The following is a 53,256-nucleotide window of genomic DNA, read 5'->3' on the forward strand; positions in this document are numbered from 1 at the left end:
AGCCGCAACAGCCCGAAAAAAGAAGGAGTGAAACCCGCCCTTGACCCAAAACTGAACCGAAATCCATAATCAGAGGTGGGTCAAATCTCGATGGAAAACCCGGGTCACTTCTCAGTGGAAATCAACACCTATTACGAAACGACGCCCATAGGCGAGAATGCAGACCCGCACAGGCTATCGGAGTTGCAGTATAAGCTTCTTAGCTGGGCAATCTTCGCTCCTGCGGACGTGAATGGCTTTGCAGAGGTTTGGTATCGAAAACGCCGCGATCATTCGGCCACCGACCATCGCCTGATGAACGCCGTTCTTGATGCTGTGGTGCAGAGGTTCAGCGAGCGCGAAGAAGCGGAGCAAGACGAGTTTCGGGGTCAGCTGACCGCCTATCGAAATCTCTATGCGTTCCTTTCGCAGATCATTCCATATCAGGACAGTGAGCTTGAGAAGCTATACGCCTTTGTGCGCAATCTGCTTGCCAAGCTGCCACCTCCGGGTGACGGAAAGGCATTTGTGTTGGATGATGAAGTTGCGCTTCGTTACTTCCGGCTCCAGCAGATGACCGAAGGCTCCATCGACCTCAGGGACGGCGAAGCCGATCCGCTTAAAGGACCCACCGACGTTGGAACGGCTCGGACGCCAGATGATGAGGTGATCCTCTCAAGCCTAATCAGCAAGTTGAATGAGCGTTTCGGAACAGATTTTACCGAAGCCGATCAACTTTTCTTTGACCAGATCAGCGCTAGCGCACAAGAAGATGAGAAGATCGTCGAAGCGGCCAAAGCGAACAATCTGGCAAACTTTTCGTCCTACTTGGAACGGATGCTTGATGAACTATTCATCGACCGTATGGAAGGGAATGACGAAATCTTCTCGCGGGTCATGACAGATAAGGATTTTCGTTCGGCGGCCCATGAGCACCTAGCGAGAGAAATCTTTAATCGGGTCAATCGGAAGAATAGCGCTGACGCCAAAATGGATGACACATAGTAGAGGGGATTGATGTGGGGCAATATCAGCTGGAATATGGGTTCGGTCGAAGCAAACCGTTTCCTCACGCGCGCGGATAAGGGACGAACAGCAAGATCGTTGGATAAAGAGTTATCAGGTAATGTGGTGTCACCTGAAGCGTGGTGCTTGCCAGTTTTCCTCTTCCTCTTCTCCATCTGCATCCAACTGCTCAACCGTCAACAACGTCATACGATAACCATTCTGCTGCGCGACAGTCTGCTCGCCCAATGACAGTCCCGCGGAGCGTTCCAGCCAAAGATGTCCATGTATCTCGACCGTATCAGTTACCTTGCCAATTGCTGCACGGCTAGTGGCAGACAGAGAGCCCTCAGGAACCGGCGCACCGTTCCAAAGCGACATCCTAGGGAAAGCGCTATTTGGTTGGATGTAGCGAATCTGACCGTTGCACGAAAATACAATTGCAGCAGGCGCATCTAACTTTGAAATGTATCGACGCGCTGCTGCCTCCTTGCTTACCTCAAACCACTCAGCCATTGCGATGACATGTTCGAGGTCGGCACCTATTCTCCGCCGCATGAAGGATTTCACGTAGGAGTCGGGCATCAGCAGTTCAGCAGCAAACTGATTGGCTTCGGCCTCCATCTTGGCGTGCCTGTCGCCCGTCTTTGCCGAGTGGATCGCCATATCTTTGCGCGAGCATCTGAAGCCCTCAGGGCTACTGGCGCGATGGTTTGGGTTCACATAGTGGCCAATCTCATGCGCGATTGTGTAGCGTTTGCGGGTCTCAGGCCGATCAGCGTGTACCAAGATCGCACCGTTGGCCTTGTTTTCAGGAACGATTAGGCCGCCTTCTAGCCCATCGAGTGCAGCTTCACGGATTTCATAGATATCAATCGCCTTAGCGATTTCCCTCACTGGTACCGCCTGTGTTCCTGGTGGAAGCTGTTTTACGATGGACTCTGCCAGTTTCTTTGGATTTGCGCCTGCATCGTCAATTTCCATTCTTTCAATTTTCAGCGCCACGCTTCTGATTCCTCGCAACCATTGAACGGATCATGTCTTCCAGCACAGCGCGGTCGTTTGGGCCTAGTTCACCGGCCTGCCGGAACATCATCGCTAGCTTTTCGTCCTCTGACGATTCGGGGTCTTCACCGACCAAGCTTCGGATGGTCACCCCAAAGTGGTTCGCGAGCTTGGTGAGCATTTCCAGCGAAGGGTTGTCGCTGCGTCCCTTCTCCAACTCCCAAATATGGGTCTTCGATACGCCTATAGCATCAGCAACATCTTGTAATGATTGACCTTTGCGAAGCCTGAGCTGGTTCAGCCTCGTGGCAAACGACATGAATCTTCCTCCCAGAATCATTACGGCGCACCAGCCAGAGGTGCGCCGTAAGGTCGTGTGATACGCAATCATACCACATGGGTTGACGAAGTGAAGCGTTCGATATATCTATACGAAACCGGATAGCCAAACACGGACGCCGGAGCATAAGGAGACCAATCGTGAACTACGCAGCGAAGACCCGTGCCCCTCTGGGCACGACAGCAAAGACTGGTGAGGCCTGCCCGGAAAGCGGTGTATGGAAGGTCGTGGGAACCCCCAGTACTACCGCTCCCATCGCCAAGGGGAACCGCATGCCGCCCTATGGCGGGAAAGCGGTGACTTGGACGCTGATCCAGCACGCGTAAGGGGGATGTGTGATGGCAAAGAACGAAAGCACATCGCGCCGGGTTGCTTCCAAGGCTGCCAAGCTGTTGGCCAACCCCAAGACCCCGAAGGCCGTGAAGAGCGTGGCGGCTTCGGCGCTTACCCAAGCACCGGACCGCAAGCGCAAGTAACCTAGAGGCGGGCTGTTATGGCCCGCTTCTAACCGTTCGATTACATTCTAGAAGTGATCAGACTTCCGGGCTGGGCCAGATCAATACAGCCTTCTCCGCAAGATGCTCGCCGCGTTCTCTGATATCTGCTTCGGTCCAGGCTGTTCGTTTGGTGAACCACTTGTTCAAGAACAAGGATGTGTGCTCCTCGAACTTCTCGCGCTTCTGCATGAACCCTTTGTTGCCCGAAGAGATATTCAGCGCACCAGTGATGAGGGTCAAGTTTCCCAAGGTTTGCAGCAATGCATCCCGTGCGTCAGCCCTTGGGTCAGCGGAACCCCTAGCCACAAAATCGCCTTCTGCGTAGGGCCAATCCTCATTCCATGACACCGGAAGAACATGCTCTGTCCACAGGCCGCTAGCTCTGGCCGCCGTCTCAGAGAACTTTGACCGGCTTGCAAGTTCAAGCTCCCACAGGATGTCCTTGTTCCTTTCGCCGGGTGCGTTTCGGTAGACAGGCTTTGTCAAAATGGCGCGTTTGAACTCGTCGTCGTTTGGGAAGCGGGAGCTTTCTCCTGACCTGCTGAGGAAGAAGGTACGAAGCAAGTCATAGGAAGGCGTATCTTCATAGAAGCGCTGAGAAATTGCCTGAAACAGCTTGTTCAGGTTCTTGTTGGTCATTTCACAGACCGCGCGGCGAACCACATAGGAATAAATGAGCCGTGCGATCCGATCCTGTTCGGCTTCTGGCAGGCCCGCCGACGCTACCTGCATCATCACCGGGTAGGCCGTCGTTAGTTGCCACGTTGCCAGCTTTCGACCCAACCATGCCATCGTCGGATTCGCACTCTTTCTACCTTCTAGCGTTTCGTAGATGGGCGCGTGTCTTTGCAACAACTTGAGTTCATCTTCGACATCTGGGAAGCGCGGTTTACCGCGTGGCGTCGCAAACGCTCGGTACTCCGAATACAACTCGCGCATGGCGATGGAGGCCCCGGTTTCGGCGGCGAGAACATGAGCCAAGAAATGGTCGATCCGAGGTCGCATCGGTCTCGCGTTCGGTGCGTTCTCCTTCCACCAGTAATCGTCGAATGGGTCCCACAGCTCCTTGTACAATTCCTCAGTTGAAGCGCTTTGCCTTTCCGCACGATGAAAAATGTTGTTGCGGACAAGATCCATGGCCAGCAACGGTAGCCCCTGCGAGTTCAGCGACTGAAAGATGACCTGTGCATCATCGCCTTCACCAAGCGTAATAACGACCAGCTTCATCTGTGCGAGGACGGCACGTAGCAGAGCGTCGAGGCGCTGTTCGATCAGTTCCTTGGGCGCGCGTTCGGTAGACTTCGGTTCGTCGCCGTCTTCTTCCTCCCGCTGCACATCCGTGGGACCGGTCAGTGCAAATTGTCTGATGAAGTTAAGGAACAAGACATAGGCGCGCAGTGCACGAACGGGCGTGTTCTTTGGCACCCCACCGCCCCAGTAGTACCGGTTGTACTTGATCCGCACCTCCCGGTAAGGGCTGTCGATGATGTCGTGGAAGACCTCGCGGTCGGATGGCGTCGGTGTCAGCTTGAACCTGACGAGAGGGTCAGTGTCTTTTGATCGTGGAACGTTGAAAAGGTATCCATTCACCTGTTCAATGACTTCTGGCAGTTCGTTTTCTCTCGCTATTTCTCTGAGTGCCGCAAGGAATAGCTGAAACGTGGTCAGCCGCTGTTGACCATCTACGATCTGCATTCGCGGTGTAATGCCGATCTGCGATCCTTCCCCAAGGGGCGAGAGGATGAGCGCGCCCATGTAGTGCTGGAAGCGACTGTTGCCTTCGAGCACTTCCGTCGCCTTTGCTTCGACATCATCCCAAAAGGGCGTAAGGCGATCATCAGCCCACTGGTACTTGCGCTGATACAGCGGAACCATGAAGCGATGGCTTTCTGCCAAAATGGTTTCAATAGAAAAATCGTCTGTCTGCAAAGCGTTGGCCTCCCGGTGTCGTGACGGAACAGTGCCTTGGCGGGGGTGCCAGTTCAAGAAGGATCACAGATGCGCCACAGAGGGGTCCACTGGAGGGCGGCCTGCCAGCTGGGTTCTGAGCGGCCCGTTGATGGGGTGGGGTGGGCTGGGGGCAAGGCAGCGTAGAGAGTGCGGGACCAGCCAGCTAAAGCAAATAGAAGCTGCCGGTTTGACCCCTCGAGTTTTAGTAGGGCAAACGAAAATCTGTAGGGCCATAGTATGGAAGCGCCATGCGGTGCGGCCCGGCGGTGTCCAACGGCGTGCAAGCCTGAAGTTCGGGAAAGACGAGGCCTGCCAAGGCGTTGTGATGGTTGCTGCAACGCTGTCAGTCGCGCTCCAATACATTGATATTGCTAAGGAAAACAATTCGTAATGATGGGGTCGGGGGTTCGAGTCCCTTCACCGGCACCACTTTCATGGTGCCTGCTGCGTCGCGAAGGGGCCGCCCTGGGGTGGGCGGCCGGGGACGGGTCAATGCGCCAGAAAGAGCGGAACCTGCGCGCTTTCCAGCATGTTGCGGGTCGCGCCGCCCAGAATCGCCTCGCGGAAGCGGGAATGGCCGTAGGCGCCCATGACCAGAAGGTCGGCGTCCAGATCCTGGCATTGCCGCGCCAGCACGTCCGAGATCCGGGGCAGGGTGCGGGCGAGAACGGCGACCTCGGCCTTGACACCATGGCGCACCAGCAACTGGCACAGCATGCCGCCGGGGTCAGACCGTTCAGGTCCGTGGGCGGGGGGATCGACGATGGTGATCACCACCTGTTCGGCCGCCTTCAGGAACGGTAGCGCGCGGCGGGCGGCGACCAGCGCCTCGCGGCTCTGGTTCCAGGCCAGCACCACGCGGCGCGGGGCAGCGCCGGCGGCAAAGCCGCGCTCGGGCACCACCAGAACCGGGGCCTGCCCTTCGAACATCGCGGCCTCAATCACAGCTTCAGCCTCGGGGCCGCTGCCCTTGCCATAGGGTTTGGGCAGAACCACCAGATCGGCATAGCGCGCGCGTGACGAGACCAGATCGGTCAGCGCGCCCAGCTGCGCCACCGCCGAATCCAGCGAGAAGCGCAGGTCCGGCCCCTGCGCCGCCAGCGCATCCTTCAGCGCCTTTCCGTTCAGCCGGGCCTCTTCCTCGGCCCGTTCCATGGCGATCTGCAGGATCACCGCGCCGGAACCGACATAGGAATAGCCGATCTGCGACCGGTCCACCCCAAGCGCCAGCGCATCAAGATGCGCGTCCGACGCCAATGCGACCCTTGCCGCCGCATCCACTGCGGCGGCCACGCCTTCGGCCGATGAGGCCAGGGTGAGAAGAGATTTGTAGGCCATGTTTGCCTCCTGCGGGTTTGTGTGTCGCAGTCTGGGTGCAGAATAGCTCACCCGCCTTGATTGAGGTCAAATCTGCCGCAGAGACGTGTTGACGCAGATCAAGGCGCGGCGGTTGAGCTGGTTACAGAAGCATTCTAGTCGAAAACTCTGTTCAGGGGACGAGTCGCGTTCGCCCTGCCCGGAAAAATAAAGACGAAGGGACGCAAAATGTGGGATTACGTAAAGCTGATCGTGCTTGGCGCGGTTGCGGTTCTTGCCGCGATCGCCGCCAATTATGCGCACGATCTGGCCTATATGGTCAACGCAATCACCGTCATGCTTGCGGCTGGTATCACCTTCGTGGTGGTGCTGCGCGGCATCGGTGAGCCCAAGGTAGCCACTCCGAACGAATACGCGGACGGCGTGGTGCGGGCAGGGGTCATCGCGACCGCTTTCTGGGGGGTGGTCGGGTTTCTGGTGGGCGTGGTCATTGCCGCCCAGCTGGCCTTTCCGTGGCTCAATTTCGAATTTCTTCAGGGCATCGGCAACTTCGGCCGCTTGCGCCCGCTGCACACCAGCGCGGTGATCTTCGCCTTCGGCGGCAACGCCCTGATCTGCACCGCCTTCTATGTCGTGCAGCGCACCAGCGCCGTGCGGCTTTGGGGCGGCAATCTGGGCTGGTTCGTGTTCTGGGGCTGGAACCTGATGATCGTGCTGGCCGCGTCCAGCTATGTTCTGGGCGGCACGCAGGGCAAGGAATATGCCGAGCCGGTCTGGTACATCGACATCTGGATCACCGCCGTCTGGGTGGCCTTCCTCGCCGTCTATGCCGGCACCCTCTACAAGCGGAAAGAGCCGCATATCTATGTGGCGAACTGGTTCTACCTGTCGATGATCATCACCATCGCGATGCTTCACCTTGTGAACAACATGGCGATCCCGGTCTCGATCCTGGGCTCTGCCTCGGTGCAGGTCACCTCGGGCGTGCAGGATGCGATGATCCAGTGGTGGTATGGCCATAACGCCGTGGGCTTCTTCCTGACCGCGGGCTTTCTGGGCATGATGTATTACTTCATCCCCAAGCAGGCGGAAAAGCCGGTCTTCAGCTACAAGCTGTCGATCATCCACTTCTGGGCGCTGATCTTCCTGTATATCTGGGCCGGTCCGCACCACCTGCATTATACTGCGCTGCCGGACTGGGCATCGACCCTTGGCATGGTGTTCTCGGTCATCCTGTGGATGCCGTCGTGGGGCGGCATGATCAACGGGCTGATGACGCTGTCGGGCGCCTGGGACAAGCTGCGCACCGACCCGATCATCCGCATGATGGTGGTCGCCGTGGGCTTTTACGGCATGTCCACTTTCGAAGGCCCGATGATGTCGATCAAGGCGGTGAACAGCCTGTCGCATTATACCGACTGGACCATCGGCCACGTCCATTCCGGCGCGCTTGGCTGGAACGGCATGATCACCTTCGGCGCCCTCTACTTCCTGACGCCGCGTCTGTGGAACCGCAGCGGGCTGTATAGCCTGAAGCTGGTCAGCTGGCACTTCTGGCTCGCCACCATCGGGATCGTTCTCTACGCCTCGGCCATGTGGGTCTCGGGGATCATGGAAGGCCTGATGTGGCGCGAGGTGGATGCCAACGGCTTCCTCGTCAACGCCTTCGCCGACACGCTGGGGCCGAAGTTCCCGATGCTGGTGGTGCGGACGCTGGGCGGGGTGCTCTATCTGACCGGCGGGATCATCATGTGCTACAACCTGTGGATGACCGTCCGTGCGCAGCCGGCCAAGGCCCCGGTCAACGCCAACACCTTCGTTCCGGCGGAATAAGGGGGACAAACCATGGCTTTGCTTGACAAACACAAGAAGATCGAGACCCACGCCACGCTTCTGATGGTGCTGGCCTTCATCGTGGTCACCATCGGCGGTCTGGTGCAGATCGTGCCGCTGTTCTACATCGAGAACACCATCGAGAAGGTGGATGGGATGCGTCCCTACACCCCTCTCGAACTGGCGGGGCGTGACATCTACATCCGTGAAGGCTGCTACGGCTGCCACAGCCAGATGATCCGCCCGATGCGGGACGAGGTGACGCGCTACGGCCATTACTCGCTGGCGGCCGAGTCGATGTATGACCATCCGTTCCAGTGGGGGTCCAAACGCACCGGCCCGGATCTGGCCCGCGTGGGGGGGCGCTACTCGGACGAATGGCATCAGGACCACTTCTACGATGCCAAGTCGGTCGTGCCGGAATCGCTGATGCCGCCCTATGGCTTTCTGGCCAACCGCAAGATCGACGGAAAATACATCCAGGACGTGCTGAAGACCCATGCGATGGTGGGCGTGCCCTATACGCAGGACATGATCGACAACGCCAAGGCCGACTTCACGGCCCAGGCCGACCCCAATGCCGACAGCTCCGGTCTTGAGGAACGCTATGGCGCGGCGGCCTTCGGGCGGGCGGTCAATGTGCGCAACTTCGACGGCCAGCCCGCGCTGACCGAGATGGACGCGCTGATCGCCTATATCCAGGTCCTTGGCACGATGGTCGATTTCTCGACCTTCACGCCCGATCCGAACCGCTGACGGGGGGCAGAAAGATGGAGATTTACACCTTCCTGCGCCACATGGCGGACAGCTGGGGCCTTCTCGCGCTGTTTCTGGTCTTTGCCGGGGTCGTCGTCTGGGCGTTTCGCCCGGGCAGCCGCCAGACCCATGACGAGATCGCCAATTCGATCTTCCGCAACGAGCGTACGCCCGCTGCGGAAGCCCCGAAACCTGACCTGACGGAGGCGTGACATGTGCGCCAAGAAAGTAACCAAGGTCGAGCGCGAGGTTCCGACCACCGGCCACAGCTGGGACGGAATCGAGGAATTCGACAACCCGATGCCGCGCTGGTGGGTCTGGGTGTTCTACGCCTGCATCGTCTGGGGCGTGGGCTACACCATCGCCTATCCGGCCTGGCCGCTGGTGACGCAGGCCACGCAGGGCCTGCTGGGCGGCACCAAGAACCGGGATCTGGTGGCGGCGGAAATCGCCGGCTGGGATGCCCGCAATGCCGAGGTGAAGGCCAAGCTGATCGCCACCGATCTGAACGCGATCAAGGATGATCCGGCGCTGGCCTCTTATGCCGAAAACGCGGGCGCCGCCGTCTTCCGCACCAACTGCGCGCAATGCCATGGATCCGGCGCGGCGGGGGTGCAGCAGCTGGGTTATCCTAACCTCTTGGACGATGACTGGCTCTGGGGCGGCACGATGGAGGATATCCACCTGACCGTGACGCATGGCATCCGCAACACCACCGATGCAGACGCCCGTTACTCGGAGATGCCGAAATTCGGCGCCGATGGCCTGCTGGACAAGACCCAGATCGGCGATGTGGTGGAATATGTGCTGCAGATCTCCGGGCAGGAGCATGACGCGGCCAAGGCCACGGCAGGGGCGCAGGTCTTTGCCGACAATTGCGCGGCCTGCCACATGGATGACGGTTCGGGCGACCGGGCGCAGGGCGCGCCGAAGCTGACCGATGCGGTCTGGCTCTACGGCGGCTCACGCGAGGCGATCACCGAAACGGTGACCTATGCCCGCTATGGCGTGATGCCCAACTGGAACGAGCGGCTGACCGAAGACGATATCCGCGCGGTGTCCTACTACGTCCATTCGCTGGGTGGGGGCGAATAACCTGCGGCCCATGCCGGAGAAACGGAAGGGGGCCCGACGGGCCCCCTTCTCATTTGCGCCGTGCCTCTGCGTCCCGGGCGCCGGGAAAGGACCCGGACAGCGCTGCGCACCCGTTTGCCGGGAATGACGGCCGCGGCAGGGGGGAACGCCCGCGCACAACCGTTACACTGCTGAAAAGCGACTTGGTTCAAATCCCGGGCAAGTGATCCGGGTCAGGCTTCAATGGCCTTGCTTTTCCGGCGTTTCCCGGGACATTGCCAGCTCATCCTTTTCACGGGCTGTAAGTCGGGCTTACATGGACATCTGGCGCAATCTTCCCCCTCTGGCCGCCCTGCGCGCCTTTGCTGCATGGGCCGAGACCGGCTCCATGACAGCGGCGGGTCAGGCGCTGAACGTTTCCCATGCCGCGATCAGCCAGCAGATACGTGCACTGGAATCGCATCTGGGTCTGTCGCTGCTGGACCGCTCCGGCCCGTTGCCGCAGATCACCACGGATGGACAGGTTCTGGCCCAAGAACTGCGCGCGGGTTTCGGCGGCATGGCGCGGGTGGTGGCCGAGCTGACCGGCGCCGATGCCCTGCGTCCGGTGCAGCTGACGCTGACGCAGGGCTTCGCCTCGTCCTGGTTGCTGCCGCGCCTGCCTGATTTCCGCAAGGCGCATCCCGGGGTGGAGCTGCGGCTGGACTCCATGGCGTTGGACCGGCCGCTGGTGCCGGGCGGCGTGGATCTGTCGATCCGGTTCGGCCGCGGAGACTGGCCCGATCTGGAGGCGCAGCCGCTGGTGCCGAGTGCGATGATCGTCGTGGGCACGCCCGATCTGGCGCAGGGGGTAACGCCGGGCGATTTCGCGGCGCTGGCCCGCCTTCCCTGGCTGACCGAGCCGAACTGCCCCTGCCACACCGATCTTCTGGCCCGGCACGGGCAGAGCCTTCCACCCGGGGCCACCGTCTACCTTCCGGCGCCCATGCTTTTGCAGGCGGTGCGCGAAGGGCAGGGGCTGGCCTTGGCTGCGCGGCTGCTGATCGAGGAGGATCTGGCGGCGGGACGGCTGGTCATGCTGGCCGAGGTCGGCCCGGCGGAGCATTACTGGCTGGTGCAGCGGCTGGGTCCGCTGCGGCCGGCTGCCCGCGTCTTCGCGCGCTGGCTGATGAAAACCGCACGTCAATCCTTTGCGGGATCGCGCCGCGATTGACACAGGTCAAGGCGGGCGGCGGCGGATCGTGCGAATCCCGGAGCTGACGCCGGTTCTGCCGGGTCGCAGCCCCGCCCTCCACCCTGTTCGCGCGTTTCCTCGGGGGGCGGGGCACAGCCCTCCCCGATACAGCCCTCCCCACTACAGCCCTGCCAGATATTACACTGCGGCAAAGCGACCTGCGGCCGGTTGTCCGATCAAACCTCTGTCCGCTGTGCACTATTGATGCAGGTCAATGCCGCAGCGCCCAAGCTCTGCGATAGCAGGACAAAACTCGCATACGATTCCGGAGATATTCGGTGAGCACTCCCGAAGCCAGCCCGCCCAGCCTTTATGCGGCGCGTGAGCCGATCTTCCCCCGCCGCGTCAAGGGCGCCTTCCGCACCGCGAAATGGTGGATCATGGCGATCACGCTGGGGATTTACTACATCACCCCGTGGCTGCGCTGGGACCGTGGGCCGAACCTGCCCGATCAGGCGGTTCTGGTCGATCTGGCGAACCGGCGGTTCTTCTTCTTCATGATCGAGATCTGGCCGCATGAATTCTATTTCGTGGCCGGTTTGCTGATCATGGCGGGGCTGGGGCTGTTCCTCTTCACCTCGGCTGCGGGGCGGGTCTGGTGCGGCTATGCCTGCCCGCAGACCGTCTGGACCGACCTGTTCATCCTTGTCGAACGCTGGGTCGAGGGCGACCGCAACGCCCGCATCCGCCTGCACCGCCAGAAATGGGATGCCGAGAAGATCCGCAAACGGGCGGTGAAATGGACGGCATGGTTCCTGATCGGGCTGGCCACCGGCGGCGCCTGGGTCTTCTATTTCACCGATGCGCCGACGCTGCTGGTCGATCTGGTGACCGGCAATGCCCATCCGGTGGCCTATACGACCATGCTGATCCTGACCTTGACCACCTTTGCCTTCGGCGGTTTCGCGCGGGAACAGATCTGCATCTACGCCTGCCCCTGGCCGCGGATTCAGGCCGCGATGATGGATGAGGACACCATCACCATCGCCTATCGCGAATGGAGGGGAGAGCCGCGGGGCAAGCAGACCGTCGAAGGCAACGGCGACTGCATCGACTGCATGGCCTGCGTGAACGTCTGCCCGATGGGGATCGACATCCGCAATGGCCAGCAGCTGGCCTGCATCACCTGCGGCCTGTGCATCGACGCCTGCAACGATGTGATGGACAAGATCGGCAAGCCGCGCGACCTGATCGGCTATGTCGCCCTGACGGATGAGGCGCGCGAGCGCGGCGGCCAGCCCCCCCGCAGCATCTGGAGCCATATCCTCCGCCCGCGGACGGTGCTTTACACCGTCCTCTGGGCCGGGGTCGGCATCGGGCTGGTGGTGGCGTTGTTCCTGCGGGCCGAGATTGACGTCAGTGTGACGCCGGTCCGCAACCCGGTCTATGTCACCCTGTCCGATGGCACCATCCGCAACACCTATGATCTGCGGCTGCGCAACCAGCATGGCGAGGAACGCTGGTTCGACATCTCGGTTTCGGCCCCCGTCCCGCTGGATGTGGCGGTTGAGGGGGTGGAGGCGCAGCGTATCCTTGTGCCCGCGAACGAGACGGCGCAGGTTCGGGTCTATATCACCGCAGCCCCCGGCAGCCCCGCCGCCACGGCCGGGATCACCGATATCCAGATCTGGGTGGCCGATGAGGGCACGCCCGCCCAACCCTCCAGCGACCGTGTGCAGAAGAATACGGTCTTCAACGGAACCGGAGCGAAATGATGGCCGAATTCACCGGACGCCACATGCTGGTTGTCACTGTTGGCGCCTTCAGCGTGATCATCGCGGTCAATATGCTGATGGCCTTCAAGGCGGTTTCCACCTTTCCCGGACTGGAAGTGGAAAATTCTTATGTCGCCAGCCAGGAATTCAACAAGAAACGCGCCGCACAGGAGGCGCTTGGCTGGACCTTCTCGCATCTCTACGAACGCGGCCGGATGAAGCTGGCTTTCACCGATGCCGCGGGCAATCCGGTCGAGGTCGGCGAACTGTCCGTGCTGATCGGCCGCACGACCGAGGCCGAGCAGGATGTCCGCCCCGCCTTCACCTGGCTGGATGGAATCTATGAGGCCGAGGTGCCGCTGGCGCCGGGCCCCTGGATGATCCGGGTGACGGCGAAGGCCAAGGATGGCACCCTGTTCGAGAAGCGCGAAGAATTTCTGGTGCGGAGCTAGGCCATGTCCATCGCGGGCGACAGGATCGGGGCCGAGGGGATGCGCGGCGGGCTGTCGGCCTGCCCGGCCTGTGTGGCGGCACCTTCGGCAGAGCGCATCGCGCAGATGGCGGTGCAGGACGAGGCGCGGATCATGCTGTCCCTGCCCACGGCCCATTGTGCGGCCTGCATCTCCACCGTCGAATCCGCGCTGCATCGGATGCCGGGGGTGCAGTCGGCCCGGCTAAACCTGACGCTGAAGCGTGTTTCGGTGCAGGCCGGGGCCGAGGTGAGGCCCGCCGATCTGATCGCGGAACTGGCCCGGCAGGGGTATGAGGCGCATGAGCTGGACCCCGGCCTTCTGTCTTCGACCGAGACGGACCGGCAGACCCGTGACCTGCTGATGCGTCTGGGCGTGGCGTTCTTTTCCATGATGAACGTCATGCTTCTGTCCGTGGCGGTCTGGTCCGGTGCGGACGGGGTGACGCGCGATCTGTTCCACTGGATTTCCGGCGCCATCGCTTTGCCCACGGTGGTGTTCTCCGGCCAGCCGTTCTTCCGCTCGGCCTGGGGCAGCCTGCGGGCGGGGCGGTTGGGCATGGATGTGCCGATCTCGCTGGCGCTGATCCTTGCCTCCTCGATCTCGGTCTTCGAGACGATCAATTCCGGCCATCACGCCTATTTCGATGCGGCGGTGATGCTGTGCTTCTTCCTTTTGCTGGGCCGCTATCTGGACCACCGCACCCGGGCGATTGCGCGTTCGGCCGCGCAGGAACTGGCCGCGCTGGAGGTGCCGCGCGCCGTGGTGCTGGTGGATGGCGCCGAGGTGACTCGCCCGATTGCCGAGGTGGCCGTGGGCGATCTGGTGCTGGTGCGCCCCGGCGGCCGGATGCCGGTGGATGGCGTGGTGGCCGAGGGCTGGTCGGAACTGGACCGCAGCCTTCTGACCGGTGAGACACTGCCCGTGGCCGTGGAACCCGGCACCGTGGTCTCTGCCGGTGAGGTGAACCTGACCGGCCCCCTGACCCTGCGGGTGACCGCGGCGGGCAAGGACTCGAGCCTGCACCGCATGGCCGATCTGGTCGCCGTGGCCGAGGCGGCGCGCACCCGCTACACCTCGCTGGCGGAACGCGCCTCGCGCGCCTATTCGCCCTTGGTGCATGTCCTGTCCTTCAGCGCCTTCGGCTACTGGATGTGGGCCACCGGGGGCGATCTGCGCTATGCGGTGAATATCTCCGCCGCCGTGCTGATCATCACCTGCCCCTGCGCGCTTGGCCTAGCCGTTCCGGCGGTGGTGACGGCGGCCAGCGGGCGGCTGTTCCGCAAGGGCCTGCTGATCAAGCACGGCACCGCGCTGGAAAGGCTGGCCGAGGTGGATACCGTCGTCTTCGACAAGACCGGCACCCTGACCATGGGCACGCCGGAGCCCACCAATCTGGACAGCCACCCCGTTCCGGCGGTGGAGGTGGCGCTGGCGCTGGCCGGGGCCTCCGCCCATCCGCTCGCCCGGGCTTTGGCAGACGGCGCCCGCGCCCGCGGCATTCGCCCGGCCCGGGTAGAGGACATCCGCGAAGTGCCCGGCTATGGGGTCGAGGGGGTCTGGAAGGGCCGCCCCGTCCGCCTTGGCCGCGCCGAATGGTGCGGGGCTGAGGGCGTGGCCGAAACGGCCACCTATCTGAGCACAGGCGAGGGCACCCCCCGCGCCTTTACCTTCGCCGACCGGCTGCGCCCGGGTGCCACCGAGGTAATGGCTGCGCTGACCCGCGCCGGACATCGGGTCATCCTGCTGTCGGGCGACAGCCCGGCCGCGGTCAGGGCGCTTGCGGCCCGGCTGGGGATCGAAGACTGGTCCGCCGCGGTGCTGCCGGCAGAAAAGGCCGCCCGCGTGGCCGCGCTGAAGGCCGAAGGCGCGCATGTGCTGATGGTGGGCGACGGGCTGAACGACACGGCCGCGCTGGCCGCGGCGCATGTGTCGGTGTCGCCCGCCACCGCGCTGGATGCGGCGCGGGTTGCCTCGGACATCGTGCTTCTGGGGCAGGATATGGCACCCATTGCCGATGCCCTGCGGATCAGCCGCCAGTCGCGCAAGCGGATTGTCGAGAACTTCCTGATCTCGGGCGGCTATAACGTGGTGGCGGTGCCGCTGGCGCTGATGGGCCATGCCACGCCGCTTGCGGCGGCGCTGGCCATGTCGCTGTCGTCGATCACCGTGTCCCTGAATGCGCTGAGGCTGAAGTAATGGAAATTCTGGGCATCCTGATTCCCGTCTCGCTGCTGCTGGGCGGCATCGGGCTGGCCGCCTTCTTCTGGGCGATGCGGACCCGGCAGTTCGAGGATCCGCAGGGCGACGCAAACCGAATTCTGACCAAGGATTGGGATGACAAGCCGCGCCCCTGAGGTGTGGCCTGCCGCTGCGCGCGATTTCCGTATCACAAAGCCGTGATTCAAGGCAGCATCCACTGGCGGCATCCCGCCGCGTTCCGCCAGCGGAGAGCCAGATGGATCAGCAGACCCTGCTTCTTGTGCATACCGGATCGAGTTTTCTGGCCCTTGCCTTCGGGCTTGTGGCCATCGGCGCCTATTTCGCCCCCACACCGGCACTGTGGACCCGGGTTTTTGTCGTGCTGACGGCCTTTGTCGTGGGTACCGGCTTTCTGTTCCCGCTGCCGGGGGTGACGCCCGCCGTGGCCGTGGGCATTCTGGCCACGGCTGTGCTGATCGGCATGGCCGTGGCGCGCTATGGCTTTCACCTGCGCGGGATCTGGGCGCGGCTTTTTGCGACGGGAATCGTGGTCAGCACCTTCTTCATGGCCTTTGTCACCGTGGCGCAGGCCTTCACCAAGCTGCCGCCGCTGAAGGCGCTGGCCCCGACCGGGGCCGAACCGCCGTTTCTGGTGGCCCAGCTGCTGCTTCTGGCGCTGTTCGTCTGGGCGGGCTGGCGGGTCTGGCGCCGTGCGGGCGGTTAAAGGAAGCTGCGGATCGTCTGCACCGCGCCGTCCAGTGCCTTGCCCTCTTCATCCTTCAGCGCCGCTTCGCGCAGGCGGCGGGCCCAGTCGGCGGCATCGGGGCGGGTGCGGACCAGCGCAATCGCCTCGGTCACCCGGTCGAACTTGGACAGGCCGCGGGCATGGGTGTCGCTGTAGCCCTTGATCAGACGGCGGCACTTCACGATTTCCACCGCCAGCGCATAGTCGCGGTCCACCTCGGCCAGTGCCATGGCGATCCAGCGGTCCAGATGGGCCACCTCCTGCGCGTGGCGCAGGGTGCGGCGGCGCCAGAATTTCATCCCGCCAAGGGTGTAAAGCATCAGATAGCCGCGGAGGCTGTCGGTGCGGATGCGGCGGCCGCGGCTGAAGACGCGGTTCAACCGGCCCATCCATTTCGGGCTGGCCTCGACCCTTGCGCCCAGACCGCGGGGCAACATCCCGGCGATTTCTTCGGCCCTTGGGTGCATGAATTCGGTCAGCTGCATCAACTGTCCCTCTTTCGCCCCCATTTCCCCCCGGATGCGGGTGAAGCGCGCGCCGCGGGTTTTCAGATCGGCCACCCGGATCACATCATCATAGCACATGGCATTGGCCAGATACTTCGCCGCCTCACGCGACAGATCGTGCGGCGCGCGGTCGCGGGCCAGCACGGCATCCAGCCGGTCCAGATATTCGGCGCCATAGGCAAGGTCCTGAAACTCCACCACCTTGCGCAGGCCATGGGCGGCCATCTCGGCCACCGGGGCGGGCAGGGCGGCCGCCCGTGCCTCCAGTGCCTGCCAGCGCGCCATCAGCCGGGCCGGGCCTTGCGCACGGGTGGCCTGCGGGGCAGGGGCGGGCGTATCGCGGCCGATGTCGCCCTGCAGCGCGGCGTCATAGCCTGCCGCAAAGGCGCGCAAGCTGGCCTCGATCCCCTTGCCGCCCGAATGGCGGATCGTGTCCTCATAGGCCGCGCGCGGGAAGGGCAGCGCGCCCGAAGCCGCCAGCGCCCCGAACAGGGTGGAGGAAATCACCGACCCCGCCTTGACCGCCGCCGTCTCGAAATCCGCCGCGATCAGCCGCTTGGCCGACTGGATCGCCGCCTCGCGCACGGCTTCGGCATCGGCCACGCCATCCCCCGGCACCATCTTCTCACTGACCGCCAGATTGCGATGGGTCGAGGCGATGAGGGTCGTCCGCTCCGGCGTCACATAGCCGCGCATGATGGCGCGCCCGGCTTCCATCCATTCGGCCGAGATCATCACATCCACATCGCCCGCCGCGGGCATCAGGCTGAACACGGGCGTCCCACCTGCCGCCGGGGCCATTTCGACATAATAGATCGTGGCGCCGGTGCGTTGACTGACGCCGGCCACGCTGGTGGCCTGCGCGGCGTAACCCTGGCTTCGCGCCAGATCCTCGATCCAGCCGGTCAGCACGCCGCCACCCTGGCCGCCCACGGCATAGATCGCGACCTTGACGATCTGCGCCAGCTTTTCATCCGGCTTCCGTGCCCGGATCACCTCTTGCAGGGTCATGCCGCGAACTCCAGCGTTCTGGACGACCGGCGGCGGGCCAGCCAGCCGATCAGGGCCGCGCGTTTCCCGGCCCACCATTTCTCGGCGCCCTTGGGGTTGTGGACCACATCGGCGCGGTAGAAGCTGGGGCAAAGGACGGCGGCATCCGCCACCTCGCCGCAATTGCCGCAGCCGACGCAGGTCTGGTCGATCCGGGCGACGGGATCGTCGCGCAGCGGGTCATCGGTGTGCTTCAGCCCCAGAGAGGGGCAGCCGGACAGGCGCATACAGGCGTGGTCGCCGGTGCAGACCGCCTCATCCACGCCGAAACGGGGGGCTTCGACGCGGCGGCCTTCCTTGATGGCCTGCGCCTTCAGCGGGCGTTCGCGGCGCTGCTTGTTCAGCATGCATTCGCTGCTGGCGACGATGACCTTCGGCCCCTTCGCATCGGTGGTCAGCGCCTCGGTCAGGGTGGCTTTCAGCTTGGGCACGTCATAGGTGCGGTCGATCTGGCGCACCCATTTGACGCCCACGCCTTTGATCGCATCCGCGATGGGGTGCTGCGTCGCCTTGGTATCGTTGTCAGCCCGGCTGGACAGGATGTCCTGCCCGCCCGTCGCCGCGGAATAGTAATTGTCCACGACGACGACCAGCCCGTCGGATTTGTTGAACACCATGTTCCCGATCGAGGAGGACAGGCCGTTATGCCAGAACCCGCCGTCCCCGATGATGCTGATCGGCCGCCGTTCGCCCCCGCCGTCAAAGGCGCCGTTGGCGGCAGGCCCAAGCCCATAGCCCATGGTCGCGCCGCCCACATAGAAGGGCGGCATTGAGCCGAAGAGATGGCAGCCGATATCGGCGGTGATCTGGTGCTTGCCCAGATCCTGCTGCACCATCTTCAGCGCGGCAAAGATCGGGCGTTCCGGGCAGCCGGTGCAAAAGCCCGGCGGGCGGATCGGCACGACCTTGGACAGATCGGGCAGCTGCGGCTTGTCCTCATTCGGGGCACGCACCGTGGCGGGCAGCATTTCGGGCGCGGCGATCTTCAGGAAGGCGCTGATCGAATCCAGCATCACCTGACCGGTATATTCCCCGCCCATCGGGAAGATGCCCTTGCCGTGCAGTTTCACCCGGGATTCCGCGCGGTAGAGATAGGCCGACAGCTGCTGTTCGATGAATTCGGGGTGACCTTCCTCGACCACCAGCACATGGTCCTTGCCCGCGCAGAAGTCGAGGAATTCGGACGAGACCAGCGGATAGGCCACGTTCAGGCAATAGATCGGCAGGTCGCTGTTGCCATACAGATCGGCCAGCCCCATGCGCTGCAAGGCGCGGATCACGCCGTTATACATCCCGCCCTGCACGATCAGGCCGACCTTCGCCTCGTTCGGCCCGAAGAATTCATTCAGCCCCCGTTCGCGCACGAATTTCTCAGCCGCGGGCCAGCGGTTCTGAACCTTGTCCTGCTCGTGCAGATAGGTATAGGGCGGCAGCACGACGCGGGTGAAATCGGTCTGCGGGTTCGACAGCGCGTCCTTCACCGTCAGCTTCGGGCGCTGGTTGTCGCGGGTTTCGAACGTGCCGGTGACGTGGCAGGACCGGATCCGCACGATCATCATCACGGGCGTGTTCGTCGCCTCGGACATCTCGAACCCGTCGCCCACGGCTTTCACCATGGCGGGCAGGCTGGGCCGCGGATCCAAGAGCCACATCTGCGATTTCATCGCAAAGGCGTGGCTGCGTTCCTGCATGATGCTGGACCCTTCGCCATAATCCTCGCCCACGATGATCAGCGCGCCGCCGGTGACGCCCGAGTCGGTCAGGTTCGCCAAAGCGTCCGAGGCGACGTTGACCCCCACAGGCCCCTTGAAAGTGACCGCCCCGCGGATGGGATAATGCACGCTGGCCGCCAGCATCGCCGCCGCCGCCGCCTCGTTTGCATTGGATTCGAAGCGGACGCCCAGTTCCGCCATCAGCTCTTCGGCATCGGCCAGCACGTCCATCATATGGCTGATCGGCGCGCCCTGATAGCCGCCGACATAGCCGACCCCGTTTTCAAGCAGCGCCTTGGTCAGCGCCAGAATCCCTTCGCCGGTGAAGGTGTCGCCCGCACCCTTGCGCAGGTGCTGCACCTCGGCCTTGAAGCTGCGTTCTGCCATGTCTCAGATCTCGTGCTTGCGAATGTTGGCGAGCATTTTTTGCAGCGTGCCGGTGAAGGCGCGCCGCTCATCCTCGGGGATGCCGCGGAACATGCGTTCCTGGGCCAGGGCCATATGCGGCCAAAGCTGTTCAAAGGCCGCGCGCCCCGCATCGGTGGAATAGACCCGGACGGCGCGGCTGTCGGCGGCATCCGTCTCACGCCGGATCAGGCCATCGGCCTGCAACTGGTCCAGCGCGCGGGACAGGGTGGATTGTTCGGTGACGGCCAGCACCGCCAGTTCCCGGATCAAGGGGCCGTCCATCACCGACAGCACGGCCAGCGCCCGCATCTTGGCCGTGGTCAGGCCCAGCCCGGCCATCTCGACCCGCAGGCTGGCGTTGTAGCGGCCCATGATGCGGTTCATCAGATAGGGCGCGTAATTCGACAGCCCGATCTCGCCCAGCTTTTGCGGCGGGGTGGGGGTTTCCTCGGTCATGCGCCCAGCCTTTTTGCCGCGTTGAAGCCCGACCCGCCGCCCAGACCGGGGCCGGGATGGGTGCTGGCGCCGATGTGGATCAGCCCGCGCGCCGGGCCTTCGCCGTTGGTGGAATGCGCGAAGGGCCGCCACAGGAAGAACTGGTCCACAGCGCAGGACCCGCCATAGGGATCGCCGCCCACAAGATTGACGTTCATCCGCTCAAGGTCTTTGGGGGAGTAGGCCTTCCGCGCCACCACCAGACGGTCGAAATCCTTGATGTGCCGCGACAGGATGGCCTGCAGCCGGTCCGCGAAGGGCTCCTTTACCGCGTCCCAGTCCGTGCCGGTGATCTCTCCGGCCGCATCGCCCTTGATGGTGCGGGGCGCATCGGGGATTTGCAGCCACAGCACCGCCTTGCCCTCGGGCGCGCGGGAGGGGTCCAGTCGGCTGGGCTGGCCCACGCAGATCGTGGGGGTGACGGGCAAGAGGCCGCGTTCGGCTTCGTTCGAGGATTTGGACACCGCATCCACATCATCGGCCAGATGGATCAGCGCCACCTGTTCCAGCCCGGGCGTGCGCCATTCCGGAACCCCGTCCAGCGCAAAGTTCAGCTGGAAATCACCGCGGCCATGGCGGAAACTTTTCAGTGCCTGCCGTTCCGCGGGCAGGTTCACACCCTGAAGCAGCCGGTCATACAACTGCCCCGGCGCGACCGAGGCGAGGACTGACCGGCAGGCAATGTCTTCGCCGCCCGCCAGCCGCACGCCGGTCACGCGGCCGTTCGTGACCACGATCCGCTCCACATCCGCATTGCAGCGGATTTCCCCGCCCTTTTCGGCAATCAGCGCCTGAAACGCCTGCACGATGCGGGCAGAGCCGCCCTTGGCGACGGGCGCGCCCGCCGCCTCTAGTGCGAAGGCGATGACGCGGCCCATGGCGCCGGAATAGGCATTCTCGACCGTCAGCCCGCAATGCAGCGCCCAGGGCGCGAACAGGGCCTTGGTCGCGTCCGCCTGAAAGGTGCTGTCCAGCCAGCCCCGCATCGGGTCCAGCTGCTGGCCCAGCCATCCGGCCAGCCCGCGCAACCCCCGCTTGCGCACCTGCGCCGCCATCAGTTTGACCGTGGGCCAGGACCAGAGCCGCGAGCCGAGCAGCGCGAACAGGAAGGGCGCATCCGCGGCCAGTTGGTCCACCGCCGCGGCAAAGGCATCGCCGTCACCGGGGGCCAGCGCATTCAGCCGGGCGACATTCGCCGCCCGGTCGGTCGACAGGACCACCGCCTGCCCGTCCGGCCGCAGCACGGCCGTCGGGTGCGGGGTATGGCAATAGTCAAAACCATGCCGGGCCAGATGCGGGCCAAGCGCCGCCCCCGCCGGGCCGGTCATGAACAGCACGAAAGTGGCCGCCATCACGTCATGCAGATAGCCGGGCGCCAGCTCTTCGGTGCGCAGACAGCCACCCGGCACCGCGTTCCGCTCCAGCACCAGAACCCGGTCGCCCTTCAGCGCCAGCAGGCTGGCCGCAACCAGCCCGTTGATGCCGCTGCCGATGATGACGTGATCGACGGCCATCGCGATCAGCCCTTCGGAACCAGCGCCAGCGCGCGGATCGGGCTGCCGGTGCCGCCTTTGATCTTCAGGGGCGCGGCAATCAGGATCGCGCCCTTCGCGGGCAGCTTCGACAGGTTGGCAAGGCTGGCCAGACCGAAGCGGTTGTTCGCATGCAAGAGGTTATGCGCCGGGAAGGGCGGGGTCATGCCGCCCGCTTGCCCGGCATCGGTGCCGATGCACTGGCTGCCCCAGCCGACGATACCCTTGTCCACCAGATACTGGATGACCTCAGCCGTCGGTCCGGGGGTATGCGGGCCGGTGGCATCGGCGTTCAGGAAGGCCGCCTCATCCTCGGCGAACTTGTCCCAGTCGCTGCGCAGCACCACCCATTCGCCGGCATTGATCGGGCCGTGCTTCGCCTCCCAGTCCTGCACATGCTGGATGGTCAGCAGGAAATCGGGGTTCGCCGCGCATTCCGTGCTGAAATCCAGCACATTCACCGGCGCGACAAGGCGCTGCACATCCAGCGTATCGGTATAGCCTTCGGGGTAGTCCTTGCCGGTGATCCAGTGGTGGGGCGCGTCGAAATGGGTGCCGCTGTGTTCGCCCAGTTCCAGCCAGTTCCAGGCCCAGAACGGCCCGTCCTGATCATATTCGCTGATCCGGTGAATCTTGATCGGCGGGGTGTCCTTGGCCAGTTCCGGCGGCAGTTTCAGAAGCGGCGTGTCCGGGCCAAGGGTGCCGGTGCAATCCACCACCTCGATCCCGCCCGAGGCGATCATCCCCGCAAGCTGGGTCAGCACGTTTGCTGAGGTCATCACATTCTCCCTGTCTGGCCTTTGCGGCCGATTGTTGCGTCAGGAACGGAAGGGGGCGCGGCGATCCCGCGGGCCGCGCCGCTTCGGTCTGCGAGAATCATGCTAGACAGAAATAAATGCGTTTGCAAATATCCGCTCAACAACAGGGACAACAAAAATGTCGGAACGCTATGATGCCGTCCTGATCGGGGCGGGGCACAACGCGCTGGCCTGCGCGCTGCATCTGGCCGCGAAGGGCTGGAAGGTCGGCGTGTTCGAGCGCGCGGCCACGCCGGGCGGTGCGGTGAAGACGGGCGAATACACCTTGCCCGGGTTCCGCCATGACTGGGCGGCAATGAACCTGTCGCTTTTCGCCGGAAGCGGGTTTTTCAAGGCTTATGGCGCGGAACTGACCGCGCAGGGCTGTGCCTTCGTGCCGGTGTCGCGCCCCTTCGCCTCGGCCTTTCCGGACGGCAGTTGGCTGGGGGTGGAGATGGACGCCGCCGCCACCCGCGCCCGGATCGCCGCTGTGTCAGAGGTGGACGCGGCGGCATGGGATGCGCTGCTGGCCGGGTTCCCGGAGAAGGCCGAACAGATCTTCGGGCTTCTTTCCACGCCGATGAAAATACGTGCGATTGCATATTTCATATTCAAAATGCTGCGCCGCCGCAAGATTTCCGGCACGCTGGATCTGGCCCGGTTCCTGCTGCAATCCCCGCGGGAATTCCTGACGCGGACCTTCGACAGCCCGAAGATGCAGGCGCTGCTGGGGGCCTGGGGCATGCACCTCGACTATGCGCCCGACATCGCCGGCGGCGGGCTTTTCCCTTATCTGGAAGGCATGGCCGGGCAGAATTTCGGCATGGCCTTGGGACGGGGCGGGGCGGATACCATCATCACGGCGCTGGTCGGCGCCATCCGTGCGCGCGGCGGCACGGTCGACTGCGGGGTGGAGGTGACGCGGATCACCCATGACGACACCCGCGCCACCGGCATCGAACTGGCCGACGGGCGCCGCATTGCAGCGACGAAAGCGGTCATCGCCGGGGTGGCGCCGCCCGCGCTGGCGCGGCTGACCGGGCCTGTCGATCCTGCCTTTGACCGGGCGATGACGGACTACCGCTTTGCCCCCGGCACGATGATGATTCACCTTGCCATGGACAGCCTGCCCGAATGGGCGGCGGGCGCGGCGCTGAAGGACTTTGCCTATGTCCATCTGGCGCCCAGTCTGGACCAGCAGGCCCGCACCTACCAGCAGGCCAACGCCGGGCTTCTGCCGGATGAGCCGATCCTTGTCGTGGGCCAGCCCACCGGGCAGGACCCGTCCCGCGCGCCGGAGGGCAAGCATATCCTCTGGCTGCAGGTCCGCATGGTGCCGGGCACCATTCTGGGCGATGCCGCGGGGCAGATCGGTGCCACTGACTGGACGCAGGCGGCGGAGCCCATGGCCGAACGCGCGCTGGACATTCTGGAACGCTACGCGCCCGGCACCCGGGCAAAGATCCTCGCCCGGCGGATCGTCACCCCGGCAGAGCTGGAGGCCGAGAACCCCAATCTTGTGGGCGGCGATCAGGTCTGCGGCAGCCACCACCTGTCGCAGCATTTCCTGTTTCGCCCCGCGCGCGGCCATGCCGACGGGTCCACCGCGCTGAAGAACCTGCACCTGACCGGGGCCGCCGTCTGGCCCGGGGCGGGCACCGGCGCCGGGCCGGGCTGGATGCTGGCGCAGGCGCTGGCCGGAAAATGAACTGCACCAACAAAGACCAACAAAGCAAACCAACAGGAAAAGCCATGAATCTGAACCGCAGAACGCTTTTGAAGCTCAGCGCCGCCAGTGCGGCTTTGGGCGTTGCGGGCCTGCCCGCCCGCGCGCAAGAGATTGACGAGCTGGTGATCGCCTATAACGTCACCCTGCCCAGCTGGGACCCGACCACCGGGCCAAGCGCGGTGAACCCCACGATTCAGGGGATTTACCAGTCGGTCTTCGATCAGTTCATACTGCAGCAACCGGATCTGAAACCGGCACCGGGTCTGCTGACCGAATGGGGCTGGAATGAGGACTATACGCAGGTCTGGATGACCGTGCGCGAGGGCGTGAAATGGCATGACGGATCGGACTTTACGGCCGAGGATGTGGCTTGGTCGCTGGCCCGTGCGGCGAACCCCGACACCGGCAACCCGATCCAGTTCGTCTGGGGCACGCTGGCCAACCACCGGGTCGAAGGCAACAAGGTCATTGCCGATGTGGCGCAGTTCGACCCGACCATCTTCAAATGGATGTATTTCCTGACCGGCTATGTCCTGCCCAAGGCCTATTTCGAGAAGGTCGGACCCGAGGGGTTTGAAGCGGCGCCCATCGGCACCGGCCCCTATATGGTCGAGAAGTTCGAACGGAACGCCTTTGTCCGGCTGAAGGCGAATGACGCCTATTGGGGCGGCGCGCCGGAGTTCAAGACGGTGACGATCAAGTTCGTGACCGATGCCGCGGCCCGGGTGGCCGAGGTGGAATCCGGCAATTCCCATGTCACGCTGGAAATGCCCTATGAGGAATATGACCGTCTGAAGGCCACGCTGAACGGGGTGGCGACGCCGATTTCCGACATCGGCATGATCTTCCTGAACGACATCGACGTGATGCTGGACCCCAACGTCCGCAAGGCCGCGGCCCATGCCATCGACAAGCAGGCGATCATCGACCGGCTGCTGTCGGGTTATGGCGTGAAGATCGATACGCTGGAGACGCCGGAATACGACGCCTATGAGCCGTCGATCACTGTCGAATACAGCCCGGAAAAGGCCACGGAACTGCTGGCGGCCTCGGGCTATGGTCCCGACAATCCGGTGAAGTTCAAGATCCAGACCACCAAAGGGTTCAAGCCCAAGGATTATGAGATGATCCAGGCCATCGTCGGCCTGTGGCGCAAGTTGGGGATCGAGGCCGAGATCGAGGTCTATGAGATCGCCAAGCATTACGAGTTGCGCGCGGCGGACCAACTGGCCCCGGCCGCCTTCTACAACTGGGGCAATTCGGTGGGCGACCCGACCACCTCGACCGGGTTCGCCATGTTCGGACCCAGCCCGCATTCGGTCTGGGACGGCGCGGAACTGATCGAGAAGATCGGCCCGCTCTGGGGCGAAAAGGACGAGGCGAAGCGGATTCAGGGCTGGAAGGACGTGGACCGCTATATCGCCGAAGAGGCGCTGGTGATCCCGCTTCTGCAATATGTCCAGCCGGTGCTGTCGGCCAAGGGTGTGGTGGTGGTGCCCCATGCCTCGGGCGCGCTCTTGCCGCATCTGATGAAGCGCGGCTGATGCCGATCCCCCGGGGGGCTTTGCGCCCCCCGGACCCCCCGCAGGATATTTATAAACAGATGAAAGGGCCTGAGGCTGGCTCTTTCGGGGTGCCGATGCAGCTGTTGAGAACCATATTGGGGCGGCTATTGACGACGGCGATCACGCTGATGGGCGTGGCGGTGATCGTCTTTGTCACCATCCGGGTCGTGCCCGGAAATCCCATTGCCATGATGCTGCCGCCCGGCGCGACCGAGGCGGATATTGCCCGGCTGACGGCGCAATACGGGTTCGACAAGTCGATCCCCGAACAGTTCGGCATCTGGCTTCTGGGCGTGATGCAGGGCGATTTCGGCACCTCGATCACCGCGCGGCAGCCGGTGGCGGGGCTGGTGCTGGGCCGTCTGCCGGCCACGCTGGAGCTTTCGGTGATGGCGCTGGTGATGGCCTGTCTGATCGGCGGGGCGGCGGCGCTGGCGGGGACACGGGGGCGCGAGACGAAGACCGAGGCCGCGATCGACGTGGCCAACGGGATGGCGCTGTCGGTGCCGGATTTCCTGTGGGGGCTGGTGCTGATCCTGCTGTTCGGCGTCCTCTGGCCGCTGTTCCATATCTCGGGCCGGATCTCGCCCGCGCTGGACCTGCCGTTCGTGACGAATTTCTACCTGTTCGAAAGTCTGATCCGGCTGCGGTTCGATCTGTGGGCCGATATCGTGGCGCATATGTTCATGCCTGCGCTGGCGCTGGCCATTCCGCTGGCGGCGATCATCGGCCAGCTTCTGAAGCAAAGCCTGAAGGAAACCATGCATCTGGATTATGTGACGCTGGCCCGCACCAAGGGCTATGGCGAGACGCGGGTGATCCTGCGCGAGGCGCTGCGGAACGCCATTCTGCCCACGCTGACGCTGGTGGGGGTGCAGTTCACCTTTCTGATCGGCGGCACGGTGATCATCGAGCGGCTGTTTTCCTATGAAGGTCTGGGCAATCTGGCGATCGAGGCGGTGATCAACCGCGACCTGCCGCTGATTCAGGGGATCGTGCTCTTGTTCGCGGCGATCTTTACCGCGGTGAACCTGATCGTGGACCTGCTTTATGCCGTGCTGAACCCGAGGTTGCGCCATGGCTGATGCACGCGGCTTGCTGCGGCGGCGGGCCGGGCCACGGCTGTGGCTGTCGGCCCTGTGGCTGGGGCTGGTGGTGCTGGCCGCCGTCTTTGCCCCATGGGTGGCGCCGAAGGACCCGCTGGCGCAGGACCTGTTTCTGGGCCGGATGCCGCCCTTTTGGGTGGCCGGGGCCGAGCCGGGCTACTGGCTGGGCACCGACAGTCTGGGCCGCGATGTCCTGAGCCGGATCATCTGGGGCGCGCGGATCGCGCTGACGGTGGCGCTGGTTGCGGGGACCATCACCTGTCTGGTGGGGGCCACGCTGGGCCTGATGGCGGGCTATCTGCGGGGCTGGGTGGATGTGGTCGTGTCGCGCTTCATCGACATCTGGATGGCCTTTCCGCCGGTGCTGTTCTCGATCCTGCTGATCGCGGTCATGGGGCCGGGGCTCTGGTCCATCGTCATTGCCATCGTCGTCATCGACTGGACCCGCTTTGCCCGCGTCATCCGGGCTGAGGCGATGGGGCAGGGGGCGATGGATTATGTCGCGTCGGCCCGGGTGGCGGGGCGGGGGCGGTTGTCCACCATGCTGACCGAGATCCTGCCGAATGTGCTGCCCACCATCGTGGTGCTTCTGACGCTGGAGATGGGCATTGCCGTCATCGTCGAGGCGATCCTGTCCTTTGTGAACCTGTCGATTTCCACCGATGAGGCGACATGGGGCAGCATGATCGGCGAAGGCCGCACCTCGATCCATCAGGCGTGGTGGGTGTTGGTGTTCCCGCTGATCGCCCTGTTCCTGACCGTCCTTGCCTTCAGCCAGTTGGGCGAGGGGCTGAAGGACCGCTACGATCCGGTGCTGAGATGAGCTTTCTGGACATACGGGGCCTTTCGGCCCGCATCCTGCGGCAGGACATCCGCCTGTTGCGCCGCGTTTCGCTGACGGTCGCGGCCGGAGAGGTGCGGGGGCTGGTGGGCGAAAGCGGCGCGGGCAAGTCGATGATCGGCAAGGCGGTGCTGGGCATCCTGCCGCGCGCGGTAGAGGTGACCGAGGGGGAAATTCTGCTGGACGGGGTGGACCTGCTGCGGCTGACCCCGGCAGAGCGGCGCACGAAGATCGGCCAGACCTGCGCGCTGATCCCGCAGGACCCGCTGACCGCGCTGAACCCCAGCCGGAGGATCGGGCCGCAGATCACTGACCGGCTGGTCGATATTCTGGGCTGGGACCGCGCGCGGGCCGTGGCGCGGGCCGAGGAACTGCTGCACGAGGTGCGGATCGCCGATCCCGCGCGGGTGATGCGGGCCTATCCGCATGAGCTTTCGGGCGGCATGCGGCAGCGCATCCTGATTGCATCGGCCTTTGCGGCGGAGCCGAAGCTGATCGTGGCGGATGAGCCGACGACCGCGCTGGATGTGACGGTGCAGAAGCAGATCCTGAAGCTGATCGCCGATATGCAGGCCCGCCACGGCACCGCGCTTTTGTTCGTGACGCATGATCTGGGTGTGGTGAGCAAGGTCTGCAACAGCCTGTCGGTTCTCTATGGCGGGATGGTGGTGGAGGATACGGCGGTGCGGCCGTTCTTTGCCGGGCCGCGCCATGCGTATTCCCGCGCGCTTCTGGCGGCGACGCCGAAATACAACGACCCCGCGGCCAGCCTGACCCCGGTGCCCGAGGCAGTGATCGCTGCCGTCCGGGCCGAGGTCGAGGCCGCAGACCGGAGGGATGCCCATGCCTGATCTGTATGAGGTTGCCGGGCTGCACCTGTCCCTGCCCGACCTGAACCGCAAGCCGCTGTTCAGCCCGGCGCCCCGGATCGAGATACTGAAGGGGCTGGATTTCTCCATCGCGCGCGGTGAGATTCTGGGCATCGTCGGCGGGTCCGGGTCCGGCAAGTCCACGCTGGGCCGCTGTCTCGTCCGGCTGCTGGAACCGACGGCGGGGGTGGTGCGGTTCGACGGGCAGGATATCACCCATCTGGCGGAATCCGGCCTGCGGCCATTGCGAGGGCGGTTCCAGATGATCTTTCAGGACCCGATGTCGAGCCTGAACCCGCGGCACCGGGTGGGCAAGCTGATCGCGGCGCCCTTGCGGCTGCATGGGGTGGCGGATGTGCCCGCCCGTGTGGCCGAGGCGCTGGATCTGGTGGGTTTCCCGCAGGCGATGGCGGCGCGCTATCCGCATGAGCTTTCGGGCGGGCAGCGGCAGCGGGTGGGCATTGCCCGCGCCATCGCACTCCGGCCCGAATTCATTCTGGCCGATGAGATCGTGTCCGGTCTGGACGTGTCCAGTCAGGCGCAGGTGCTGAACCTGCTGGAACGGCTGGTCAGGGACCTTGGGCTGACGCTTGCCTTCATCAGCCATGACCTGAGCGTGATCCGCAGGCTCTGCACCCGGGTCATGGTGCTGTATCAGGGGCAGATCGTGGAAGAGGCGCCGGTGGACCAGCTGTTTGCCGCGCCGCAGGCGGCCTATACCCGGGAACTCCTCGACGCGATCCCGCTGCCGGACCCGGATCAGGTCTGGGCCTGATCCGGCTGTTCAGATCGAAAGCGCGGCCTGTAACGCCTCGCGCGTCAGGCCCTCTTTGCCATGCCGCAGGTTCACCTGACCGCGCTTCAGCACATAGAATTCGTCGCCCAGATTGAAGGCAAAGTCGAAATACTGCTCGACCAGAATGATGGCCATGTTGCCCTTGGCCTTCAGATATTCGATCACCCGGCCGATCTGCTGGATGATATTGGGCTGGATGCCCTCGGTCGGTTCATCCAGAAGCAGGACCTTCGGCTTCATGATCATCGCGCGGGCAATGGCCAGCTGCTGCTGCTGCCCGCCCGACAGGTCGCCGCCGCGGCGGTGGCCCATGTCGCGCAGCACGGGGAACAGGTCATAGATCTCATCCGGGACCTTGTGCTCAGACTTGGGCAGCAGGGCATAGCCGGTCTCAAGGTTCTCTTTCACCGTCAGCAGCGGAAAGATCATCCGCCCCTGCGGCACCACCGACAGGCCGCGCCGCGCCATGCCTTGCGCCTTCAGCACCGGCAAAGCCTCGCCATCCAGCGTGATCTTGCCGCCGGAGCGCGGATGCGTCCCCGCCAGCGCCTTCAGTAGCGAGGTCTTGCCCACGCCATTGGTGCCCATCACGCAGGTCACCACGCCCGCACGGGCCTCAAGGTCGATCCCGTAAAGGATCTGGCTGCCGCCGTAATGCAGGGTCAGGCCTTCGGTCGTCAGCATGTCAGCGCCCCAGATAGACTTCGATGACTTTCGGGTCCTTCGTCACATGGTCAAGGCTTCCCTCGGCCAGCACCGACCCTTCGTGCAGCACCGTCACCCGGCAGTTGAGGCGCCGGATGAACTCCATATCATGTTCCACGACCACCACGGCGCGGGTCTTGGCCAGATCGACCAGCAGGGCGGTGGTCTGCTCGCGCTCGGAAAAGCTCATCCCGGCGGCGGGTTCATCGACCAGCAAAAGCCGCGGCTCCTGCGCCAGCAGCATGGCGATCTCCAGCCATTGCTTCTGGCCGTGGCTCAGCTCTCCCGATTTGCGGGCCAGATGGTTGCCAAGGCCCACCTGACCGGCCAGTTCGGCCACTTTCTCGCGGTCCTTTGCGGTCTCGCGCCAGAACAGCACCTTCCACGGGCTGCGCGCGGCCTTCAGCGCCAGCATCAGGTTTTCGGTGACGCTCTGATCCTCGAACACGGTGGGGCGCTGGAACTTGCGGCCCACGCCCGCGCGGGCGATCTGCGCCTCGGACATGCGCAGCAGGCTGCGGTTGTCCTCTCCCCAAAGGACGCGGCCGGTGTCAGGGCGGGTCTTGCCCGTCACGATGTCCATGAAGGTGGTCTTGCCCGCGCCGTTCGGGCCGATCACCGCGCGCAATTCCTGCGGGCCGATCTGGAACGACAGGTTGTTGATGGCGCGGAAGCCGTCGAAGGTGACCGAAACGCCGGAGACTTCCAGAAGCGAGGTGGTGCGGGCCGGAGAGATGGTCATTGATCGGCCTCCTTCTCGCGCAGGGAGCCATCATCCGGGCCAAGGGGCGCGCCATGGCGGCGGGGATGGGGCAGGCGGTCGAACAGCCCGCCAATCCCCTTCGGCGCGTAAAGCGTGACAAGGACGAAGGCGAGGCCCAGAAGCACGGTCCACCAGTCCACCCAGTTGATGGTGTAGAACCCCAGCGGGATATTGGGTGCCATGCCGCCGGTGAACATTGAGGACAGAAGAGAGACGAAGGCCGCCCCGATCACCGCACCGTAAAGCCGCCCGCGCCCGCCGATGGCCACCCAGACCGCCAGATAGATCGAGGCGATCGGCGCCAGCTCAGCCGGGTTGATAATGCCCGCCTGCGGGTAATAGAGCGCACCCGCGATGGCGGCGATCATCGCGGTCAGGACGAAGGCGAAGAGCTTGTAGCCCTCGACCGAATAGCCCATGAACCGCAGCCGTTGCTCATCGTCGCGCACCGCCCGCAGGGCCGAGCCGAATTTGCCTGCGGTCACCCAGGCCAGGAGCGTATAGACCAGCCCGAGCGCCAGTGCCGAGGCGAGGAAGAATACAATCGACAGGGTGGTCTGGCTGACAGTGCCCAGATAGGGCAGGTTCTGCAGCCCGGAGAGGCCATTGTTCCCGCGCAGCCCGCTTTCGTTCTGGAACAGCCAGAGCGACAAAGCCAGCGTCATCGCTTGCGTCAGGATCGACAGATAGACCCCGTTGACGCGTGCCCGGAACGCCAGCCAGCCGAAGACCAGCGCCAGAAGCGCGGGCACGATCAGGATCAGCGGCAGTTGCAGCCAGGCGCTATGGGCAAAGGACCAGACCGGCGGCAGTTCGGACGAGCCGACGACGCCGAAGATCTGCACGGCCACGCCTTGGGCAATCTCTTCGGGCGTGGCGGGGATGGCCTGACCGGAGAGCGCCTGCACCACGATTTCTTCGGTGCGGGCATACATCAGCCACATGCCGGTCATGTAGCCGCCAAGCGCGAAAAACGCCATGTGGCCCAGCGACAGGATCCCGGTATAGCCCCAGATCAGATCCATCGCCAAGGCGACAAGGCAGAGGCAGAGCGTCTTGCCCAAGGTCTTTACGAAGGCCGTTGGGATCAGCCCGATGCCGAAGCCTTCGGCCAAGATGGTGATGGTCAGGGTGAAGACCGACAGGGCCAGCAGGAACCACAGGACCGAAGGGTTCTTGGCAAGGAAGGTGCGGCTCATGTCTTGGCCTCCGCCGAAGGCCGGGGGCCAGCCCCCGGACCCCCGGGATATTTGTGAACAGATGAAAGCCGGGCCGCGGTCTGCATGATCAATCCCCCGCGGCGCGGCCCTTGAGGGCGATGATCCCCCGCGGCCGGAACTGGATGAACAGGATGATGAACAGGATCATGTAGGTCTGCGCCGCCAGCGTATTGGACGGGTTCAGCCATTCGATGACCTTCTGCAGCCCGCCGATCAGTGCGGCGCCGGCCAGCGTGCCCCAGATATTGCCCACGCCGCCCACGACGACCGTCATGAAGCTTTGCACGATATAGTCGGAGCCGAGTTCCGAAGTGACCTTGGCGAAGAGGCCGATGGCCACGCCCGCGATCCCCGCGATGCCGGAACCGAGGCCGAAGGTCATCATCGCCACCCGGTCGGGGTCGATGCCCATGCTGGCGGCCATGGCCGGGTTCTGCGTCACCGCGCGGGTCTCCAGCCCCAGCCGGGTCCGCTTCATAAGCCAGAGGAAGAAGCCGAGGAACAGGAGCGCGAGGACGAAGATCGCCACGCGGATATAGCTGATGGCGATGATGTCGTTGAAGGCGAGTTGCCCGTCCAGCCATGCGGGCGCGGTCAGCGGGCGGGCCTGCGTGCCGAAGATGTTCTTGAACAGCTGCTGCAGCGCGATGGAGATGCCGAAGGTCGCCAGAAGCGTCTCCAGCGGGCGCTTGTAGAGATGGCGGATCACCAGCCGCTCCATCGCCACGCCGGCGGCGAAGGTCACGGCAAAGGCCAGAGGCAGCGCGATCACGATGGAGAGCGTGTAGTCCGGCACGAAGAGCTGCACCACATAGCCGGTATAGGCGCCCATCATGATGAATTCGCCATGGGCCATGTTGATGACGCCCATCACGCCGAAGGTGATGGCCAGCCCGATGGCGGCAAGGAAATAGATCGAGGCGAGCGAGATCGCATCCAGCCCCAGATCGGCGGCGGTCATCAGCCCGACCTTGGTTTCGATGCTGCCCAAGGCCGCGCGGGCGGCGTCGGTCACGCTGCTGTCGGCTTCGGCATATTGGTCCCAGAACAGATGGGCGGCGACGGCGGCCTCTGCCTCGGCATCGGTGGCGGCGGCGGGCACCGCGCCCGAGGCTTCCAGCGCCTCGAAAGCGGCTTCGCGCCGGGTCTGGTCGTTCAGCTCGGCGACCGGGATGCCTGCGACGGCGCCATCGACGATATTGGCGGCCAGCGCGGTCTTCAGCGCCTCGGGTGTCAGACGGGCGGGGGCAAGGCCAGCCGTGACGAGCATGTCATAGGCTTCCGCCTCGGTCAGGTCGGTGCCCGGGGTCAGGCGACGGGCGATGTTGGTGCCGGCGGGGATCTCGGTGGCGACCCTGCGGCTGGTGGCCAGAAGCGGGTTCAGCGCGCCGCGGGTATCCAGCGCGATATCGCCGTGAAAGCTTTCGATGGCTTCAATGCGTTCCGCCGGGGTTTCGCCGAAGCGCAGGGCGAGGATGCGGGCCAGCCGTTCCTTGCGCGATTTCAGCACGGGGTCGGTCTCGACCGCGATCGACTCGCGCACGGGTTCCAGATGTGCGGCATCGGGGTTGCGGGCGATGGATTCCAGCGCCTGTGCACGGCGGGCGGGGTCGGGATCGGACAGGGTGAACTGCACCAGCGCGGCGGCGATCAGCTCGCGCACCCCGGCGTTCGGCTTCAGTTCGGTGATGTCTGCCTTGGCGGCGGTTCCCGCGGCACTGCCGTCCAGTGCGGTCAGTGCCCAGCCGTCCCCGTCTTTCGCGATCACGAAGAAGGCACCGTCCGTCTTGCGCTGGCCCAGTACCCGGTCGCCCCAGGCCTGCAACAGCGCGGCGGCGGCGGGATCGCCTGTATCCACGATGGCGTCGATCACCGGGCCGATGGTCTGGCGCGAGGGTTTGGCGATCTGGTCGCCGAATTCGGCAAGAACATCGGGCAGCGCCTGTTGCGCCTGCGCGGGCAGGGCAAGACAGACCGCCAGAACAAGCGGCAGCAGAATGCGGAACATGCGGACCCCTTCGGAAGAAGCGGGGCGCCCGAAGGCACCCCGCCGTGGTCGGTCAGATCAGTAGTTCGAGGTCAGCTGCACGCAGGTCTTGGTCTCGGTGTTGTACATGCCGCATTTCAGGTCTTTCCAGTCGGCCTCCAGCACCGCCGATTCCGGCAGGAAATCGGTCCAGGCGTCGCCGGGGACCGGCTCGGTCTGGGAGATGATGTCGAACTGGCCGTCGGCACGGATTTCGCCGATCAGCACCGGCTTCGTCAGGTGGTGGTTCGGCAGCAGCTCGGCCGTGCCGCCGGTCAGGTTCGGGAACTTCTGGCCGACCAGCGCTTCCAGCACCGGGTCCACCGCGGTGGTGCCGGCGGCGGTGACAGCGTTCACCCACATGTTGAAGCCGATATAGTGGGCTTCCATCGGGTCGTTGGTGACGCGCTTGTCGTCGCCGATGAACTTCTTCCATTCGGCGATGAAGGCGGCGTTTTCCGGGGTGTCGGCCGATTCAAAGTAGTTCCAGGCGGCCAGATGGCCGACGAGGTTGGTGGTATCCAGACCCGACAGCTCTTCCTCGCCGACCGAGAAGGCCACGACGGGGATCTTGTCCGCGGTCACGCCGGCGGCAGCCAGTTCCTTGTAGAAGCCGATGTTCGCATCGCCGTTGATGGTGGAGATGACGCCCACCTTCTTGCCGTCGGCACCCAAGGCCACCACATCGGCCACGATCTTCGACCAGTCGGATTGGCCGAAGGGGGTGTAGTTCACGAAGATGTCTTCCTTCGCGATGCCCTTCGACACCAGATAGCTTTCCAGAATGTTGTTCGTGGTGCGAGGATAGACGTAATCGGTGCCCAGCAGTGCGAATTTCTCGACGCCCAGTTCTTCCAGGAAGTAGTCGGTTGCCGGGATGGCCTGCTGGTTCGGGGCGGCGCCGGTGTAGATCACGTTCTTGGACGATTCCTCGCCCTCATACTGCACCGGATAGAACAGCAGGCCGTTCAGTTCTTCCAGAACCGGCAGGATCGCCTTGCGCGAGGACGAGGTCCAGCAGCCGAACATCACATCGACCTTGGACACGGTCAGCAACTCGCGCGCCTTTTCGGCGAAGAGCGGCCAGTCGGAGGCGGGGTCCACGACCACGGCTTCCAGCTGACGACCCAGAACGCCGCCCTTGGCGTTCTGCGCCTCGATCAGCATCAGCATGGTGTCTTTCAGCGTGGTTTCCGAAATCGCCATGGTGCCCGAGAGCGAATGCAGGATGCCGACCTTGATCGGCCCTTCCTGCGAGAAGGCAAGACGAGGCGTGATCATCGGTGCGGCGAAAGCGGCGGCACCCATGGACAGGAGCGAACGGCGCGAAAATTTCATCGAATATCCCCATGTTGGACCGCCCTTGCCAGCACTTCGGCCAGCCTCCTCTGCGGGCGGTGAACTTGTTGTTGTCGGCACGGCGGCACAATCGTCACCGGACACAATCCCTGCGGCGGACCGGCTCTGCGCGGAACCGGCACCCCGCAGGCCAGAGCAGAGCCCCGCCGCCGCAGCCGGGCAATTCCCGTGCTGCTGTGCAGCATCAAGATTCCATGACAGCCCGGAAATTATGCGTGTTTTGCGGGCATGCAGCCCCTTGGTGCCCACATTATGGGCAAAACCTGTGGCCCGGATGGCGGATTACCGCTGCGCTCCGGCGGAAAGCGGCCGGAGTCAGTCCGGGCCGAACCTGTCGCGCAGCAGGTGCTTTTCGATCTCCAGCACGATCAGCGAGGCCGCACCGATCGCCACAACAAGCATCCCGTCCGTCAGGGACAAGGGCACGGAACCGAAGACCGTGTTCATTATCGGCAGATAGGTGAAGGCAAATTGTGCCACCACCACCACGCCCACGGCGGCCAGAACCGGTCCGGTGCCGCGCAGGCCGGTCAGGGTAAAGCTGGTCATATGCAGATAGCGCACGTTGAAGAGGTAGAAGATTTCCAGCACCACCAGCAAGTTGACGACCATCGTCCGCGCATAGGCCAGATCGCGGCCCTGCGCCTGCGCCCAGAAGAACAGCGCCAGCGCCAGCGCGGTGAAAAACACCGAGACAAAGACGATCCGCCAGATCAGAAACCGCGACAGCAGGCCCGCATCGGCCCGTCGGGGGCTGCGGCGCATCACCCCGGGCTCGGACGGCTCGAACGCCAGCACAAGGCCCAGTGTGGCGGCGAGAATCAGGTTGATCCACAGGATCTGCACCGGCGTCATCGGCATGGCAAAGTTGAACAGGATGGCGGCGATCACGGTCAGCGCCTCGCCCCCGTTGGTGGGGATGGTCCAGCCCACCACCTTGCGGATGTTGTCATGGACGGTGCGGCCTTCGTGCACCGCGGCGACGATGGAGGCGAAATTGTCGTCCATCAGCACCATCTCGGCCGCTTCCTTGCTGGCCTCGGTGCCCTTGATGCCCATGGCCACGCCGACATCGGCCTGTTTCAGCGCGGGCGCGTCGTTCACGCCGTCGCCGGTCATGGCGACCACGCGGCCCTGCGCCTGTAGGGCGCGGACGATGCGCAGCTTGTGTTCGGGGCTGGTGCGGGCAAAGACCTCGGTCGCGGCCACGGCGGTAGGGAATTGCGCCTCGGACAGCCGGTCCAGATCGGCTCCGGTCAACACATGAGGATCATCCGCCAGACCCAGTTGACGGGCGATGGCCTGTGCGGTGGCGGCATGGTCGCCGGTGATCATCTTGACGGCGATCCCGGCCGAGCGGCATTCCGCGATGGCGCGGCGGGCCTCGTCCCGGGGCGGGTCGATGAAACCGCAAAGGCCCAGGAAGACCAGTCCGGCCTCGACATCCGGGAAGTCGATGGCCGAGGTGCCCTTCGGCATCGGCTTCATGGCAAATCCAAGGATGCGTTCGCCTTCTGCGGCAGCCCTGGCGATCTCTGCGGTCCAGAAGGCGGGGTCCAGCGGCATGTCCCCCCCCGCACCCGCCTGCCGGTCGCACATGTCCAGAATGCGCTCCGGCGCACCCTTGACCAGCACCACTTCGCTGTTGTCCAGCGGGATGCGGTGCAGCGAGGCCATGAAGCGATGCGCGGCGTCGAAGGGGATCTCGTCCAGCCGCGGCCATTCGGCCCGGGCCTCGTCCGGGTCCAGCCGCGCCTTCAGCGCCAGCGTGACCAGCGCGCCCTCCATCGGGTCTCCCTCGACCCGCCAGCCTTCGGGGACAAGCCGGGCGTCGTTGCACAGAAGGCCTGCCCGCACCAGCGCCAGCGCGGGGGCATGGCCCTGCGCATGGGGGTAAAGCTGCACACCGCCGGGATCATAGCCTGCGCCTTCGACCAGCTGCAGCTCCTCGGCGGTCACCACGCGCCGGACGGTCATTTCATTGCGCGTCAGCGTGCCGGTCTTGTCGGAACAGATGACCGAGGTGGCCCCCAGCGTTTCCACCGCGGGCAGGCGGCGGATCACCGCATTGCGCGCCGCCATCCGCTGCACGCCGATGGCCAGCGTGATGGTGATGACCGCGGGCAGCCCTTCGGGCACCAGCCCCACGGCCAGCGCGACCACGGCCATCAGCGCCTCTTCCCAGCCAAAACCGCGCAGGGTGACGGCAAAGGCGAACAGCACCGCCGCCCCGGCAAAAGCCACCAGCGTGAAACGGCGGCCGAAGGCATTGATCTGACGCAAGAGTGGGGTCGTCAGCACCTCCACCCCGCCCAGCAGGGCCGAGATCCGGCCGATTTCTGTGTGCAGTCCGGTGGCGGTGACAACGCCCGTGCCCTGCCCGGTGGCGACCAGCGTGCCGGAAAAGGCCATCGACCGCCGGTCGCCCAATGCGGCGCCGGCGGGCACGGGATCTGCACTCTTTGCGGCGGTGACGGATTCCCCGGTCAGGATCGCCTCATCCACCGTCAGGCTGCGCGCCCGGATCAGCCGCAGGTCTGCGGGCACGCGGTCGCCCGCCTCGATCAGCACCAGATCGCCGGGCACCAGATCGGCCATGGCCACGCTGTGCCGCTGTCCGTCCCGCAACACGCTGGCACGGGGAGAAATCATGTTGCGGATCGCGTTCAGCGCATTCTCTGCCTTGCCTTCCTGCAGGAAGCCGACAACGGCATTGACCAGCACCACCGCCAGGATCACCCCGGCATCCACCGCATGGCCAAGGGCGGCGGCGGCCAGCGCCCCGCAGAGCATGAAATAGATCAGCGCATTGTGGAACTGCGACAGGAACCGCAGCAGGACGGGGCGGGCTTTGGTGCCGGGCAGCGCATTCGGGCCGAAGCGGGACAGGCGCCGCGCCGCCTCATCCGCCGAAAGCCCTTCGGCACCACTTCCTGCCGCGGCCAGCACTGCTTCGGCCGGGCGAGCATAGGCATCGCCCAGGGCGTCGGGGCCGGTGAAGGCGGGCTGGTTCTCGGTCATCGGCTGCTCCGGTCTGATCGGTGGATGGTCGGGAATTCCTGCATCTAAAATGCACAATTAACGAATGATTGATATTTTTTGTGCGAAATTAGGGGATGTCAACCGCGTCTGGCCGGGTGTGCGGGGCAAGACCTGCGGCATCTTCGCCCCCAATGACAATGTTGTCATGTTCGCAAGGCAGCGAACTGAATCATTTCCGGCGATAAGGGGTTGAATTCATCGGTCAGTCCGTATTTTTTCAGGGCTGTTCGGTCCTCCCGTCAGCCTGCCATTTGCCTGCGCCGTCCCTCTGCGGCGTGCGGCACCGGAGATGCTTGTCACAGGTGGGGCCTTGCCGCCACGCCATGCCGTTTCGCCCCGGGAGAGGGAATGATCGAACAGAACCTGATCCAGATACTCGTGCTGCTGCCCTTCCTTGCGGCGCTGGCTGCGGCGACGCTGCCGGTGGATGCGCGCAATGCGGCGGCCTGGATTTCGGGTCTGGCGATGGTGGCGGGACTGGTGATCCTTGGCGCGCTGGCCGGGCCGCTGGCCGATGCGGGGATTTTGCGGACCGTCGTGCCATGGGTGCCCTCGCTGCGGCTGAACGTCAGCCTCCGCATGGATGCCTTCTCCTGGCTGATGGCGGTGCTGGTGCTGGCCATCGGTGTGCTGGTGGTGATCTACGCCCGCTACTACCTGTCGAAAAGCGATCCGGTGCCGCGGTTCTATGCCTTCCTGATGGCCTTTGCCGGGGCCATGCTGGGGATGATCCTGTCCGGTAACGTCATCCTTCTGGTGGTGTTCTGGGAACTGACCTCGATCACCTCGTTCCTGCTGATCGGCTACTGGACGCAGAACCCCGCCGCCCGGGATGGCGCAAGGATGAGCCTGATCGTCACCGCGGGGGGCGGCGTCTGTCTGCTCGCCTCCATGCTGGTGCTGGGCAAGATCGTCGGCAGCTATGATCTGGACCGCATCCTCGCCTCGGGCGAGATGATCCGCAGCCATCCCTGGTATCTGCCGACGCTGATCCTGTTCCTGCTGGGTGTCTTCACCAAATCGGCGCAGTTTCCGTTCCATTTCTGGTTGCCCGGGGCGATGGCCGCGCCGACGCCGGTGTCATCCTACCTGCATTCCGCCACCATGGTGAAGGCGGGGGTGTTCCTTCTGGTGCGGTTCTTCCCGGCCTTGGGCGGCAGCGAGGCATGGTTCTACCTTGTCACCGGAACCGGCATGGTCACGCTGCTGTTCGCCGCCGTTGTCGCGCTGTTCCGGCACGATCTGAAGGGGCTTCTGGCCTATTCGACGATCTCCAACCTTGGCCTGATCACCGCCTTGGCGGGCATCGGGTCGGACGGCGCCATTCTGGCCGCGATCTTCCACATCGTGAACCATGCGGTCTTCAAGGCCTCGCTCTTCATGGCGGCGGGGATCATCGACCATGAGACGGGCACCCGCGACATGCGGCGGTTGTCCGGGCTTTACCGGGCGATGCCGGTCACCGGCACGCTGGCCATCGTCGCCTCGGCCGCGATGGCGGGGGTGCCGCTGCTGAACGGGTTCATCTCGAAAGAGATGTTTTTCACCGAAACCGCCGACTGGCATAACGGCACCTGGCTGGATAATGCGCTGCCCTATATCGCCACGGTGGCGGGGGTGTTCTTCGTGGCCTATTCGCTGCGCTTCATCCATGCGGTATTCTTCGGCCCGCCCGCCACCGACCTGCCCCATCCCCCGCATGAGCCGAATGCCTGGATGCGCCGCCCGGTCGAGGTGCTGGTGCTGGTCTGTCTTGTGGTCGGGATCTTTCCCGCGCAGACGCTGGGCGGCGTGCTGGATGCGGCGCTGCGCGCGGTGATGGGCCCGGATGTGCCGCAGCACGACATCGCGCTGTGGCACGGGGTGAATACCGCCCTGATCATGAGCCTTGTGGCATTGGCTGGCGGGACCCTGCTTTATCTGCTTTTTGCCCGGCGGATCGAGGCGGGGCCGGAAGGGCCGCCGCTGATCCACCGCATCCGTGGCCAGAAGGTCTATGAATGGCTGCTGTTGCGTCTGTCCTGGACATGGCCGCGCCGTCTGCACCGTCTTCTGGGGACCGAGAAGCTGCAGCCGCAGCTGCGGCTGATCGTGGTGCTGTCGCTTCTCTTTGCGGTGGGGGCGGTCGGCACGGCGCTTTGGTCGGTGGCGCCTGCGCTGACCAATACGCTGAACCCTGCCTTCGCGCTGATGTGGCTGGTGGGCGGGACCTGCGCCATGGGCGCGGCATGGCAGGCCAAGTATCACCGCTTTGCCGCCCTTCTTCTCTTGGGTGGGGCGGGGCTGATCACGACGCTGACCTTCGCCTGGTTCTCGGCCCCGGACCTTGCGGTGACCCAGCTGCTGGTCGAGATCGTGACGACCGTCCTCCTGCTCCTCGGTCTGCGCTGGCTGCCCCGGCGGCGCGAGGAAATTCCCGACGACAACCTGCTGCCCGCCAAGCTGCGCCGCTTTCGCGATCTGGTGATCGCCATGGTGGTGGGCACCGGCATGGCGGCGATGGCCTATGTAGTGATGACCCGGCCCCTGGTCCCGAATATCGGCGACTGGTTCCTGCGCAATTCCTATTACGAGGGCGGTGGCACCAATGTGGTGAACGTCATCCTTGTGGATTTCCGGGCCTTCGACACGTTCGGAGAGATCACGGTTCTGGCGGTGGTGGGTCTGACGGTCTATGCCCTGCTGCGCCGGTTCCGTCCTGCGCCCGAAAGCGCGGGCATCCCCGATCAGCAACAGGGCGAGACGGCCCGCGCGCTGCGCGATTACATGATGGTGCCTTCGGCGATCATGCGCTGGATGTTCCCGGCAATGATCGTCGTTTCGGCCTATTTCTTCCTGCGCGGGCACGATCTGCCGGGTGGCGGCTTTTCGGCCGGGGTGACGCTGGCGATTGCATTGCTGCTGCAATACCTCGCCTCCAACGTCCGCTGGATCGAGGCGCGCATCACCATCCTGCCGATCCGCTGGATGGGCGTGGGGCTGGTTATCGCCGGGGCCACCGGCGTGGGGGCATGGCTTTGGGGCTATCCGTTCCTGACGGCCCACGCCCGTTATGTCGAGCTGCCGCTGATCGGGCAGGTCCCCATGGCCACCGCCATGCTGTTCGACACCGGCGTCTTTGCCGTGGTCGTGGGCGGCACGGTGATCATGCTGATCGCGATTGCCCACCAGTCGCTGCGGTCCGCCCGTCTGCGGGAGCAGGAAGAGGAAAAAGCCCAGGAAACGGAGGCCGCCTGATGGAAATGGTGCTGTCTGCCGCCATCGGTGTTCTGGCCGGCTCCGGTGTCTGGCTGGTGCTGCGGCCGCGGACCTTTCAGGTCATCGTCGGTCTGTGCCTCATGTCCTATGCGGTCAACCTCTTCATCTTTTCGATGGGGCGGCTGACCGTGGGCGCGGCGCCGATCATGCCCAAGGGCGGTTTCATCAACCCCACGGCCTATGCCGATCCGCTGCCGCAATCGCTTGTCCTGACCGCCATCGTCATCAGCTTTGCCACCACGGCGCTGTTTCTGGTGGTGATGATCGCGTCACGCGGGGTCACCGGGACCGACCATGTGGACGGGCGGGAACCCTGACGCCATGCTGACATCCGAACATCTGATCATTGCGCCCATTCTGATCCCGTTCTTCGCCGGGGCCATCATGCTTTTGTATGATGACCGCGCGCGGCGGGCGCGGCTTGGCCTGAGCCTCGCCTCGGCGCTGGCGCTGCTGTTTGTCGCGATCGAGCTTCTGAACCGTTCAAAGGGCGGTCCGGGCTCGGGCGGGAACGAAATCAGCTTCTACCTCCTTGGCAACTGGGCGGTGCCCTTCGGCATCATTCTGGTGCTGGACCGGCTGTCGGCCATGATGCTGGTGCTGACCGCCCTGATGTCCATTCCGGCGCTGATCTATTCCGGCGCGGGCTGGCACAAGCAGGGTCAGCATTTCCATTCGCTGTTCCAGTTCCTGCTGATGGGGCTGAACGGCGCCTTTCTGACCGGCGACCTGTTCAACCTCTTCGTGTTTTTCGAGGTTTTGCTGGCCGCGTCCTATGGCCTTCTGCTGCACGGATCGGGTCAGCTGCGCATCCGGGCGGGGCTGCATTACATCGCGGTCAACCTGACCGCCTCGCTCTTGTTCCTGATCGGGGTGGCGTTGGTCTATGGCGTGACGGGCACGCTGTCCATGGCGCATCTGTCGCAGATGGTGGTCAACCTGCCCGAGAGCGAACGCCCGCTGTTCCATGCGGGGGCCGCGATCATGGGCATGGCGTTCCTGATCAAGGCCGGGATCTGGCCTTTGTCCTTCTGGCTGCCCACGACCTATATGGCGGGTGCGGCGCCGGTGGCGGCGATGTTCGCCATCATGACCAAGGTCGGCGTCTACGTCATCCTGCGGTTGTCGATGCTGCTGTTCGGGGCGGGGGCCGGCGCCTCGGCCGGGTTCGGCGCCGACGTGCTGACCTGGGCGGGCATGGCCAGTGTGCTGTTCGGCTTTCTTGGCGTCCTTGCGGCGCAGGGGCTGGGCCGGATGACGGCGCATCTTGTGCTGATCTCCTCCGGGACGGTGCTGGCGGTGACCGGCATGGCCCTGTCGGGCGGCGATACGGCGATGATGTCCGGCGCGCTTTATTACCTTGTCAGTTCCACGCTGGCGACCTCGGCGCTGTTCCTGCTGCTGGAACCCATGAGCCGCACCGATGAGGGCGGGATCGCCGCCATGCTGGCGCTGACGGCCGATGCCTGGGGGCTTGATCCGCAGGATGAGGATTCCTCGCCCGAGGTGGGGTTGGCCATTCCCGGCACGCTGACGGTGCTGGGCCTGTCGTTCGGGGTGTTCCTGATCGTGCTGGCGGGGCTGCCGCCACTGTCCGGCTTCATCGGCAAGCTGGCCATCCTGTCCGGCATGATGACGGGAAGCGCCCTGCCGCCTGCCTTGCAATGGGGGTTCATGGCGCTGCTGCTGCTGTCGGGTCTGGCCACGCTGGTCGGGCTGATCCGTGTCGGCATCCAGACCTTCTGGGCCACCGAAGGGCCGGGGCCGCGGGTGCTGGCGTTGGAATTCGCGCCGGTGCTGATCCTGGTCGGTCTTCTGGTCCTGCTGACGGTGCGTGCCGATGACGCCTTGCGCTACATGGATGCCACGGCCCGCGCGCTGGAGCAGCCGGATATCTATTCCGACGGGGTGTTCTCGGCCCCCCGTGTCACCACCCCCGCCCCCACAGCGGAGCCCGCCGGATGAACCGTCTGATCCCGCATCCCCTGCTGTCACTGTCGCTGCTGTTCATATGGCTGCTGCTGAACGCCTTTTCGCTGGGACATTTGCTGCTGGGCGCGGCCATTGCGCTGGTGGCGGGCTGGGCCTTCGGCGCGGTTGAGCCGCAGCGGATGCGTGTCCGCAATCCGGCCGCCATGGTCCGGCTTGTGGCCATGGTCACGGCCGATATCGTGCGGTCGAACGTGGCTGTCGCGGGGCTGATCCTGACCAACGGGCGCCATGGCCGGCGCCGGTCCGATTTCCTGCGGATCGAACTGCGGCTGCGCGATCCGGCGGCGCTGGCCGTGCTGGCCATCATCCTGACCGCGACCCCCGGCACGGCATGGCTGGAGTTCGACCCCGACACCGGCATCCTTCTGCTGCATGTCTTCGACCTCAAGGACACCGATGAATGGCAGGTGCTGATCCGCGATCGCTATGAGGCGCAACTGCTGGAGATCTTCGTATGACCGTGACCGATCTGATGTCCTATGCCGTGGCCTATGCGCAGTTCATGCTGGGTCTTGCGGCCTGTCTGGCGGGGTGGCGCGTGCTGACCGGTCCCCGTGCGCAGGACCGCGTTCTGGCGCTGGACACGCTCTATGTCACGGCCATGCTCTTGTTCGTGGTGACGGGCATCCGCACCGGCACCCCGTTCTTTTTCGAGGCGGCGATGGTCATCGGGGTCATGGGTTTTGTGGCCACGGTGGCGCTGTCCAAGTTCCTGATCCGGGGCGAGGTGATCGAATGACCCATCTGGAGGGCATCCCCCCGGTTCTGGCCGCCGCCGCCATCGTGTTTCTGGTGATCGGGTCCACCCTGACATTTCTGGGCACGCTGGGCCTTGTCCGGCTGCGCAACTTCTATGACCGGCTGCATGCGCCGACGCTTGGCACCAGCTGGGGCGCGGCCGGTGTGCTGCTGGCCTCGATCCTTGTCGCCAGCTGGGGCGAGGGGCGGGTGGTTCTGCACGAGCTGGTGATCGGGATTTTCGTGATGATCACGACGCCGGTGACGCTGCTGATGCTGGGACGGGCGGCGTTGCACCGTGACCGGGCCGAGGGGCGGCCGGATGTGCCGCCGGGGACGCATCCGGTGCAAAAGCCTGTGGCGGGAGAGACTGCCGGCGAGGGGCAAGGCAAACCCGCTCTCTGATCCCCGGTTTCCCTCCAGCGCTGTGTGGCGGGCGCGCTGCCTTTGGTCTGGTTGACCTGTGGTGGCGGGCTGGCTTCATAAGCCGGGGAATGAGGGTCCCTTTCGGGATCGTCCTGCCTGCCTGGGCCTGCGCGCGGGCCGTGGGTCGGTGGGGAAGGCCAAGCGGGCGGGCTGTCCGGTGAGAGATACCGGAACGGCTGGCTGGCATATCTGGCGGAGAGGGAGAGCTGGCTTGCGACCTGCGCTGGCTGGCTTTCTTGCAGCCAGAGATAAGCGCCCCAAAGGCGCGCGTCAAGAATAATCGTGAAAAATCATATAGTTGACTGTTTCAGTCAGGTGACAGAAACAGTCGGGGATCAGCGGATCTTCTGTCCGTTCAGGAACAGGGACTTGTCCCGGAAATCCAGATCTGTGGTCAGATGGTCGGGCTCCGCGCCTGCCTTGCCCGCCATGAGCAAAAGCATGCGCGCGCCGCTCATGTCGTCGGCGGAGACGAGGCCGATGGAGGACAGCTTGTCCAGCAGCCCATAGGCACCCACGGTCACGAAATGCAGCCGTCCAGCCGGAAGGGGAAAGCCTTCAAAGGTGGTCAGGTCCCCAAAGTCAAGGCCCAGCCCGCCCGTTCCGTTGAAGGTCAGTCCCAGCCCATCCAGCGCGAGTTCGTTGATCTCGAAGGAAAACGCGGTAAAGGGCGGCGGATCCGAAGGCAGGGGAGACCAGCCCGGGGTCAGCGCCACCGGATCCAGCGCATAGCGGCCTTTCAGATCCAGCGCCATCGTGTTGATCGGCGCGGCCGGCAAGACACCGGAAGGGTCGATTGCCGCCCAAACCCCGGGTGATGCCACCAGATCACGCATGACATAGGCCAGCGACCAGTCCTGTGTGGCCGTCAGCCCGTTCAGGCCGATGGACAAGGCTGTGCGGTATTCACCCAGAGAGAAGGCCATGTCGGTATCCGGCTCATCCGGGCCGATCGGCTTCACATCCATGGCGGCTCCCGTCAGCAGGGATTGCCACGCGGCCACTGTCTTATCCAGAGCGATCCCCGCCGAACTGGCCGCCAGCGTCAGCGCCGCCGCGGCCTCATGATCGGTGACAGTGGCCGTCAGGCCACCGATCTCGGCCGAGGCTTTCACCGACAAGCCATCGGCCAGTGCGGTCAGGAAGGGTTGAATGTCGCTGGTGCCATCGGCGCGCGTCGGGGTGTCCAGAAAAACCTGGGTCGAGGGCGGAAAGGTTCCGGCCGCGCTGGCCCGCAAAGCGTCGATATCGGCGCTCACACGCAGTGGCGTCTCTGATCCGTCCTCGGGGCCGGCCAGTTCCAGATGCAGCGATCCGACCTCCAGCGCGGTGTCCAGCGCAGGGACCGGGATATCCAGCTCATGCTTGTAGCGCAGGTTCAGATCGGCCAGCGCCGCGGTGATCTCGGTTTTTACACCGGCTGCGGGGGGCGGCAGCATCTCGTCCAGCGTGACCGAGACCGAGGGGCCGATGGCCGTGAATTCGGCTTTCTGGCCAAGCCCCAGGATCTGCAGCTTCAGCCCCGGCGCGGTGACCGAGAGGACCACCTTCTGCGCCGTGCCATCGTCATCCGGCAGGTCCAGAACCAGCGGGAACTGATCGGGCAGCACCACGCCCACCGATCCGTCGGCCTGACTGATCAGGGTCAGCGTCTCCAGCCGCAGCGCGGCCTCACCCTCGCCCGAGGGCAGAAGCTGCACGTTCTGCAGGACCAGCCGGTCGCCCTCGCGCTTTTCCTGCGCGGTCAGCTGCCCCCCGGCCGAGGCAACGGCCGATTGCCATCCGGACCAGAGCTCGGCTGCGGTCAGCCCCTGTGACAGGGCCGGCAGCGGCAGCCCAAGCGCGGCGGCAAGGACAAGCGCCGGGACAAGAGGCCGGGCAGGGGCGGGGATCAGGCGGGCGGGCTGGGGCATGTCGGGCTGTCGCGAACGGGCGTGGGGATGAAAAACCGCCGCGGCCTTGGCACCGCGGCGGGCGGTCAGGAAAGCCACGGTCGCCATGGCGGCCGGGGGGTCATTGCAGCTGCTGGCCGTTGACGAACAGACCCTTGTTCTTGAACTCGACCTCCGAAGTCAGCTCGTCCGGGCCGGCGCCGGGTTTTGCGAACATGGCAAGGCCCATCCGTACGCCCATCACCTGATCTTCGGGCAGGAAACCCATGGCGACAGCCTTGTCGATCAGCGCATTGATGCCCTTCAGGTTGAAGCTCAGCTTGCCTTCGGGCGCGGGGATTCCGCCGAAGGTGACCAGATCGCTGTTGTCGAAGGTCAGCGCCCCGGTGCCGGTGATCTCGCCGCCGACGATCTTCAGAAGAAGCTGCGTCAGGTCCAGCGTGTTCAGCGTGGCGGGCATGTCAGGCATCGGCACGCTGCCGTTCTGGATGGCCGGGTCCAGGATATCCACCGCCCAGGCCCCGGTGCCCTTGAGGTCAAGGATCAGCGTCGCCGGATCATGGGGCAGCTGCGCACCGGGGTCGATCATGCCCCAGATCGTATCAGACACGGCCACATCCACCAGCCGGGTGACAAAGGCAAAGGGCTGCGGCGCATCGGTCTTGGAGACCGGCATCGCCACGCTCAGCCCGATTTCGCTGAACGAGCCGTCCACCGGGGGCATGCCGCCGCCGGGGGCATTGGCATTGAATTTGCCGGCCATCAGCCCGAAACCGTAGTCGATCGCCGTTGCATCCAGCTTCACCTTGGTCGAGGTGCCGCCAAGCTCCAGCCCGAAGGCGTTGGGCCCGGCGTTGTCGGACCATTTGACATCCACCTTCAGGGCGCCGGTGCTGCTGCTGCTGTCCACGGCGAATCCCGCCTTCAGGGCTTCGGCCATGTTCACCATCTGGGCCTGCGGCAGCACGGTCCCCGTGGCCGAGGCCACCAGATCGGACAGGCCGACCGTAACGGCGAATTCCTCATTGGCAGAGGGGTTGCGCCCGTCGGCCGACAGGGCAAGGCTGCCGATGTTCAGCGCATATTTCATGGCGACCGGTTTGTCGGCCTGCGCGCCGGTGGTGATCGTGCCGCTGAGGTCGGTCAGCGTCATCGTGCCCTTCACATCCAGCGGCTTGCCGTCTTCCTGTGCCTTGGTCAGGGTGGCCGTCACGGTCGGATAGCTGAAGTCCCAGGTCACGGCCTCTGGCGTGCCCGAGGCGACCCAGCTGCCGCCGGGCTGGCTGAAGGTGATCACCGCGGCGGCCTGGTCCGGCGTCTTGCCGGGTTCGATGACCGACAGGGGGTAGCTGTCCGAGGTCACGATCTGGACGGTGCCGTCGCCCTTGTCGGTCAGGGTGACCTTGTCCATGGCAACATGGATCGTCACCTCCGGCGTCGTGGTGGTCTGGACCACGCCGGTCAATTCCAGCGCGGCGCCGGTCTTTGTCTGCGATGCGGCGGTCAGGGTGCCGCCGCCTTCGGTGGCCAGCGCCTGCCAGTTGGCCCAGACTTCCTCGGGCGTGATGGCAAGGGCGGAACCGGCGGAAAGGACAAGGGCAATGGCTGTGGATGCGGAAAGGGACCAGTGCGTCATCTGTGTCATGGAAGGCCTCGTGTCTGAAAAAACTTGGGCTTATGGTCCTCCGCAGCCTGATCGGCGTCAAGGGGCACCTCGGCGCGGGCAGGGGGCACCGGCAGCGGATTGCCGGGCCGCGGCGACAGACGGAAAAGGGTGAAGATGATCCGGGTTGAGGATGACGACGGTCTGCGCGTGGTGACATTGGCGCGTCCGGACAAGGCGAATGCGCTGACTGCGGACATGCTGGCCGCAGTGGCCGAAGCGGCGGAAGGGGCCGCCGCGGCGCGCGCGCGGGCGCTGATCCTGACGGGAGAGGGCAAGGTCTTCTGCGCCGGTGCCGATCTGGAGGCCGTGAAGGCGGGTCTGGCGACCGATCCGGTCTGGCAGCGGGCCGCCGGGGCGATTGCCGGCTTTCCGGGACTGACGGTGGCGGCACTGAACGGCACATTGGCGGGCGGGGCCTTCGCGCTGGCTCTGCCCTGCGATCTGCGGCTGGCGGTGCCCGGGGCGAATTTCTTCTATCCGGTGATGCGGCTGGGCTATCTGCCGCAGCCCGACGATCCCGCGCGGCTGGCGGCATTGGTGGGTCCCGCGCGGGCGAAGATGATCCTGATGGCCGGCGCAAGGATCGGCGCGGAGGAGGCGCTGAGCTGGGGGTTGGTGGAGCGGCTGGTTCCGGCAGAGGCACTGCTGCCCATGGCGCGCGAACTCTGTGCCGCGGTTCTGGCGGCGTCGCCCGGCCATGCGGCCGCGATCAAGCGGATGGTCCCCGGGGTCTGAGCGGCGCCTAGCGCTGCGCCTGCCGTTTCCCCGGTGGCACCGGCGAGCGTTCAGCGCCGCCGTGGTCCGCCCGGCACACGGCTCAGAAATCCCGGCGGGCGCCGGGCCACCCACTCCAGAAACGGCCGCAGCCTGTCCGAGGCGCGCAATGCCTCGACCGTTGAGAAGCTGCGCGCCAGCTCTGCCTCGGTGAAGCGGGCATGCAGTTCCTTGTGGCAGATGTGGTGCAGCAGCACCGTCGCGCCCCGGGCCCCGCCCTTCAGCCGCGGGACCAGATGATGCAGGCTTTGCGGCACATCGGGCGGGATCGGCCGCAGGCATAGCGGGCAAAGCGGCGGTTCGGACGGATCGGGCACTTGCCACCCCCCTGCAGAGTTGGCAGAGCATGGCGGTGACCCGTTTTTTCAGCAAGGTGCCCCATGCCGCCCGATGCAGATCCGCTTGCCCCTCTCATGGTAAGGCTGGACGATCTCTGGCAGACGCTTCAGGGCTGGCTGGTCTCTCCTGCGGCATGGTCGCAATTCGCGCTTCTGGTGGCGGCTTTCCTGCTGGCGGTTCTGCTGACGCGGCGCCTGCTGCCCGCGGTGCGGCGGGGCCTCTCGCCGCGTGACGAGGCCACGGGTCCGCTGGCCCGGCTGCGGCGCTTTGCCCTTGGGGCCCTGCCTCTGGTGCTGCCATTGCTGGCCTATGGTCTGACCGCCCTTGGCGAGGGGCTGACCCGCGCCGCCTTTGGCGAGGGTGAGGTGATCGCTTTCGGCAAGCGGGTCTTCCTGTTCCTGGCCGCCCGCGTGCTGGTGCGCGAGGTGCTGAAGGATCCGTTCCTGCGGCTGATGGGCCGGTATGTTCTGGTCCCGATGGCCGCGCTTTATGCGCTTGGCATCCTGGACGAGATCACCGAATGGCTGGACACCTCGCGGGTCGATCTGGGCAACATCAGCTTTTCGGCACTGGCCTTGGTCCGGGGCGTCATTGCGGGGGCGCTTCTCTTCTGGTGCGGCACCTGGTCGAACCGGCAATCCTCCAGCTATATCAAGGCGCAGGCCGAGTTGCGGCCGGCCACCCGCGAACTGGCCGTCAAGGCCAGCGAGGTGGCGATCTTCGGTGCGGCTTTCCTTCTCCTCATGTCGATCATGGGTATCGACCTGACGGCGGTGGCGGTGCTGGGCGGCGCCATTGGCGTGGGCGTGGGCCTTGGCCTGCAGCAGATCGCGGCCAATTTCGTCTCGGGCATCATCCTGCTGCTGGAGGGGCAGACCACCGTCGGCGATTATGTCGAACTGGACGATGGCTCGGCCGGAACGATCATCCGCATGACGGCCCGTGCCTGTATCATCGAGACGGTGGATGGCCGATGGGTCGTGGTGCCGAACGACAATTTCATCACCTCGCGGGTGGTGAACTACTCGGATGCGGGCAAGGCGCACCGCTACTCAGCCCAGTTCAGCGTCAGCTATGACACCGACATCAACCGTGTGCCCGCGCTGGTGGAACAGGCGGTCGGGGCGCTGCCCTTCGTGCTGGCCGAGCCCGGCGGCCCCTCCTGCGAACTGAACGCCTTCGGCGAGAGCAGTGTCGATTTCGAGGTGGAATACTGGGTCAACGGGATCGAGGACGTGACGGATGACTACCGCTCCAAAGTGTTGTTCTGCATCTGGAACGCGCTGAAGGCCGGCGGGGTTGAGATGCCCTATCCGCACCGGGTGGTGGAACTGCGCCAGCCCGTGGCCTCCGCGTGACAGAGCGGGTCCCTGCACTGGTCATCGGTGCGGGTCCGGCCGGGCTGATGGCGGCCGGGGCGCTGGCCGAGGCGGGGCACCGGGTCGTGCTATCCGAGGCGAAGCCCAGCCCGGCGCGCAAGTTTCTGATGGCGGGCAAGTCGGGGCTGAACCTGACAAAGGCCGAGCCGCCCGCCGCCTTTGCCGCCGCCTATGGTGCGGACTGGATAGCGCCCGTGCTGTCCGCTTTCGGGCCGCAGGCGGTGCAGGACTGGGCGCGGGGTCTGGGGCAGGACGTGTTCACCGGATCGTCGGGCCGGGTCTTTCCGGTGGCGATGAAGGGCTCTCCGTTGCTTCGGGCCTGGCTGGCGCGGCTGGCCGCGCAGGGGGTGGAGTTACGGACCCGATGGCGCTGGACCGGGTGGGACGGTGCCGCGTTCCGGTTCGACACGCCGGAGGGGGTGCGGCAGATTGCGCCGCAGGTGGCGGTGCTGGCGCTTGGCGGCGCCAGCTGGGCACGGCTGGGGTCCGATGGCGCCTGGGTTCCGTGGCTGGCCACGCGCGGGGTGGACGTGGCCGCGTGGCAGCCCGCCAACATGGGCTTTGCGGTGGACTGGTCGCCGCATATGGCCCGGCATTTCGGCAGCCCGGTGAAGGGGGCGGCCCTGCGCCCGGCCGCCATGGCAGAAGGGGCGCAGCGCGGCGAGTTCGTGATCTCCGCCCGTGGCATCGAAGGCGGCGGGATCTATGCCATTTCCCGCGCCTTGCGGCAGGGGGTGGCGCATGTGGTGGACCTGCTGCCCGATCTTGCCGCCGAAGAGGTGACGGCGCGCCTGGACCGGATGCGCGCGGGCGAGACCGCGGCGAACCGGCTGCGCAAGCTGGGCCTATCCCCGGTGGCGGTGGCTCTGGTGCAGGAATGGGGCCGCGGCCTGCCACTGCCGCAGGCGGTCAAGGCGCTGCCGCTGCGCCATGCCGGGCCGCGCCCGCTGGACGAGGCGATTTCGGTCGCGGGGGGGATCACGCGGGCCAGTCTGACCGAGGGGCTGGAACTGCGCGCCCTGCCGGGCGTTTTCGCCGCAGGCGAGATGCTGGATTGGGAGGCCCCGACCGGCGGCTATCTTCTCACGGCTTGTCTGGCGACCGGGCTTTGGGCCGGGCGGGCCGCAGCCAAAAGGATCGGGACATGACCGAGGCGAAAAAACCCGTGAAGCTGCTGTCGGGGGGCAATCCGCAAATTGCCAAGGGCGACGGGGACGGGCCGGTGCAGGACTGGATCGCCGCCGCGCCGGGGTGGAAATCCACGACGGCGGCGGGGGTGGACGGGCTGGTGATGCGCCTGTTGCCCGATGTACAAAAGGCGGTGCGCTGGAACTCACCCTTCTATGCGGCGGGGCAGGGCTGGTTTCTGTCCATGCACTGTTTCACGCGCTATCTGAAGCTGACGTTCCTGAACGGCGCGCATCTGTCGCCGCTGCCGCCCGGGCCTTCCAAGGACCCGAACACCCGCTATCTGGATATTTACGAAGACGCCCCGCCGGACGAGGCGCAGCTGGCAGACTGGATCCGTCAGGCCGCGGCTAGAGTGGGGTGGAACGGTTTTTAATTCTGAAGTGGCTAAATCAGCTGAACCGAAACACTAAAATTTAGATTGACGTCAGGAATGATATATCAGGTATCTGGCAGTAAAAAATAACATTAAACTCATAATCGTAAATTTTGCTGAGATCGTCGAGAATCGGAAGAGACGTTCTTTATTTTCTAGATCCCTGATTAATGTTTCATGGAGGTGTACCTGAAGGCTGAAATGACTCCGGAATGAAACACCTCTGAGGTCAAAGGTATCCCACTGCCGAGTTCCTAATAAAGCAGCGAGCAATGAAGGCGACAAAGCAAAGGCAGCTAATAGAATAGCTGCAATCTCTGGCTGAACTGGCTTTTCGCCCTCAAGGCCAGCAAAGACGGCAGCAGCCGCTCCTTCGATAAATATCAGAACTGTAAGTAGGATAGAGTTTTTGAGTTCAACCTTCTTAATAGTTCCCAATAGAATTTTGTGTGTTTCGACGGCGTTGTTGCGTTAATCGGATGGAGGCCAAGGTGACCCTTTCCCGCTCTGCGTTCAGCGAACGGCTGTGATCTCGGCGGTGCCGAGGGCGTTGTATCTGTTCATGATGGCGATGCGGATCTGGAT

Annotated in this window: 47 protein-coding genes; 29 read left to right on the plus strand and 18 right to left on the minus strand. The window is 64.7% G+C overall.

Going from position 1 to position 53,256, the window contains the following annotated elements; genetic code table 11:
* Positions 1-90: 90 nt before the first annotated feature.
* Positions 91-984, plus strand: a complete 894-nt coding sequence (locus ACO2Q5_RS21290; RefSeq protein ID WP_423294812.1) for a hypothetical protein — start codon at positions 91-93, stop codon at positions 982-984.
* Between the two features lie 129 nt (positions 985-1,113).
* Here the strand turns inward: ACO2Q5_RS21290 and ACO2Q5_RS21295 are convergent, their stop codons facing one another.
* Positions 1,114-1,989: an ImmA/IrrE family metallo-endopeptidase gene (locus ACO2Q5_RS21295; RefSeq protein WP_423294814.1), complete on the minus strand. Its 876-nt coding sequence runs from the start codon at positions 1,987-1,989 to the stop codon at positions 1,114-1,116.
* Positions 1,973-2,308, minus strand: a complete 336-nt coding sequence (locus tag ACO2Q5_RS21300; protein WP_202661558.1) for a helix-turn-helix domain-containing protein — start codon at positions 2,306-2,308, stop codon at positions 1,973-1,975. The genes ACO2Q5_RS21295 and ACO2Q5_RS21300 overlap by 17 nt, the downstream gene beginning before the upstream one ends.
* Before the next feature lie 161 nt (positions 2,309-2,469).
* On the opposite strand from ACO2Q5_RS21300, the gene ACO2Q5_RS21305 reads away from it, so the two are divergent.
* Together ACO2Q5_RS21305 and ACO2Q5_RS21310 are read left to right on the plus strand one after the other, a co-directional pair.
* Complete coding sequence (locus tag ACO2Q5_RS21305; RefSeq protein ID WP_423294816.1) at positions 2,470-2,655, plus strand: hypothetical protein; 186 nt, start codon at positions 2,470-2,472, stop codon at positions 2,653-2,655.
* Positions 2,656-2,667: 12 nt separating this feature from the next.
* Complete coding sequence (locus tag ACO2Q5_RS21310; protein ID WP_202661557.1) at positions 2,668-2,805, plus strand: hypothetical protein; 138 nt, start codon at positions 2,668-2,670, stop codon at positions 2,803-2,805.
* A gap of 57 nt (positions 2,806-2,862) precedes the next feature.
* Here ACO2Q5_RS21310 and ACO2Q5_RS21315 read toward each other — a convergent pair whose 3' ends face one another.
* Together ACO2Q5_RS21315 and ACO2Q5_RS21320 are read right to left on the minus strand one after the other, a co-directional pair.
* On the minus strand, positions 2,863-4,755 hold the full coding sequence (locus ACO2Q5_RS21315; RefSeq protein ID WP_423294818.1) for a DUF262 domain-containing protein: 1,893 nt from the start codon (positions 4,753-4,755) through the stop codon (positions 2,863-2,865).
* Between the two features lie 510 nt (positions 4,756-5,265).
* Positions 5,266-6,114 carry a universal stress protein gene (locus ACO2Q5_RS21320; RefSeq protein WP_423294820.1) on the minus strand — a complete coding sequence of 283 codons (849 nt, stop codon included), beginning with the start codon at positions 6,112-6,114 and terminating at the stop codon, positions 5,266-5,268.
* A gap of 207 nt (positions 6,115-6,321) precedes the next feature.
* Between ACO2Q5_RS21320 and ccoN the strand changes: the two genes are divergently transcribed.
* The 10 genes from ccoN to ACO2Q5_RS21370 all read left to right on the plus strand — a co-directional run bounded on the left by ccoN (position 6,322) and on the right by ACO2Q5_RS21370 (position 16,101).
* Positions 6,322-7,926 (plus strand): cytochrome-c oxidase, cbb3-type subunit I, encoded by a 1,605-nt coding sequence (gene ccoN / locus ACO2Q5_RS21325; RefSeq protein WP_423294822.1) that lies wholly within the window; start codon positions 6,322-6,324, stop codon positions 7,924-7,926.
* Between the two features lie 12 nt (positions 7,927-7,938).
* On the plus strand, positions 7,939-8,682 hold the full coding sequence (gene ccoO / locus ACO2Q5_RS21330) for a cytochrome-c oxidase, cbb3-type subunit II (protein ID WP_423294824.1): 744 nt from the start codon (positions 7,939-7,941) through the stop codon (positions 8,680-8,682).
* A gap of 14 nt (positions 8,683-8,696) precedes the next feature.
* Positions 8,697-8,894, plus strand: a complete 198-nt coding sequence (locus ACO2Q5_RS21335) for a cbb3-type cytochrome c oxidase subunit 3 (RefSeq protein ID WP_423294826.1) — start codon at positions 8,697-8,699, stop codon at positions 8,892-8,894.
* Between the two features lies 1 nt (position 8,895).
* Entirely contained in the window at positions 8,896-9,777 is an 882-nt protein-coding gene (gene ccoP, locus ACO2Q5_RS21340; protein WP_423294828.1) for a cytochrome-c oxidase, cbb3-type subunit III, read from the plus strand.
* A 295-nt stretch (positions 9,778-10,072) separates the two neighbouring features.
* Complete coding sequence (locus ACO2Q5_RS21345; protein WP_423294830.1) at positions 10,073-10,969, plus strand: LysR family transcriptional regulator; 897 nt, start codon at positions 10,073-10,075, stop codon at positions 10,967-10,969.
* 299 nt (positions 10,970-11,268) lie between these two features.
* Positions 11,269-12,705, plus strand: coding sequence for a cytochrome c oxidase accessory protein CcoG (gene ccoG, locus ACO2Q5_RS21350; protein ID WP_423294832.1), 1,437 nt, complete (start codon positions 11,269-11,271; stop codon positions 12,703-12,705).
* Positions 12,705-13,157 carry a FixH family protein gene (locus ACO2Q5_RS21355; RefSeq protein ID WP_423294834.1) on the plus strand — a complete coding sequence of 151 codons (453 nt, stop codon included), beginning with the start codon at positions 12,705-12,707 and terminating at the stop codon, positions 13,155-13,157. Before ccoG ends, ACO2Q5_RS21355 begins: the two co-directional genes overlap by 1 nt.
* 3 nt (positions 13,158-13,160) lie before the next feature.
* Complete coding sequence (locus ACO2Q5_RS21360) at positions 13,161-15,374, plus strand: heavy metal translocating P-type ATPase (protein WP_423294836.1); 2,214 nt, start codon at positions 13,161-13,163, stop codon at positions 15,372-15,374.
* Positions 15,374-15,532 carry a cbb3-type cytochrome oxidase assembly protein CcoS gene (ccoS, locus tag ACO2Q5_RS21365; RefSeq protein WP_423294838.1) on the plus strand — a complete coding sequence of 53 codons (159 nt, stop codon included), beginning with the start codon at positions 15,374-15,376 and terminating at the stop codon, positions 15,530-15,532. Before ACO2Q5_RS21360 ends, ccoS begins: the two co-directional genes overlap by 1 nt.
* 101 nt (positions 15,533-15,633) lie before the next feature.
* A complete protein-coding gene (locus tag ACO2Q5_RS21370) occupies positions 15,634-16,101 on the plus strand; it encodes a hypothetical protein (RefSeq protein WP_423294840.1) in 468 nt (155 codons plus the stop codon).
* On the opposite strand, the gene ACO2Q5_RS21375 is transcribed toward ACO2Q5_RS21370, so the two are convergent.
* Genes ACO2Q5_RS21375 through ACO2Q5_RS21395 form a run of 5 tightly spaced genes read right to left on the minus strand, consistent with a single transcriptional unit; the run spans position 16,098 to position 22,604 of the window.
* Positions 16,098-17,639, minus strand: a complete 1,542-nt coding sequence (locus tag ACO2Q5_RS21375) for an indolepyruvate oxidoreductase subunit beta family protein (RefSeq protein WP_423294842.1) — start codon at positions 17,637-17,639, stop codon at positions 16,098-16,100. The genes ACO2Q5_RS21370 and ACO2Q5_RS21375 overlap by 4 nt on opposite strands.
* On the minus strand, positions 17,636-19,777 hold the full coding sequence (locus tag ACO2Q5_RS21380; protein WP_423294844.1) for a thiamine pyrophosphate-dependent enzyme: 2,142 nt from the start codon (positions 19,775-19,777) through the stop codon (positions 17,636-17,638). Before ACO2Q5_RS21380 ends, ACO2Q5_RS21375 begins: the two co-directional genes overlap by 4 nt.
* A gap of 3 nt (positions 19,778-19,780) precedes the next feature.
* The gene (locus ACO2Q5_RS21385; protein ID WP_423294846.1) at positions 19,781-20,254 is read right to left on the minus strand and encodes a MarR family winged helix-turn-helix transcriptional regulator; all 474 of its coding nucleotides are present in this window, start codon (positions 20,252-20,254) and stop codon (positions 19,781-19,783) included.
* On the minus strand, positions 20,251-21,807 hold the full coding sequence (locus ACO2Q5_RS21390) for a phytoene desaturase family protein (protein WP_423294848.1): 1,557 nt from the start codon (positions 21,805-21,807) through the stop codon (positions 20,251-20,253). The genes ACO2Q5_RS21385 and ACO2Q5_RS21390 overlap by 4 nt, the downstream gene beginning before the upstream one ends.
* A 5-nt stretch (positions 21,808-21,812) precedes the next feature.
* Positions 21,813-22,604 (minus strand): cyclase family protein, encoded by a 792-nt coding sequence (locus ACO2Q5_RS21395; protein WP_423294850.1) that lies wholly within the window; start codon positions 22,602-22,604, stop codon positions 21,813-21,815.
* 157 nt (positions 22,605-22,761) lie between these two features.
* Here ACO2Q5_RS21395 and ACO2Q5_RS21400 point away from each other — a divergent pair, with 157 nt between their 5' ends.
* The 6 genes from ACO2Q5_RS21400 to ACO2Q5_RS21425 all read left to right on the plus strand — a co-directional run bounded on the left by ACO2Q5_RS21400 (position 22,762) and on the right by ACO2Q5_RS21425 (position 29,507).
* The gene (locus ACO2Q5_RS21400) at positions 22,762-24,330 is read left to right on the plus strand and encodes a phytoene desaturase family protein (RefSeq protein WP_423294852.1); all 1,569 of its coding nucleotides are present in this window, start codon (positions 22,762-22,764) and stop codon (positions 24,328-24,330) included.
* Between the two features lie 44 nt (positions 24,331-24,374).
* Positions 24,375-25,895, plus strand: coding sequence for an ABC transporter substrate-binding protein (locus ACO2Q5_RS21405; RefSeq protein ID WP_423294854.1), 1,521 nt, complete (start codon positions 24,375-24,377; stop codon positions 25,893-25,895).
* A 95-nt stretch (positions 25,896-25,990) separates the two neighbouring features.
* Positions 25,991-27,001: an ABC transporter permease gene (locus tag ACO2Q5_RS21410; protein ID WP_423294856.1), complete on the plus strand. Its 1,011-nt coding sequence runs from the start codon at positions 25,991-25,993 to the stop codon at positions 26,999-27,001.
* Positions 26,994-27,845, plus strand: coding sequence for an ABC transporter permease (locus ACO2Q5_RS21415; RefSeq protein ID WP_423294858.1), 852 nt, complete (start codon positions 26,994-26,996; stop codon positions 27,843-27,845). Before ACO2Q5_RS21410 ends, ACO2Q5_RS21415 begins: the two co-directional genes overlap by 8 nt.
* Entirely contained in the window at positions 27,842-28,714 is an 873-nt protein-coding gene (locus ACO2Q5_RS21420) for an ABC transporter ATP-binding protein (RefSeq protein WP_423294860.1), read from the plus strand. The genes ACO2Q5_RS21415 and ACO2Q5_RS21420 overlap by 4 nt, the downstream gene beginning before the upstream one ends.
* Positions 28,707-29,507 (plus strand): ATP-binding cassette domain-containing protein, encoded by an 801-nt coding sequence (locus tag ACO2Q5_RS21425; protein WP_423294862.1) that lies wholly within the window; start codon positions 28,707-28,709, stop codon positions 29,505-29,507. The genes ACO2Q5_RS21420 and ACO2Q5_RS21425 overlap by 8 nt, the downstream gene beginning before the upstream one ends.
* A 9-nt stretch (positions 29,508-29,516) precedes the next feature.
* On the opposite strand, the gene urtE is transcribed toward ACO2Q5_RS21425, so the two are convergent.
* The 6 genes from urtE to ACO2Q5_RS21455 form a co-directional block, all read right to left on the minus strand.
* Positions 29,517-30,212, minus strand: a complete 696-nt coding sequence (gene urtE, locus ACO2Q5_RS21430; protein WP_423294864.1) for an urea ABC transporter ATP-binding subunit UrtE — start codon at positions 30,210-30,212, stop codon at positions 29,517-29,519.
* Between the two features lies 1 nt (position 30,213).
* Positions 30,214-30,975: an urea ABC transporter ATP-binding protein UrtD gene (gene urtD / locus ACO2Q5_RS21435; protein WP_423294866.1), complete on the minus strand. Its 762-nt coding sequence runs from the start codon at positions 30,973-30,975 to the stop codon at positions 30,214-30,216.
* On the minus strand, positions 30,972-32,195 hold the full coding sequence (gene urtC, locus ACO2Q5_RS21440; RefSeq protein WP_423294868.1) for an urea ABC transporter permease subunit UrtC: 1,224 nt from the start codon (positions 32,193-32,195) through the stop codon (positions 30,972-30,974). The genes urtD and urtC overlap by 4 nt, the downstream gene beginning before the upstream one ends.
* Before the next feature lie 88 nt (positions 32,196-32,283).
* Positions 32,284-34,224: an urea ABC transporter permease subunit UrtB gene (gene urtB, locus ACO2Q5_RS21445; protein ID WP_423294870.1), complete on the minus strand. Its 1,941-nt coding sequence runs from the start codon at positions 34,222-34,224 to the stop codon at positions 32,284-32,286.
* A 57-nt stretch (positions 34,225-34,281) separates the two neighbouring features.
* Positions 34,282-35,550, minus strand: a complete 1,269-nt coding sequence (urtA, locus tag ACO2Q5_RS21450) for an urea ABC transporter substrate-binding protein (protein WP_423294898.1) — start codon at positions 35,548-35,550, stop codon at positions 34,282-34,284.
* 366 nt (positions 35,551-35,916) lie between these two features.
* The gene (locus ACO2Q5_RS21455) at positions 35,917-38,622 is read right to left on the minus strand and encodes a cation-transporting P-type ATPase (protein ID WP_423294872.1); all 2,706 of its coding nucleotides are present in this window, start codon (positions 38,620-38,622) and stop codon (positions 35,917-35,919) included.
* A 369-nt stretch (positions 38,623-38,991) separates the two neighbouring features.
* On the opposite strand from ACO2Q5_RS21455, the gene ACO2Q5_RS21460 reads away from it, so the two are divergent.
* From ACO2Q5_RS21460 to mnhG, 6 genes are read left to right on the plus strand one after another with little or no spacing between them, the layout of a single operon-like run.
* Positions 38,992-41,880: a monovalent cation/H+ antiporter subunit A gene (locus tag ACO2Q5_RS21460; RefSeq protein ID WP_423294874.1), complete on the plus strand. Its 2,889-nt coding sequence runs from the start codon at positions 38,992-38,994 to the stop codon at positions 41,878-41,880.
* Positions 41,880-42,218 carry a Na+/H+ antiporter subunit C gene (locus ACO2Q5_RS21465; RefSeq protein ID WP_423294876.1) on the plus strand — a complete coding sequence of 113 codons (339 nt, stop codon included), beginning with the start codon at positions 41,880-41,882 and terminating at the stop codon, positions 42,216-42,218. The genes ACO2Q5_RS21460 and ACO2Q5_RS21465 overlap by 1 nt, the downstream gene beginning before the upstream one ends.
* A 7-nt stretch (positions 42,219-42,225) precedes the next feature.
* Positions 42,226-43,866, plus strand: a complete 1,641-nt coding sequence (locus ACO2Q5_RS21470) for a monovalent cation/H+ antiporter subunit D (protein WP_423294900.1) — start codon at positions 42,226-42,228, stop codon at positions 43,864-43,866.
* Positions 43,863-44,351 (plus strand): Na+/H+ antiporter subunit E, encoded by a 489-nt coding sequence (locus tag ACO2Q5_RS21475; RefSeq protein WP_423294878.1) that lies wholly within the window; start codon positions 43,863-43,865, stop codon positions 44,349-44,351. The genes ACO2Q5_RS21470 and ACO2Q5_RS21475 overlap by 4 nt, the downstream gene beginning before the upstream one ends.
* Complete coding sequence (locus ACO2Q5_RS21480; RefSeq protein WP_423294880.1) at positions 44,348-44,632, plus strand: K+/H+ antiporter subunit F; 285 nt, start codon at positions 44,348-44,350, stop codon at positions 44,630-44,632. Before ACO2Q5_RS21475 ends, ACO2Q5_RS21480 begins: the two co-directional genes overlap by 4 nt.
* A complete protein-coding gene (gene mnhG, locus ACO2Q5_RS21485; protein ID WP_423294882.1) occupies positions 44,629-45,036 on the plus strand; it encodes a monovalent cation/H(+) antiporter subunit G in 408 nt (135 codons plus the stop codon). Before ACO2Q5_RS21480 ends, mnhG begins: the two co-directional genes overlap by 4 nt.
* A 356-nt stretch (positions 45,037-45,392) precedes the next feature.
* Here mnhG and ACO2Q5_RS21490 read toward each other — a convergent pair whose 3' ends face one another.
* Both ACO2Q5_RS21490 and ACO2Q5_RS21495 read right to left on the minus strand, forming a co-directional pair.
* Complete coding sequence (locus ACO2Q5_RS21490) at positions 45,393-46,970, minus strand: hypothetical protein (RefSeq protein ID WP_423294884.1); 1,578 nt, start codon at positions 46,968-46,970, stop codon at positions 45,393-45,395.
* 100 nt (positions 46,971-47,070) lie between these two features.
* On the minus strand, positions 47,071-48,594 hold the full coding sequence (locus ACO2Q5_RS21495; RefSeq protein ID WP_423294886.1) for a DUF2125 domain-containing protein: 1,524 nt from the start codon (positions 48,592-48,594) through the stop codon (positions 47,071-47,073).
* A gap of 135 nt (positions 48,595-48,729) precedes the next feature.
* On the opposite strand from ACO2Q5_RS21495, the gene ACO2Q5_RS21500 reads away from it, so the two are divergent.
* On the plus strand, positions 48,730-49,350 hold the full coding sequence (locus tag ACO2Q5_RS21500) for an enoyl-CoA hydratase/isomerase family protein (protein WP_423294888.1): 621 nt from the start codon (positions 48,730-48,732) through the stop codon (positions 49,348-49,350).
* A gap of 50 nt (positions 49,351-49,400) precedes the next feature.
* On the opposite strand, the gene ACO2Q5_RS21505 is transcribed toward ACO2Q5_RS21500, so the two are convergent.
* Entirely contained in the window at positions 49,401-49,706 is a 306-nt protein-coding gene (locus ACO2Q5_RS21505) for an HNH endonuclease (protein WP_423294890.1), read from the minus strand.
* Positions 49,707-49,769: 63 nt separating this feature from the next.
* On the opposite strand from ACO2Q5_RS21505, the gene ACO2Q5_RS21510 reads away from it, so the two are divergent.
* From ACO2Q5_RS21510 to ACO2Q5_RS21520, 3 genes are read left to right on the plus strand one after another with little or no spacing between them, the layout of a single operon-like run.
* Positions 49,770-51,086, plus strand: coding sequence for a mechanosensitive ion channel family protein (locus ACO2Q5_RS21510; protein WP_423294892.1), 1,317 nt, complete (start codon positions 49,770-49,772; stop codon positions 51,084-51,086).
* The gene (locus tag ACO2Q5_RS21515; protein WP_423294894.1) at positions 51,083-52,255 is read left to right on the plus strand and encodes a TIGR03862 family flavoprotein; all 1,173 of its coding nucleotides are present in this window, start codon (positions 51,083-51,085) and stop codon (positions 52,253-52,255) included. The genes ACO2Q5_RS21510 and ACO2Q5_RS21515 overlap by 4 nt, the downstream gene beginning before the upstream one ends.
* Positions 52,252-52,671: a DUF1801 domain-containing protein gene (locus tag ACO2Q5_RS21520; RefSeq protein ID WP_423294896.1), complete on the plus strand. Its 420-nt coding sequence runs from the start codon at positions 52,252-52,254 to the stop codon at positions 52,669-52,671. The genes ACO2Q5_RS21515 and ACO2Q5_RS21520 overlap by 4 nt, the downstream gene beginning before the upstream one ends.
* The last annotated feature ends 585 nt before the right edge of the window (positions 52,672-53,256 follow it).

The organism is Neotabrizicola sp. VNH66 (genome assembly GCF_049445895.1).
Classification (GTDB): domain Bacteria; phylum Pseudomonadota; class Alphaproteobacteria; order Rhodobacterales; family Rhodobacteraceae; genus Pseudogemmobacter.

What these genes read in the sequence shown, in the direction of transcription:
- ACO2Q5_RS21290 (WP_423294812.1), top strand. Translation starts at nt 91, where the DNA reads ATGGAAAACCCGGGTCACTTCTCAGTGGAAATCAACACCTATTACGAA.
- ACO2Q5_RS21300 (WP_202661558.1), bottom strand. Translation starts at nt 2,308, where the DNA reads ATGTCGTTTGCCACGAGGCTGAACCAGCTCAGGCTTCGCAAAGGTCAA.
- ACO2Q5_RS21310 (WP_202661557.1), top strand. Translation starts at nt 2,668, where the DNA reads ATGGCAAAGAACGAAAGCACATCGCGCCGGGTTGCTTCCAAGGCTGCC.
- ACO2Q5_RS21320 (WP_423294820.1), bottom strand. Translation starts at nt 6,114, where the DNA reads ATGGCCTACAAATCTCTTCTCACCCTGGCCTCATCGGCCGAAGGCGTG.
- ccoN (WP_423294822.1), top strand. Translation starts at nt 6,322, where the DNA reads ATGTGGGATTACGTAAAGCTGATCGTGCTTGGCGCGGTTGCGGTTCTT.
- ccoO (WP_423294824.1), top strand. Translation starts at nt 7,939, where the DNA reads ATGGCTTTGCTTGACAAACACAAGAAGATCGAGACCCACGCCACGCTT.
- ACO2Q5_RS21335 (WP_423294826.1), top strand. Translation starts at nt 8,697, where the DNA reads ATGGAGATTTACACCTTCCTGCGCCACATGGCGGACAGCTGGGGCCTT.
- ccoP (WP_423294828.1), top strand. Translation starts at nt 8,896, where the DNA reads ATGTGCGCCAAGAAAGTAACCAAGGTCGAGCGCGAGGTTCCGACCACC.
- ACO2Q5_RS21345 (WP_423294830.1), top strand. Translation starts at nt 10,073, where the DNA reads ATGGACATCTGGCGCAATCTTCCCCCTCTGGCCGCCCTGCGCGCCTTT.
- ACO2Q5_RS21355 (WP_423294834.1), top strand. Translation starts at nt 12,705, where the DNA reads ATGGCCGAATTCACCGGACGCCACATGCTGGTTGTCACTGTTGGCGCC.
- ACO2Q5_RS21360 (WP_423294836.1), top strand. Translation starts at nt 13,161, where the DNA reads ATGTCCATCGCGGGCGACAGGATCGGGGCCGAGGGGATGCGCGGCGGG.
- ccoS (WP_423294838.1), top strand. Translation starts at nt 15,374, where the DNA reads ATGGAAATTCTGGGCATCCTGATTCCCGTCTCGCTGCTGCTGGGCGGC.
- ACO2Q5_RS21370 (WP_423294840.1), top strand. Translation starts at nt 15,634, where the DNA reads ATGGATCAGCAGACCCTGCTTCTTGTGCATACCGGATCGAGTTTTCTG.
- ACO2Q5_RS21375 (WP_423294842.1), bottom strand. Translation starts at nt 17,639, where the DNA reads ATGACCCTGCAAGAGGTGATCCGGGCACGGAAGCCGGATGAAAAGCTG.
- ACO2Q5_RS21380 (WP_423294844.1), bottom strand. Translation starts at nt 19,777, where the DNA reads ATGGCAGAACGCAGCTTCAAGGCCGAGGTGCAGCACCTGCGCAAGGGT.
- ACO2Q5_RS21385 (WP_423294846.1), bottom strand. Translation starts at nt 20,254, where the DNA reads ATGACCGAGGAAACCCCCACCCCGCCGCAAAAGCTGGGCGAGATCGGG.
- ACO2Q5_RS21390 (WP_423294848.1), bottom strand. Translation starts at nt 21,807, where the DNA reads ATGGCCGTCGATCACGTCATCATCGGCAGCGGCATCAACGGGCTGGTT.
- ACO2Q5_RS21395 (WP_423294850.1), bottom strand. Translation starts at nt 22,604, where the DNA reads ATGACCTCAGCAAACGTGCTGACCCAGCTTGCGGGGATGATCGCCTCG.
- ACO2Q5_RS21400 (WP_423294852.1), top strand. Translation starts at nt 22,762, where the DNA reads ATGTCGGAACGCTATGATGCCGTCCTGATCGGGGCGGGGCACAACGCG.
- ACO2Q5_RS21405 (WP_423294854.1), top strand. Translation starts at nt 24,375, where the DNA reads ATGAATCTGAACCGCAGAACGCTTTTGAAGCTCAGCGCCGCCAGTGCG.
- ACO2Q5_RS21410 (WP_423294856.1), top strand. Translation starts at nt 25,991, where the DNA reads ATGCAGCTGTTGAGAACCATATTGGGGCGGCTATTGACGACGGCGATC.
- ACO2Q5_RS21415 (WP_423294858.1), top strand. Translation starts at nt 26,994, where the DNA reads ATGGCTGATGCACGCGGCTTGCTGCGGCGGCGGGCCGGGCCACGGCTG.
- ACO2Q5_RS21420 (WP_423294860.1), top strand. Translation starts at nt 27,842, where the DNA reads ATGAGCTTTCTGGACATACGGGGCCTTTCGGCCCGCATCCTGCGGCAG.
- ACO2Q5_RS21425 (WP_423294862.1), top strand. Translation starts at nt 28,707, where the DNA reads ATGCCTGATCTGTATGAGGTTGCCGGGCTGCACCTGTCCCTGCCCGAC.
- urtE (WP_423294864.1), bottom strand. Translation starts at nt 30,212, where the DNA reads ATGCTGACGACCGAAGGCCTGACCCTGCATTACGGCGGCAGCCAGATC.
- urtD (WP_423294866.1), bottom strand. Translation starts at nt 30,975, where the DNA reads ATGACCATCTCTCCGGCCCGCACCACCTCGCTTCTGGAAGTCTCCGGC.
- urtC (WP_423294868.1), bottom strand. Translation starts at nt 32,195, where the DNA reads ATGAGCCGCACCTTCCTTGCCAAGAACCCTTCGGTCCTGTGGTTCCTG.
- urtB (WP_423294870.1), bottom strand. Translation starts at nt 34,224, where the DNA reads ATGTTCCGCATTCTGCTGCCGCTTGTTCTGGCGGTCTGTCTTGCCCTG.
- urtA (WP_423294898.1), bottom strand. Translation starts at nt 35,550, where the DNA reads ATGGGTGCCGCCGCTTTCGCCGCACCGATGATCACGCCTCGTCTTGCC.
- ACO2Q5_RS21455 (WP_423294872.1), bottom strand. Translation starts at nt 38,622, where the DNA reads ATGACCGAGAACCAGCCCGCCTTCACCGGCCCCGACGCCCTGGGCGAT.
- ACO2Q5_RS21460 (WP_423294874.1), top strand. Translation starts at nt 38,992, where the DNA reads ATGATCGAACAGAACCTGATCCAGATACTCGTGCTGCTGCCCTTCCTT.
- ACO2Q5_RS21465 (WP_423294876.1), top strand. Translation starts at nt 41,880, where the DNA reads ATGGAAATGGTGCTGTCTGCCGCCATCGGTGTTCTGGCCGGCTCCGGT.
- ACO2Q5_RS21475 (WP_423294878.1), top strand. Translation starts at nt 43,863, where the DNA reads ATGAACCGTCTGATCCCGCATCCCCTGCTGTCACTGTCGCTGCTGTTC.
- ACO2Q5_RS21480 (WP_423294880.1), top strand. Translation starts at nt 44,348, where the DNA reads ATGACCGTGACCGATCTGATGTCCTATGCCGTGGCCTATGCGCAGTTC.
- mnhG (WP_423294882.1), top strand. Translation starts at nt 44,629, where the DNA reads ATGACCCATCTGGAGGGCATCCCCCCGGTTCTGGCCGCCGCCGCCATC.
- ACO2Q5_RS21490 (WP_423294884.1), bottom strand. Translation starts at nt 46,970, where the DNA reads ATGCCCCAGCCCGCCCGCCTGATCCCCGCCCCTGCCCGGCCTCTTGTC.
- ACO2Q5_RS21495 (WP_423294886.1), bottom strand. Translation starts at nt 48,594, where the DNA reads ATGACACAGATGACGCACTGGTCCCTTTCCGCATCCACAGCCATTGCC.
- ACO2Q5_RS21500 (WP_423294888.1), top strand. Translation starts at nt 48,730, where the DNA reads ATGATCCGGGTTGAGGATGACGACGGTCTGCGCGTGGTGACATTGGCG.
- ACO2Q5_RS21510 (WP_423294892.1), top strand. Translation starts at nt 49,770, where the DNA reads ATGCCGCCCGATGCAGATCCGCTTGCCCCTCTCATGGTAAGGCTGGAC.
- ACO2Q5_RS21520 (WP_423294896.1), top strand. Translation starts at nt 52,252, where the DNA reads ATGACCGAGGCGAAAAAACCCGTGAAGCTGCTGTCGGGGGGCAATCCG.